The sequence below is a fragment of the Trueperella sp. genome (genome assembly GCF_043424875.1).
Lineage (GTDB): Bacteria > Actinomycetota > Actinomycetes > Actinomycetales > Actinomycetaceae > Trueperella.
Genome location: NZ_JBHWPL010000010.1, coordinates 1 through 42,284 on the forward strand (window position 1 = coordinate 1; position 42,284 = coordinate 42,284).

Below are 42,284 nucleotides of genomic sequence, written 5' to 3' on the forward strand. Positions count from 1 at the left end.
CGGTCGCCATCACCGTCTGAACTGCGATGCCAGGAATGATCTGCTCAAAAGCCGCCGTGATGGCGCCAAGCGCAATTCCTTCGAGCACCGAGTAGGCAATCGCAAGTCCGGGCTTGACCATGCGCTGGAACGCCAGAATCAGGCCAACCACAAACGCGGTGACGGTGGTGCCGATTGCAACTGGCATCCACATGGCCGGCGGCAACAGGATAGCCGTTGCGACTCCCGAGATAACCGCGAGACCAAGGAGAACACCGATCTTGTTCAGTGCGTCTTGGTAGGTCATCCGGCCGTCGTCGGCGCCCATCGCAGTCCCGGACGGGTAGAACGCACCCTGATGCGACTGCTCGGGGTAGTTGCCGTAGCCCTGCTGGTCTGGGTAGCCGTAGCCAGCTTGATTCGGCTGCTGGTAATCGTAGCCCTGCTGGTAACCCTGCGGTGCTTGATTTGGCCGCTGCTGGCCGGTCTTAAAGTATGGATTATTGCTGATAATCGGATTGCTCAATGGAGCCTCCTTGATAGGTCACACCGCTCGTGCGGCACATTCGCTACTTATCTTAACGGAGAGGTAACTTAACACAAGAGTGCCACTTCACTTTTCCACATTGCGCGAGGTTTTCCATTCCGCAGGATCAGGGACGACGCCGGTCAGATACGGCTGCGGTATGACGGCGGCCAGCTCGCTGCCTCCTTATGATGAAAACTGCCCACACACCATCGCGGAGGACACATGATCACAGTCGAAAATCTGACCAAGGATTACGGCAAGACCCGCGCCGTCGACAACCTCTCTTTCTCACTTCGCCCAGGTGCCATCACTGGCTTCCTTGGCCCCAACGGCTCTGGAAAGTCCACGACGATGCGCTGCATCGTTGGCCTCGATACCCCCACGAACGGCCGCGCGCTGATCCGCGGCGTCGAGTACAACAAGCTTCGCTCCCCGCTCACCACAGTCGGCGCCCTACTCGATGGCAAGGCATTCCATCCGCGCCGCACCGCGCGCCAGCACCTGCAAATCGTTGCATCGACGCACGGTTTTCCGGCGCCGCGCGTGGATGAGGTCATTCACCTGACCGGCCTTGCCTCGGTTGCGAAGAAGAAGGTGGGCGACTTCTCGCTTGGCATGAGCCAGCGTCTGGGGATCGCGACGGCGTTGCTCGGCGATCCCCAAGTTCTGATTTTCGACGAGCCGGTCAACGGCCTTGATCCCGACGGCGTTCGCTGGGTCCGTCAGATAATGCGCGATCTTGCGCGCGAGGGGCGTACGGTTCTCGTCTCCTCGCACCTCATGAGCGAGATGGCGCAGACTGCCGACGATCTCATCATTATCGGCCGCGGTCGCCTCATCGATCACGGGCCGATTTCGAAGTTCACCGAGTCCGATCGCGGCATCCGGGTTCGGGTGCAGGGGCCCGATATGGAGGGCATCCGCGGCGCGCTACGCGAGGCGGGCTGGAACGTCGTCGACATTCGTCCAAGTCAGGGATTCCCAACGGGAGCCTTCGAGGTTCCCGGCGCCGAACGCGAAATCATCGGCCATCTGCTCTTTGAGCGGGGGCTTGAACTTCACGAGATTACCGAGATTCATTCCTCGCTCGAGGACGTGTTCATGGAGCTCACGGCGGGATCGGTTGAGTTCTCCTCGGGAGGGTCCCACCGTGGCGGGCCGCCGCCGATGCAGTATCCGCAGAATCCGCAGATGCCGTATCAGCAGATGCAGAACCCACAGATGCCGTCGGTGCCACATCCGCCGACCAATGCCCGTCCGACCACCTCGAACGAATTCTAGGGAGCAACGATGACCACAGAAGAAGCCCTCGCAACGTTCGCAGGCAAGTTCGGCGCATCGAAGTATCGCCCCACGTTCGGCCGCTCGCTTGTATCCGAAGTGAAGAAGCTGAACTCGCGCGCCATCATGATCACGATCGTGATTGGCCTCGTGTTTCAACTCGGCACGTCGTACCTGATGACGAGTCCCGATTGGATCGAGGGTTCCGGGTACGAGGTCGTGACCTTTGGCGCTCAGTTCATTGCTTTGTACATGATTATCTTCGGCACGCTCGCGGTGACCACCGAGTATTCGCACAACACCATGCGCACCACGGCACTGGCCGACCCGAATCGCACTCGGGCTTTCGCGTCGAAGCTCACGGCCGTGGCGCTCCTGAGCGGCATCTTCCTCATTGCCATGTTGATCGTGGCGTGGTTCATTGCCACGATTCAGATCGATTCGTTCGCCCCGTTCAACGAGGGTATTAAGCCATACGCCGCGATGATCGCGTTTCTCATCTTGGTGGCCTTGATGTCGGCCAGTTTCGGTTACATTCTCCGCTCGACGGCCGGGACGATCGCTCTTATGACGGTCTTGATGTTCCTCGCCGACCTTTTCGTGCTCCTGCCCGTGGAATTCTTCCAGAAGACCTACTCTCAACTCACGCCCTATGCGCTGCTGACCAAGGCGATTTCGGGGTCCAACCCGGCTTTCACCGAGTCCGTGCTGTTCGAGAGCCAGTGGATCGCGTTGGCAATTTTCGCGGGTTACACGCTCGTGGTAGTAATATCTGGCTGGGTCCTCTACCGGAAGCGGGATGCCTAGGGCCTCCCACGCCAATCCGGATAGGGTGAAGCGAGGCACTTTGAAGAAACCGACATGAATACGCGAAACAAGGCACCCGCTCTAGCATCGGCACTATTACTTTCAGCCGGAATCACTGCATGTTCAGATGAGCAGGACGTCGCCGACTCAAGCTCAAGCGCGACGGCGACGGCGGAGTCTACGCCGATTGAGTCGGAAGCACCGGCTGAGCCGTCCCCGTCGGACACGGAGAGCCGGTCCTCAGAGCCGACCCCCACCTCGACCCTGCTGTCTGAGGATGCGGTGGTCGATGGGGGTATCTACGAACAGTGGCGCGTTGACAAGGCCAGTGGTCGGCATGTGTTGGACTCCGAACACGTCCAGATTTGGTTGCCGGAGGGAATGTTGCGCGAGGAGTTTGATGACATCTACCGCCAGTCCTCAGCTGTGATTGAGTCAGGTGTCTACTCGATGACATGCGGGACTGAGGACTACCTGACCTACATAACCGAGGACTATAACCAGATGAAGTTCGGGGATTGGGAACGTCGCTTTGAGATCGTTGGCGAAAACTGTCCCACGATCGACAACTACATCCACACCGTCTTCGACGTTAGCGAGGATATGATTATCCTCCAGACCAAATACGACGTCGATTACACCGACGACCAAGGTTTTATCTCGCCGGGGTATCAAAACACTCACGCCATCGTGACCTACAAGGTGATCAAGACCAGCGAGGGTTCGACGAGGGGCTCATCCCGCACAACCCCGACATCCTTCGGGACTGGATGTAATCTACGGAATCCACATCCGAGGCCGGTGCTTACAGATCCGGGTGCTTACAGATCCGTATATTTTGTGGAGCGGCCCTTCGCCTTCGCCACGGGGTACTTGGCTCGAGTAACGTCTAGCTTCTCGCGCACGATCGCCTCCGGGTCTAGTCCGAGGTCATTGGCGAGGAACAGGCAATAGGTCAAGATGTCGGCAAGTTCCTCTTTGACGCTGTCGACCTTGAAGCCGGCATCCCACTGAAAGCACTCCAGCAGCTCGGCCGCCTCAATCGAAATCGATTTCGCGAGGTTCTCCGGGCTATGGAACTTCTTCCAGTCCCTTTCATTTCTGAACTCTTCGAGTTCTGTATTGAGGTCCTTCACGGTCATCCTTCCTGGGAGGCCTTCAATAAAGCTTCGCGCAACTGCGGGTCAACTGCGTAAATGTAGAGACCATTAACCCCGCGGGTTAGCAGGACATTCATTTCGTTACGCAGGAGGTCAAGTGAAACGTCGAGCTTGGTTCCGTCATCGAGCGAGCGCCTGTTCGTCACCGCCCTGTTCTTCGACTCCGAGGCATCAAACTGAATTCTTCCATCTCGGTACTTAATTGACGGACCGAGGATGACAGCCGCAACATTCAGATCAAAGCCCTGAACTGTAAAGTGGGAGCCCACCTCGTTGATCGTTGCTGCTTGCTCTGCCCAAGCAAGACGCTTTGTATGGCGGTCCAACTTGAGAGCCTTCGTCGTCTCGCGATTCCACGGCAACTCGAAGTCGCCGATCTTGACGGTCCACGGTCTGCCATCGGCGTCAGGGCGTCGGGCGTTGTAGTCCCAATCAAACGTAGCGAGAAGGCGCGATAGCCCCTGCTCCGTCGCCGAGGCACGCTTGCGGATATCTTCGTACATCGCCCCGACGTCGTCGTAAATCCGCAGGTCGTAGGCTGGATCGCGCGGAATAGGGCCGATGATTTGATCTCGAGTAATGCGCTGAATCCACTCTTGCGTTTCCTCATTGCCAGATATTCTCATCTGCATCTTGAGCTCAATATGCGCGTCCGCCCGCTCCATCATCTGCTCAAGTTTGTGTGGCTCCCAGTATTGGTTTCCTGCCATGACCTGGTACGGGTCAAACACGAGGACGGTGACGCGGCTTCTCTCGATAATGTCGAAAAGCTGATTGTCACCTTTGTACGACTGCTTACCTTGCGTCCACAACAGATGACCCTCATCAATGAGGACTACATCTGCAGGGTCATTTCTGTTCGTGTTGTTAATGAACGTCGTGGGCCGCGATACCTGCGTCTTCCCATTGACAGTCAGGCCAAGCTTTTTGGCTATGGAATCGTAGACCTTGACCTGCTCGGGATTGTTGACGAGTAGATACGGGCTGATCGTTCGGTACAGGTCCGGCGTTTCGGGATCGGCGCGGTTTTGGAACAGCTCGTACAAGATGGACGACAGAAGTACGGTTTTGCCGGTTCCTGCCAGTCCTGAGACCAGTATCAATTGATGCTCGTCGGTGTCAGTTCCCAACGCTTCCTCGATTGCATTGAGAATGCTACTGCGGGCCTCTTCCTGTTCCACGTTGAGCGCGTGGAATGGGGAAGCCTTGAAGAGAGCAGAGTCCCGCACGACTTCCGCGCTTGGGAAGAGCCGCTCGTTCTCGGTTCGAAGCGCCTGCCAGATGGAATCGAAGACGTCGTCGAAATACTGCTTCGTGTGGTACTGCTTTTGCGGATTGCCCCGGCGGTTCTCCACGCGAACCACCGATGGCGACGCCGTCAGATACGCCATCAAGCGATTCTCAATGTCGAGCGTCAAGGACTTGTTAAAGAGCTCGTGTCCGATGACGTACATTTCGGGATTGTCAGCGCGTTTGAACTCCAGCCAGTCGTCCCTCGTCTCGGGATCGATCGTCAGGTGCTGGTTCGTACGACTGCGGATATCCGAAGTCTCGCCAACGTAGACCCGGTATAGTTCGTTGTTTTCGTCCGTCACGACGTACACCGTCGGATAGTCGAGAATGTACTGCGCCGGTTCGGAGTGCGCGCCGCCGAGTTCGCGAGCCGCTATCTGCTCGAGCTCTCGTGAAGAATGATCCGAGTAGGAGACCACTTTGACAACGGGTTTCGCTACGGTCATGTGAGTCCTCCCTTTGATTTCTCAATCGCCACTGGCTGAGCCAGTCATGCGAAGCATTTCGAGTGTAAGCCAAACAAGCCCCGCGTTGGTTGACGGGGTAGAAACACGAGGGGAGCAACGCCACGCGGGCGAAGAAATCCAGTAATTCATAGGCAAAAAGGTCGGGTGCCGGGGCAAACGCTCCTGCACCCGGCCTCTTTGCGCGCTGCCCTAGTGCCGCGACCACGCTATAGCGGCGAATCCCAGGCCCACCACCGCCACGCCGACCAAAATCAGCGCAACCGGCGCGAGCCCGAGGCGAGCGCCGGCGATGCCCGCCAGCGGGTAGGTCAGCAGGTAGCACGCGTGCGAGAGCGAGAACTGCGCGGCAAAGACCGCCGAGCGATTCGCCGGCGAACTTCCACGGCGCAGTAGCCGCGACGACGGCGTGAGCACCATCGACGTCGTCGCGCCCGATACGATCCAAACGACCAGCAGACTTATCCACGACGCCGTCCCCTCGGCGAACGTCAAGATGGCCGCGGTGGCGAGTAGCGCGGCCGGCAAGAACAGCGCGCCGAAGAACATAACGCGTAGGTCGGAGGACCGCTGAAGCACGCCGGGGAGCGCGAAGGCGACGATCATCGAGCCCACGCCGTACGCCGCCAACAACAGTGCGACATCATCTTCGTCGCGGCCAAGCGTGCCCCGGACAATCACGACCGTGTTAACGATGACCATCGCTGTCATCGTGGAGACCACCAGATTCAATCCGAGCAGGCCACGCAGCTCAGCGTTACGCCAGAAAATGCGCGCCCCGCGCGTCACCCGCTCCCTAAACGGCGCCTGCTCCGGGGCGTCCACACCCGGGAAGTGCGCCCACACAACCAGCGCCGCCGAGCCAATAAAGCCGATAATCGTGCCGATGAACAGGTTGTTATACGAGATCACGGTCAGCAACGCGGCAGCAAGCATCGGGCTGACCACGGCTTCGAGGTCATAGGCAAGGCGCGAGAGTGAGAGCGCCCGAGTGTAGTCGCCTTCATCCGGGAGCACCTCGGGGATGACAGCCTGGAAGGTCGGCGTGAACGTCGCGGACGCCGACTGCAACAGGAAGATTAGCAGGTAAATCTGCCACTCGGCGTCGACGAACGGAAGGAACACGGCGACACCCGCGCGGACGACGTCGGCGAAAATCAGTACCGGCTTGGCCGGCAACGAGCCGACGACAGCGTTGACCACCGGCGCAACCCCCACGTAAGCAATCATCTTGATTGCCATGGCGACTCCGAGGACGAGGCCGGCGTTCTCCCCCGCGATGTCGAAGGCGAGGAGCCCAAGGGCAACCGTCAGCAGACCGGTTCCTAAGAGTGCGATGACCTGCGCACCAAACAGCTTGGCGTACGTGGGATGGCGAAGAACCTGAAGCAATCAGAGCCTTTCTCAGCGCTAACCGGACCGTGCCCCCAGTGGGACTCGAACCCACACTGGATCGATTTTAAGTCGACTGCCTCTGCCATTGGGCTATGGGGGCGTAGAGCCTAGATTACCCGCCAGCTCAGTGCGCCCAAAATGCGATATGCCAGCGTAATCGGCCCAAAAGAGTTAGACACGGTAAAAAAGGCACTAAGCTAAAGGGATAAGTCACAGCACAGCCAATCGTGACCGCAATGAAGCATTTATTTTGATTGGGGACCTCATGGGTGTCATCACTCGATACCGCAAAGCGCTCAAGAATGAGACGATTGCAGGAATCGTACTCATTATCGGTGCCGTCGTGGCTCTCGTCTGGGCGAACTTCCCAGTGAAAGAAGCCCGCGAGCTCTACGAGACCATCGCATTTACCGAGCTCTTCGAACTCGCAGGACACTCGATGTCGGCCTCCGTCATCGCCGCCGACTTCCTGCTCGCGCTCTTCTTCTTCATCGTGGGCTTGGAGCTCAAACAGGAATTCGTGATCGGTTCGCTTCGAGACGTGAAGCAGGCACTCGTGCCGATCCTTGCCGCCGTCTTCGGTATGGTCGGCCCGATAGCCGTCTACTCGATCGTCCAGCTGCTCTCGGATAGCCCGAACTGGTCCGGCTGGGCCGTGCCAGTGGCCACCGACATCGCGTTCGCACTCGGCGTGCTTGGCCTGTTCGGCAAGGGCTTGCCGATTGCGCTGCGAACCTTCCTCATGACGCTCGCGGTTGTCGACGACCTCCTAGGCATCACGATCATTGCGGTCTTCTTCTCGTCGAATCTGAACTTCGTGTTCCTTACGCTCTCGATCCTGACGATCGGCGTCTTCGGCTTCATGGTTCAGCGCCGCATCACGCACTGGTACATTCTGTGGCCGCTCGGCCTGCTGGCCTGGCTGTTCATGTTCATCTCCGGCATCCACGCCACGATCGCCGCAGTGGGCCTTGGCATGACGGTCCCGGCGATCCAGCGCAAGGACGAGCCGCTTCCGATGACCGAGCACATCACCGAGAGGCTCAACTTCTACTCGGCGGGTATCGTCCTGCCCATCTTCGCCTTCTTCGCGGCGGGCGTGAATGTCGTCGATTCCGGTGGCGTCATGGCAATGTTGACCGACCCGGCAGCAATGGGCGTCTACCTCGGCCTGCCCGTTGGTAAGACGGTTGGAATCACGCTTGGCGTGATGCTGCTCGTCTACGTGTTCAAGCTCAAGCTTGGCAAGGGGCTCAGCATTCCGGACATCATGGCCGTGTCCATGGTCTCCGGTATTGGCTTCACCGTGTCGCTCCTGATCGCAACCCTTTCGTTCGCGCCCGACGACGTGGCCGGCCCGCACGCCCGCGTGGCCGTTCTGCTCGGCACGTTCATCTCGCTCGTGCTCGGCGCGCTCCTGCTTCGCATGCGCGCTTCCTGGCACGCCAAGCATCCGCACATTGCGGCTGAGGCTGACGCCGAGCACAGCAGGGGTGGCTCCGGCGTTCCTGCGGATCACTCGGAGAGGACCTGGGGCGAGGTCGAGGGCGGCGAGCCCGAGGTCGAGCCCGGTCACTACAACCGGTAGGACACGGCCGGCTCGCCCACGGGTGGCTATGCTGGCCGGCTCGCCTGGGGCGTTCTGCCCACGGGAACTTCGCCTGCGGGCGGTCTGCCCACGGGCGCCCGACCTAGAGCGTGGGCGGATTAGGCTCGCGCGCTGCCCAGAGAGCAAGCCCGTCGAGGATGTCATGCTCCGAGGTAATCGTGTGCGTGAGGGGCACTTTGGTGGCCGTCTCAGCGGCGACGTGCCGAATGATCTCCTGCCACACGAGCGCACCGGAATGAATGACGTCCACGCGCCCCGGGTGCATGAAGGGAAGCCTCGCGCGCTCTTCGGCGGTAGAGCGGATGAACCATTCACAGACGCCGTCCACTTCAGCGAGCGACATCTCTGCGCCGTGAATTCTGGCCGCGTCATACATCGGAAGGTCGAGGGCCTTCGCCGTGATCGTGGTAATCGTGCCCGCTAGGCCGATGAGCGTGCGGGTCTCGGACAGGTCGAGGCCGGTGCGCTCGAGGGCGGCATGAACGTCGGCGCGCGCTGCGGCCACTTCTTCTTCACTTGCGGGATCGTGCTCAAGATGGCGTTCGCGCATGCGCACGCAGCCCACATTCATCGAGGCGGCACCAAGGATCGTGCCGTCATTCAGACCGAGCACAAACTCGGTGGAGCCCCCACCCAAGTCGACCGTTAGGAAAGGTTCCTCCGTGGTGTCGCCGAGCACCGACGTCGCGCCCTCAAAAGACGCACGCGCCTCTTCCTCGCCAGACAGCACCTGGACGTCGACGCCGAGGCGCTCCTTCACGCCGTCCAGGAACGCATCGCGGTTGGAGGCGTCCCGGGTGGCCGACGTCGCCGCGAAGCGAATGGACTCGACGCCGTGCTGGCGGCACTGATCCGCGTATTCGTCGACGAAGGCGAGGGTGCGCTCGAGGGCCTCCGGGTCAAACTTGCCCGTGCGGTCAACGCCCTGGCCGAGGCGGGCGACCTCCATGCGCCGCACCACGTCTTCCAGCGGCTGGTGCCGGCCCGGCACGTCCGCGATGAGCAGGCGGATTGAATTCGTCCCGCAGTCAATTCCTGCAACTCTCATCGGATACCTCCGCCCGCTGGTTTGGTGGTTGCTGGTTTGGTGGTTGCTGGCTCGGTGGTTGCCGGTTCGTGGCAACGGCACACCTCGGGGTTCCACCCTGCGAGCTCGAGCGCCTCGTCGCCTACCGGAACGACGCCGGGGCCGACCGCGAGCGCGTAGCCCGCCAACGCGTGCAGGCACTTGACGCGATCGGGCATGCCGCCGGCTGATCGATCCGTGATTTCGGGGACGTCGGCGAGGATTTCGCGGCGCTCCACATAGATGCCGTGAGCGCGCTCGTGCGCGGCGCGGTACTCGGCATCCGAGGCCAGGCGCTCGTTAAAGGGCGTCATCCCGCCCGAACTCTCGATGCGGGAAATCTCTTTGACGAGCGAAGGCAACGAGAGATAGAACAGCGTGGGGAACGGGGTGCCGTCGGGCAGGCGCGGATACGTGATCGTCACGGCCGGGTTTCCGCACGCGCAGCGGGCGCCAATGCCGACCAGCCCGCGCGGGTAGCGCCCCAACTGCTCGGTAATCACGGCCTGATCCGACTCGCGGACCTCCGTGGCGTTCGCAGCCACCTTCTTCAACGTTTCCACAGGAATCGTAGGCGTTTCATTCATGAGAACAAGCCTACCGCTTGCCTCCGACACCGCCTAAGGCTGGTCGGTGATGTCGCTGGATTTGCTGGCTCGTGTGGTGGCGGCTAGCCGGTGGGGTTGGGGTCGGCCTGGCTACCCGGTGGGGTCGGCCTAGCTATCCGGTGGGGTCGGCGGGCTGGTCGGCGGGGGCGTCCTCAGCCGGAGCCTCGGACGTGACTGGCTCGGACGGCGTCGTCGTTGGTCCAATAAGAGGCGCGTTGGAGGGGTTCTCCAACTCCCCCACGCCGCCGGCCACCGTGATCGAATCCCACATGGTCACGTAGAACGGTGTGGCTCGGCGGCGGCGGTCGTTGACCTCCTGCGTGCGCTGGGCGAGTAGCTCGTCCGGGGTGCCTTCCTCGGGGTCGGAGACGAGGTAGAGCGTCTCACCAGGCATGACGTAGCCGAGGCGTTCGCGCGCCTGACTGCGCACGTAATCGTCGTCCTGCCAGCGCGCCAGCTCCTGCTCGAGCACTTTGACGCGCGCGGTCGTGTCCTCGTACTGCTGGAGGAGGTCGCGCTTTTCTTGCTGTTGATCGAGGTACTGCGTGAGCGGACCGGCCACAACCACCACACCAAACACCGCAAACAGCAAGATCGCGAGCGCGCGCAGGGAAAACTGGCGCGTCTTCTCGCCGCTGGAGAACCGGATGGTGCGCTTCTTGTTAAACCGTTCCGATGTCGGCCGGCGGGGCTTGCGGGTGGCCTGCTGCTTGGTTGGGGTGGACGGCGTCGCCTGCGAGCGCTTCCTCGACTGTGCTGGCTGGCCTGACCGGGGCTGCCCGGGCTTGCGGGTGCCGGGCTTGCGGGTGCCGGGCGCCGAGCCCTTCCCCGCCTGCGCCGAGGCGCTCTCGGCCGTCCGTCGTCGTGCTGCAGATGCCGCCGAATCCTTCCGGGTACGCGGGCGCGAGCCAGACCCCTGTGGGCCTGACCTGCCAGATGGACGCCGCGAACTCATGCCTCCAAGTTTAGGGGTGCGCGGTCGCAAATTCGGGCAGGGCCACGGGTGAGCCACCGCGCACCCGCACACTTTTCGCAAACGGTGCAGGTTCCCACCAAACCGGGCAGGAACTACCTGCACCATTTAGAGAAAACTTGCCCCGGATGCAGAGGTCAGACCAAACCTGCCCCAGTTGCGAAGGCCGGAGCCACGAGCACGCCAAAGGGGCCGAAGATCCAAACAGATCCTCGGCCCCTTCGAGCTCATCAGCTCACGTGAGCCACAGGCGGGCTACGTGAGCCACATGCAAGTCACAAGCGGGATACCCGCCCGAGCATTCGCGGCTGTTAGGCCTTGAAGCGCGGGAACGCGGTGGCGCCTGCGTACACTGCTGCGTCGTCGAGCTCTTCCTCGATGCGCAGGAGCTGGTTGTACTTGTTGACGCGCTCGCCACGTGCCGGTGCGCCGGTCTTGATCTGGCCGGAGTTGGTGGCCACGGCGAGGTCGGCGATCGTGGTGTCTTCGGTCTCGCCCGAGCGGTGCGACGTCATCGACGTGTAGCCGTTGCGGTGTGCGAGCTCGACAGCCTCGAGCGTCTCCGAGAGCGTACCAATCTGGTTGACCTTGACGAGCAGCGAGTTCGCCGCGCCCATCTCGATGCCCTTCTTGAGGCGCTCGGGGTTGGTCACGAACAGGTCGTCGCCAACGATCTGGACCTTGTTGCCAACGCTCTTGGTCATCTCGACCCACGAGTCCCACTCGTCTTCCGAGAGCGGATCCTCGATCGAGACGATCGGGTAATCAGCCACGAGCTTCTCGTAGTAGGCGATCATCTCGGTCGGCGACTTCGAGCTACCTTCGAACTGGTAAGCGCCATCCTTGAAGAACTCGGTCGATGCGACGTCGAGCGCGAGCGCAACATCGGAGCCCGGCGTGTAGCCAGCCTTCTCGATGGCCTCCACGATGAGGTCAAGTGCCGCGGCGTTGGTCTCGAGGTTCGGGGCGAAGCCGCCCTCGTCGCCGAGGCCGGTCGCGAGGCCACGCTGCTGAAGAACCGACTTCAGCGAGTGGTAGACCTCGGAGCCAATGCGCAGGGCTTCCTTGAACGTCGGGGCGCCGATCGGAGCGATCATGAACTCCTGGATATCCACGTCGGTATCGGCGTGCTCGCCACCGTTGAGGATGTTCATCATCGGGACCGGGAGGATGTGGGCGTTCGGGCCGCCGAGGTAGGAGAACAGGGACAGGCCTGCGGACTCTGCCGACGCCTTCGCGATCGCGAGCGAAACACCGAGGATGCCGTTCGCGCCGAGCTTGCCCTTGTTGTCGGTTCCATCGAGGTCACGCAGAACCGTGTCGATGAAACGTTGCTCGGAAGCATCAAGACCGATGACTTCCTCTTCCATTTCCTCGATCACGTTAGCAACAGCGTTCGATACGCCCTTGCCGAGGTAACGCGAGTCGTCGCCGTCACGCAGTTCTACTGCTTCGAATGCACCAGTGGATGCGCCCGACGGGACTCCGGCGCGGCCAAAGTGGCCATCGTCCAGAAGAACCTCAACCTCGACGGTCGGGTTACCACGCGAATCAAGAATCTCACGTGCATGTACGGCTTCAATATTTGCCACAAGAACTCCTTCAATAGGTTATTCACCGGCAGATCGAAGCATCGATCCACCGCCACACACCATTGTCCTACGAATCGCCGACAAATAACACCGACGTTCACGCGAACCCCCGCAATTTTGCTTACGGGGCAATAGATTGATGTGACGTGCAACTCGCCGGGGCGTCTTTCGTCCCGCTTTGCCTGGGTCCGGCTGGCTCCGCTTTTTCCCGACGACGACGGTGCGCGAGTCGCGTTGCAGGTGTGCCGTAGGTGCCATTGCAGGTGGGGCGTAGGTGCCATTGCAGGTGGGGCGTGGGTGCCGGGCGTGAGGTGATATGGCCGGTGGTGGCGGGTCGGCGTGGCTGGCGGGCGACGGGCGGCGGCGGCGAGCGGCTGGCGATCGTCGTCGTCGTTGAAAACTCTTGCAAGAATAGTGCGGATTTTGCGAAAACTCATCTAGTTTTGCGAAAAAGACGAATTTTAGCCGAAAACGGCGGTTTTTGCCGATGTGCACGAAAAATTTGTCGGAGGCGGATTTTACGATTGATGCATCACTTACCGTTCCCCTCCGCGGGAGCCGGATCTCCGGCTTTTCCGCGGTATGACGCCAAAGGAGACCGCTATGTCCGCGTTATTCGCGATCGACCCGCACGGCTCTCCCGTGCGCGCGGTGACGGATGAAGAGCTCCGCGAGGGCAAGATTGCGGAGCTGGATGGGCACCTCGAGGGGCAAGTCGAGGACGCGGCAATTTCACGTGCGCGCGAGGCGGTGATGGGGATCCGGCGATCGGTCGCGGAGTTGGCCGGCGTCGATCCGGAGGTGCTTGGCGGGAAGGTTCAGCTGGCGCTGTCGGATGAGTTGGCGGACGTGTTGAAGAAGGTCACGGCGATTCGGGCGGACGTGCTGGCGGTGATCGAGGCGTCGGGCAGTTGGAAGGGGCATGGATTCCGGACGTTGGCGGATCGCGAGCGCAAGACGAGCGGGGCCACGAAGGCGGAGTCCTCGCGGACGATCACGCGGGCGAAGACTCTCAAGGACGACTTGCCGAAGTTCCGCGAGGAGGTTCACGCGGGTGCGATTTCGATGTCGCATGTGGATGTGGTGAATCGCGTGGCGAACACGCCTGAGTTGAGGGCGCGGTTGAGCGATCCCACGGACGGCGAGGCGCAGTTGCTTGCCGCGGCGAAAGACATGGACCCCGATCGATTCTCGAAGCACGCCAAGGCGTGGGCGATCAAGAACCAGCCTGAACAGTGCGAGGCCGAGGCGCGCCAGGCGGCGAAGGACGAGGACGTCACGCTTGTGGAGCGCGACGGCGGGTGGAGCTTGCGCGGCTGGCTCACGTCGGAGAATGGCGGGATCGTGAACGCCGTGTTGACCGCCGCGATGGGCGTACCGAGCGCGGCCGATCCGCGCGGGCCGAAGGAGCGGCGGGCGGGTGCGCTCGTTGGTCTGTGTGCGAATGCGGCGGAGTTTGGCGACATCAAGAAGTCGGCGCTGGTGGCGCCGCATCTGTCGGTGCATGTCCCGCTGGAGACGATGCTCGGTGCCGAGATGGCAGCACGAGTGTCGAGGGAACGGGCCGCGACGGCCATGCAGCGGGTGGGAGAGCCAGGGTCCAGCGGTGGTGAGTGGGCGGCGGGGTCCAGCGGCGGTGAGCCGGCGGATACCCTCGGGCGCATCCTGGCCACCATTTCCTCGGGATATGCGCCGGATCTGTTCGAGGGGTTCGAGCCTGCCACCTTGGATGACGGCACGCCCCTCCTCCCTTCCGAACTGCAGACATTGCTGTGCAACTCCGACATGTCGCGCGTCATCTTCGGCGCGAAAGGCGAGGTGCTCGATGCTGGTCGCAAGGATCGGTTCGTCAAGAAGAGTCAGATCAGGGCAGTGATCGCGAGAGACAAAACGTGTCGATTCCCAGGATGTGACACCACGATCTCAAGTTCCGAGGTCCATCATGCCCAACATTGGGAACACAATGGACGCACCGACATCGACAACCTCGTGATGCTGTGCTGGTTCCACCACCGCTACGTGCATAAACAGGGAATTTCGATCGTCCACCATGAAAATGGGTGGGTCTTTAGGTCGCGCACGGGGAGGATTCTGTCCGGACCACTCGATCGGGGTGACCCTGAGCGGCGTTCGCGTGATCATAACGAGCCGGCGAGGGGTGAGCCCGCGGCTCGGTCCGCGACCAAAGAAAAAGATCCTCCGAGCGTCCAGGGGACGAGTGTGCCCAAATCTGGTTGATGACCCGTGGTGCGCGGCGAGCAGCGGCGCGCGAGGAGCCGTGGTGCGCGGCGAGCAGCGATTCAGCGGGACCCGATCGTGTCCGCGATGGCGTCGTACTCGGGATAGCTCGCGCCGGGTCCGAGCGCACCCCACCCCGTGGCGTACTGCGGGCCGGCGGTGGGATCGTCGTCGCCGTAGAAGGTCGGGACGTACGTGGCTCCCGCCTTCTCGACGATCAACATGGCCGCCGCGACGTCCCACGAGTTCGCGCTCGAGCCGATCGTACAATCGGCCCAGCCGGCCGCCACGCTACACAAGCTGAGCGCACCCGAGCCGGCGCGCAACACCGATGCGAACGCTCCCAGCGCCGCTTCGACGTGCCCCAACGCGACGGCGCTTCCGTCGATCCGGAGATCCCTCGCGCCCGGGTAGCTCAAAATGATCGTGGCGTGCGGCGGCTGCTTGGCCTGCGGGGTCACGAGCACCTCGCTGTTCAGGTAGGCGCGTTCGAGGTCGGCGCTGAACATGTTGTCCGCCATCGGATCGTAGACTGCCCCCGCCACGACGCGCCCCTCCACCTCGGCGGCGATCGACACGCAGAAAAAGGCATGACCCTGGACGAAATTCGAGGTGCCGTCGATCGGGTCGAGATGCCACGTGACCGGACCCTCCCCCGGCTGCGCCCCGAATTCCTCTCCGAGGAAGCCGTAACTCGGATCCCGCTCGCGGAGCGCCGCCACAATCATGCGCTCCGACGCGCGATCATGCTCCGTCACCAGATCGGTATGGTCCACCTTCTCCTCGACCTCGAACGGCTTCCGGAAGACTCCCCTCAGGTATTCGCCCACCTCGTAGGCGACCTCCACAGCGTCACGATGCAGACGCACCGATTCCGTGACCAGCGTCTTCTCTTCTACCAATGTCATGGTCCTTCCTCCACATCCCGACGGCATGCGACCCAACTTACGTTCGGGGGATAAACGGCAACTCGACGGTTCGTTAACGGGCAGTGAAGTGAGGGGGCGATGGGCAGTGGAACCCGCGCGAGTCGATGATCGCACGGGTTGACCCGATCGATGCGAGTGGAGATTCTCGCGAGGAGTTACGAGCCGATCGTCGCGAGGAACACCGAGTCGATGACCTGCTCCACGAAGTCGAGCATCTCCTCGTTGTCGAGCGGCTTTTGAGCCCCGAGCTTTCGGGGATCCCTGACCGGCGTCGGCACCAGCAGCGTGCGGATTGCCGGCTTGGCGATCGCCTTCGGGTAGAGCCTACGCAGCCGAGCCTGTCGCGAATCCGGCAGGATGACCGGCGCGAACCGCACGTTCGGGCCCTGCATCGTGATCTCCTCGATGCCCGCCTCCCGCGCCTTCTCCCGAAGCTCCGCGAGCGCGAAGAGGCGGTCCACCTCCACCGGCACCGAGCCGTAGCGGTCCACCAACTCCTGGCGCACGTCGGCACGCTGGGCGGTCGACGTCGTCGCGGCAATCTTCGTATAGATCTCCAGCCGCAAGCGTTCGGACGTCACCCAATTCTCGGGCACGTACGCCTCGATCGGGATCTCGATGCGGATCTCCCCCGCCTTTTCGGCCTCGCTGCGCTTGTCCTGACCCGTGATGTTCGCGACCGCCTCGGAAATCATGCGAATGTACAGGTCGAAGCCGACCCCCGCGATGTGGCCCGACTGCTCGCCACCCAACAGGTTGCCAGCGCCGCGGATCTCGAGATCCTTCAGCGCCACCTGGAAGCCCGCGCCAAGCTCGGTGTGCGAGGCGATCGTACGCAGGCGCTCGAGGGCCGTCTCCGTCATCGTTCCATCGCGCGGATAGAGGAAGTAGGCATAGGCGCGGTCGCGCCCGCGGCCCACACGCCCGCGCAACTGGTGCAACTGCGAGAGGCCGAACTTGTGTGCGTTCTCGACGATGAGCGTGTTCGCATTCGCGATGTCGAGGCCCGTTTCGATGATCGTGGTGGAGACGAGCACGTCGATCTCTTTGTTCCAGAACTGGTCGATGATGAGCTCGAGCTGATGCTCGCTCATCTTGCCGTGCGCGACGCCGATCCGGGCATCCGGCACGAGCTCCTGCAGCTCCGCTGCCACACGGTTGATCGACTGCGTGCGATTGTGCACGTAGAAGACCTGCCCCTCGCGCAGCAACTCGCGCTTGATCGCGGCCGCCACCTGCTGGGGCTCATGCACGCCCACGTACGTGAGAATCGGGTGCCGCTCCTCCGGCGGCGTGGCAAGCGTGGACATCTGGCGCAGACCCGTCACCGCCATTTCGAGCGTTCGCGGAATCGGGGTGGCCGACATCGCGAGCACATCCACGGCCGGGTAGAGCTGCTTGAGCGTCTCCTTGTGTTCGACGCCGAAGCGCTGCTCCTCGTCGATCACCACGAGGCCGAGATCCTTGAACCGCACATCGCCCGTGATCAGCCGGTGCGTACCGATCACCACGTCAACCGTGCCATCGCGCAGACCCTTCTTCACGATGTCCGCCTCGCGGTCGGACTGGAAGCGCGAGAGCTGCTCCACGTTGACCGGGAATCCGGTGTAGCGCTCCTTGAACGTCTCAAGGTGCTGCTGCACGAGCAGCGTGGTGGGCGCGAGAATCGCCACCTGCTTACCGTCCTGCACCGCCTTGAACGCGGCACGCACGGCGATCTCCGTCTTGCCGTAGCCGACGTCGCCCGAGATCAGGCGGTCCATCGGCTCAGGCGACTCCATATCGCGCTTGACCTCGTCGATCGTCGAGAGCTGATCGGGCGTCTCGATGTGTTCGAAGGCGTCCTCCAACTCGTGCTGCCACGGCGTATCGGGCGAAAACGCGTGCCCCTTCGTGGCCCTGCGCTGGGCGTACAGGCGCACGAGCTCCTTCGCGATCTGCTTGACCGCCGCACGCGCCTTCGACTTCGTCTTCTCCCAGTCGGCGCCACCCATCTTGTTGAGCGAGGGTGCATCGCCGCCCGAGTACTTCGAGATTTGGTCGAGCTGGTCGGTGGGCACCCACAGCTGGTCGCGCGCCTGACCGCGGCGCGAGGGCGCGTACTCGAGCACCACGTACTCGCGCTGAGCACCGTTGGGCCCGCCGAGCTTGCGCTTGGCCAGCTGCACAAATTGCGCGACGCCGTGGCGCGCGTGAACGACGTAATCGCCCGGCTTGAGCTGAAGCGGGTCGACGGCGTTCTTGCGCCGCTTGGGCATCTGACGCTGCTGGGCCGAGCGGGCCCGCTTGCGGCCGATGAGGTCGTTCGAGCCGAGGAGCACGAACTTCGCGCCCTCCGCAACGAAGCCGGATTGCACCGGTGCCGTCACAATCGACACGACCCCCGGCGTCACCTCTTGCAGGTCCTCCGAGAAACGCGCGGGAACGTCAAAGTCCTGGAGCTGTTCGACGAGGCGCCGGCCCAAGCCCGCACCCTGTGCGGCGACGACGACCCTCCACTGCTCGCGCGCGAGCCTACCGACCTCCTCGAGCGCCCGGTCCACATTGCCCGCGAAATTCTGCGGCTCTCTCAGCGGGAGCTTCACCGCGTCCTCGCCTGCGAATCCGCCGATCGTCCACCAGCCGAGCCCGCGCTTAGTCGCCGCGCGTTCGACGTCATCGATCTCCTCGAACGACGCGTTCGACACGGAAATCGGGATCTTCCCGCCGGACGCGGCCGATGACCACGCCGCCGCGAGGAACTCCTGCGTCGTCTCGTGGAGCGATTCGGCGCGCTGGTCGAGGCGTTCGGGCTCGACCAGGATGATGCGCGCGGTGTCGGGGAGCTCGTTGACGAATAGGTGCATCTTCTCGACGAGGACGGGCTGGAGCGATTCCATGCCCTCCACGGCGATTCCGTTCGCGATCTTGTCGAGCATGTCGAGCGCCCCGGGAAGGTCGTCGATCGCCTTCGAGGCGCGGGAACGCACGTCGTCGGTGAGGAGGATTTCGCGGCACGGCGGGGCGTAGAGCTCGTTGACGGCGTCCATCGACCGCTGGTCGGAGACGGCGAACGTGCGGATCTCGTCCACTTCGTCGCCGAAGAATTCCACGCGTAGCGGGTGGTCGGCCGTCGGCGGGAAGACGTCGACGATCCCGCCGCGCACGGCGAACTGCCCGCGTGCCTCGATCATGTCCACCCGCGCGTAGGCCGCGCCGACGAGGCGTTCCTGCAACTCGTTGAAATCCACGAAATCGCCCACGCGCAGCGTGACCGGTTCGAGGTCGCCGAGACCGGCCGCGATCGGCTGGAGGAAGGCACGGATCGGGACGAGCAGCACCCTGAGCTCGGGGAACTCCCCCGGGTGGGCGAGGCGGCGCAGCGTGGTGAGGCGCTCGGCCACCGTGTCGGAGCGCGGCGAGAGCCGCTCGTGCGGGAGGGTCTCCCACGCGGGGAAGATCGCCATGTTTTCGGCGGGCACGTAGGCGCGCAGGGCGTCGCGCAGGTCTTCGGCCTCGCGCCCCGACGTCGTCACTGCGACCTGCAGCCGACCATCCCCCTTGCGCAGCACCTCCGCGATCGCGGGCGCAAACGCCCCGCGCGGCATGCCGAAATCGCCGAAGCGATCGTTGGCGTGCGGGGAGAGCGCGTCGATGTGGTCGAGAATATCGAGAACGGGGCGAAGATCCATGGGGTCCTATCGAGGCGAATGGAGGCGGAGCGTTGCCTTGTCGAGGCCGAGGGCGAGCACGTCCTCGACGGCGTCGGCGGCCTCGTCAATCAGGGTGTCGAGCGTCTTGCGCTCGGTGGATGAGAAGTCGGAGAGCACGTAGTCGGCCGGATTTTGGCGGCCGGGCGGGCGGCCGATGCCGAACCGGAGGCGGATGAAGTCCTGCGTGCCCAGTGATTTCGAGATGTCCTTCAGGCCGTTGTGGCCGCCGGCTCCCCCGCCGCGCTTGAGTTTGAGCGTGCCGAAGGGGAGGTCGAGCTCGTCGTGGACGACGATGAGGTTCTCCGGCTCGACCTTGAAATAGCTGAGCAGCGAGGAGACCGGGCCGCCCGAGGTGTTCATGTAGCCGTTCGAGATTCCGAGGATGACGCGCTCGCCGGGCGGGGGCCCCACGCGCAGCGAGGCCGCCTGTGTATTTGACTGCTTGTGCGCGGACAGCGAGGTGCCCGCGCGGTGGGCGAGCAGGTGCACGACGTGCTGGCCGATATTGTGGCGGGTCGCCTCGTAGCGCGGGCCGGGATTACCGAGGCCGACAACTGCAAACATACGATTCCTTCACTGTGCGAGGACCTAGCCAAGACTATCAACCTGTTGCGACTCTGCCGTGACGCGCGAGAGGCCCGCTCGGTGCGCAGTGCACGGAACGGGCCACTCGAAGATTGACGGTTGAGGGGATTTCTCCTCGACGGGATTACTCCTCGTCGTCGCCTTCGCCGGCTTCCTTGGCGTCGTCTTCTGCAGGCTCTTCGCCGGCTTCCTCGGCGCCCTCTTCGGGCTCGGGGAGCTCGACTTCCTGCGGCTCAGCAACAACGACGACGACGTCGTCCATTGCGAGCTCGGTGGTGACACCCTCGGGGAACGTGATGTCGCCGACGGTGAGGTTGTTGCCATCCTCGACGCCTTCGACGTCGATCTGGATCGTCTCCGGGATGTCGGACACCGGCGCGAGGACGGTCATCGCCATGAGCTCGAGCGTTGCAATTGCGTCGCCAGCGGGCTCGCCAACGATTTCGACCGGGACGTCGACTGCGACCTTCTCGTCAGCCTTCACGCGGAGCAGGTCAAGGTGCTCAACGAGGCGCGTAAGCGGGTTGCGCTGGATGTCCTTCACGATGACGAGCTGCTTATCGCCCTCGATCTGAAGGTTAAGAAGCGCGTTCGCGTTACCGCGGATGATGAGGTAGGCCTCGTGGTAGTCGAGCGTGAGGTGGACGGGGTCCTCGCCGTGGCCGTACACAACGGCCGGGAGGCGGCCGTCGCGGCGGAGGCGGCGCGATGCGCCCTTGCCGAACTCTTCGCGCTTGATGGTTTCAAGCTGTGGCGTCTTCGATGCCATATCTATTCTCCTGTTCTGTATGGCTCGCGATGTGCGAGCAGGGGCCCCGAAACGGAGGCTATGACAGGCATAGACACCGCGTCGATAACGGAACTCGCCCGCTCCTGGTGGAACGGAGTCGGTTCCCTCGCCGAGGCAACCCCACCACTATAGCCGCGTGGCAACGCGCGAGAAAAGTGGGCGTGCGAAGATCACAGCGCGAGGCGTCAGTGAGCCCCGTCGAAGAGGCTCGTCACCGAGCCGTCGTTGAAGACTTCCTCGATGGCCGATGCGAGAACCGGCGCGATGGGGAGGACGGTCAGCTGCGGGAATCGCTTCTCCACGGGGATCGGCAACGTATCGGTGATGACCACCTCGCGCACGCCGACCTCCGAGAGTCGCTTGGCCGCCGGGTCGGAGAGCACGCCGTGCGTGGCCGCGATGATCACGTCCTTCGCGCCCGCCTCGAGCACCACCCGAACCGCGCCCACGATCGTTCCCGCCGTGTCGATGAGGTCGTCCACGATAACCGCCGTGCAGCCCTGGACGTCGCCCACCACGCGATTGGCCGTCGCTTCGTTCGGACGCGTGATGTCACGGGTCTTGTGCACGAACGCGAGCGGCACGCCACCGAGGCGATCGCCCCACTGCTCGGCCACCTTGATTCGGCCCGCATCCGGCGAAACCACCACGGTGTTGGCGGTGTCAATGCGCGTACGCACGTACTCGACCAGCGTGGGCATCGCCCACAGGTGATCGACCGGCCCGTCGAAGAAGCCCTGCGTCTGCGCGGCGTGCAGGTCCACCGACATGATGCGGTCGGCCCCCGCCGTCTTGTACAGGTCCGCGAGCAGGCGGGCCGAAATCGGCTCGCGCCCCTTGTGCTTCTTGTCCTGGCGCGCGTAGGGGTAGTTTGGAATGACCACCGTAATGCGCTTGGCCGAGGCGCGCTTCGCGGCGTCGACCATAATGAGGGACTCCATAATCCACTTGTTCACCGGCACGGTGATGGATTGAAGAATGAAGACGTCAGTTCCCCGAACTGATTCGTCGAAGCGAACGTAAATTTCGGAATTGGCGAAGTCGTAAGCCGTGACTGGGAGCAGATCGATTCCCAACTCATCGGCCACCGCCCTGGCTAGTTCGGGGTGAGCCCTGCCGCTCGCCAAGACCAGATGCTTCTCACCGTGGGTGTGAATGCCCGTCATCAAACTACTTTCTGTCGTAACCACAGATGGCTTCTGAGTTCCTCCACTACCCTACTCCGCAAGCGGGGCGCGGGTCCGCGAATTTCTAGGTCCGGACGTTGTTTCTCATCACACGGACACTCGCCGGCGCTAGCCGAGCACGCTAAACGGCGCGACCTTCTCGTCCGCCGCGATATCGACGTCGTTAGCTACCGTATGCGGGACCTGCGCGCGCTCGCCAACGCTCACGTTCGTCAGCTGCGAGTATGGCCCGACGACGGCGAACGCTGCCACGTGCGTCCCTCCGCGCAAGATGGTTCCGGGTTCGACGACGGCGTCCGGCTCGAGCGTGACGTCGACGTCGACGTAGGTGGTGGTCGGGTCCGTGATGGCCACGCCCTGAAGCATCCACGTCTCGAGGATGCGGCGGTTCTTCTCCACACGCAGCTCGGCCAGCTGCACGAGCGTGTTGACGCCCGAGGCTTCCATGCCGTCCTCGAGCACGAAAGAACCGACGCCCCGGCCGGAGGTGTGGGCGGCCTCGATCGCGTCGGTCAGGTAGACCTCGCCCTGCGCGTTATCCGTGCCGAGCGTCTCGAGGATCTCGCGCAGGAACGCGATGTCAAAGATGTAGGTGGACGTGCCGACCTCGTGGATGCCGAGCTGATTGTCCGAGGCGTCGGCGTGCTCAACGATGCCGATCACCGATCCGGTGGCGCCCGCGTTGCCAGCCACCTCGTCGGGGCCGGCGGCGTCGCGCTTGATGCGGCCGTAGCCCGTAGGATCTTCGAGAATGGTGGACAGGACGGTCACCGCGTTATCGCCGGACTCGTGGGCCTCGGCGAGCTTGGTCAGGGACGCGGCGGAGAACATTGGCGAATCACCGGCAATGACGAGCACGGAGCCTTCAAGATCCGCCGGGAGCGCCTGCAGGCCACACCACGCAGCCCGGCCGGTTCCCTTAATGTCGTCCTGGTCGGCAATCAGCGCGTCGGGATTGATCTGTTCGATGTGGGCTGCGACCCTGTCGCGCTCGTGGCGGACCACGAAAACCGTGTGCTCGGAGCCAGCCCCGAGGACGGCGTCGTTCACGTGCCCCACGAGAGAACGCCCGCACATCGGCAGCAGAACTTTCGGAATTTCAGACTTGATTCGGGTGCCTTTACCTGCCGCGAGAATAATTGCGGCCGTCAACTCTGCCACGGTGCCTCCTGAGCTCGAGCGCTCCGCCACTAGGATTCGAACCTAGACTAAGGGTTCCAAAGACCCGTGTGCTGCCCTTACACCATGGCGGAATTCTCCCTTATTGTGCCAGTGCCGGGCGCCCGATTTCCAATTGGAGACGCAATCTGGCGGTCTTTGCAATAATGGGCACATGAAGAATGACACCCCCGCAGGTCAGGTCCCTCGTCCGAAGCGTTCACGTATGACTCGCATCGAACGCCGCGAGCAACTCATCGGAATCGGCAGGCAACTGTTCGCCGCCCACGGTTTCGACGCCGTTTCGGTGGAGGAGATCGCCTCGGCGGCCGGGGTATCCAAGCCGGTCATTTACAAGCATTTCGGAGGTAAGGAAGGCCTGTACCAGGTGATCGTGGACCGCGAGACCACCACCCTCAACAGCATCCTCGAGGAGCAGATCCGGCCCGATCTCCACCCGCGCGAGGCCCTCGAGGGCACGATCGTGGGCCTGCTCGACTACATTCAGGTCAACCCCGACGGCTTCGGGCTAATGGTCCACCAATCGCCGGACGTGCTGGCGGGCTCTCAGTTCTCCACCATCATGTCGGATATGGGCGAGCACCTGACGCGGTTGCTGGGCGCCTACTTCGAGCAGCTCGGCTTTAACGTGGACACCGCACCGCTGTACGGGCAGATGCTCGCGGGCATGGTGGGCACGATGGGTCAGTCGTGGTCGAAGGAGAAGGAGACCACGAAGGAGGTCCTTGCGGCGCACCTGGTCAACCTCATGTGGAACGGGTTGCGCGGGCTCGAGCACAATCCGACGCTCGATTACGCGTAGCCGGAGCGGGCACTCACGTTTACTTGCATTCGGGGAAAGTAATCCCGTATACTTTCCTCAAGTGCAAGTAATCGACCGAACGGGAGACCCGCGATGACCACCGAGCATGGCGCAGCAGAACGGCGCGCCGAGATGCGCGCCATCGAACGCGCCGAGGCCCTGCCCTACACCACGATCCCTCCGAGCCGACCCTGGGAGCCCTTCCTCTTCGCCGGGTTCGTCACGCTGGTTATTCTCGGCGTGATCCTCTCCCGTCACGAGGGCCTCATCTGGGCCCTCCTCATCGACGCCGTCGCCATCATCGGGCTGAACGTCTACCTGCGCTACCGCATTCGCCTGAACAAGAGCATGCCGAACGCGGCGGCCGCGCCGCCCGAGATCAAGCGCGCTTACAACAAGTTCGGCCTGTGGCTCATCGTCATCCTGCTCGCCGGCATCGTCGGACTTCCGTTTGCGCCGCTGCCGTGGCCGTGGTTCGGCCTCGTGCTCGTGTTTCTCGCCGTCCTTCCCCTGTACCGGGTCTATGACAAGCGCTGGTATGCCGACGCCGTTCGCGACCTCGAAGCGAGACTCGCATGAGCGCTGAAAGCCATACCAAACGGCCCGACCAGCCCGAGCAGCACGGGATACCCGACCTCGATCCGGTCCTCCACTTCGCCAAACGCACCGTCATCATGGGCGTGCTCTCCTCGGCCACCACCGTCGAATTCGCCTATCTCAAGGAGCACCTCGACCTCGCCGATTCGGACCTGTCCAAGCAAATGCGTACCCTCGCTGACGCCGGCTACGTGAAAATCCACAAGACCGGCCACGGCCGCTCCGGCAACACCGAATACTCGGCCACGCGCGCCGGCCTGAAAGCGTACAAGAACTACAAGCGGCAACTAGCGCAGATGCTCGGTCTCAGTCCCGAGTCCTAGCGCGCCGTCTTGTTTGCCTACCGCCGCGTAGGGCAAACTGTTACCACCTGACCTCTCCAAGGAAGACGATATGAGTCTCGAGATCAATCAATTACATAAAAGATTTGGGTCCACCGTGGCCCTCGATGGCATGAGTTTCACCGTTCACCCGGGCGAGCTCTACGGCTTCGTTGGATCGAACGGCGCCGGAAAGACGACGACGATGCGCATCGCCCTCGGCGTGCTGTCGGCCGATTCGGGCGACGTGCGAGTCAACAACAAGCCGCTCACGTTCGAGGACCGTCAGCGCTTTGGCTACATGCCCGAAGAACGCGGCCTCTACCCCAAGATGAAGGTGGGCGAGCAGCTCATTTACTTCGCCCGCCTGCACGGCATGTCCGACGCCGATGCGCGCGCGGCCATGGAGTACTGGACCGAGCGGCTCGGCGTCCACATGCGCCGCGACGACGAGGTTCAGGCCCTGTCGCTGGGTAACCAGCAGCGCGTCCAGCTCGCCGCCTCCCTCGTTCACGATCCCGACGTGCTCGTCCTCGACGAACCGTTCTCCGGCCTCGACCCCCTCGCGGTGTCGGACATGAGCGAGATCCTGCGCGAGAAGGCCCGGCAGGGCGCAACCGTCGTGTTCTCCTCCCATCAGCTTGACCTCGTCGAGCGCCTGTGCGACCGCGTGGGCATCGCCTCCCTCGGCAAGATCGCCGCAGAAGGCCCGATCGACGAGCTACGCGACGCCGGCTCGGACGCCGTCGTCGAAATTGATGCTCCCGATACGCAGGCCGTGGCCAACGCGCTGCGCCCGCTGGGAATCGAGCCGGACGTGGCCGATCACCGCACGGTGCGCGCGAAGCTTCCCACCCACGTGGCCGACCAGGAGGTCTTGCAGGCCGCACTTTCGGTGGGGCCGGTGCACGGCTTTACGCACGTGCGCCCCTCGCTGACCGACCTGTTCGGAAACATCGTCCAGCTCCCCCAGCCCGTCGAAGCCAAGGACGAGAAGCCCGGCTTCTTCTCCCGCCTGTTTGGAGGTAAGAAGGCATGATTGTTCAGATTATGAAGCGCGAGTTCGCGATGCTCTACCGCAGCCGCGCGATGCGGCTGTCGACCGTGGTGATGGTCCTCTTGATCCTCGCGGCCGGCGTCTTGGGCAAGTTCCTCCTCGGTGGCGACGACGACGCGCCCGCCACCGGCGGCCCTGTCGTGGCCGTCGAAGACCAGATGGCCGACTACGTCTCCCACGTTAAAAAAGTCAGCGGCGGCCAGATCGACGTCGAAACGATCGGTAACGGCGAGGCGGAAAACTACCTGCGGGAGCGCAGCGAGTCCGACGCCGACGGCCCCGCGGTCGTCCTTGCCGGACAGCCGGGCACCCCTGATCTGGTGACGGCCACGGACGGCATGACGGGCGCCGACCAGCAGCTGTCGGCGGTGGTCAACACCGCGGCGACGGCCTGGCTCATGGAAGACCGCGGCATCACGCTCAGCGACGACGATTACTCGACGCTCGTGAGCACCGTGTCCGTGCCGGTCAGCGTGGTGACGATCGGAACCGCAAACCTCATCGAGTCCGATCCGATCGGCTACATCTCCTCGTTCGTCGGGCTCATGGTCCTGTTCATGATGATCATGATGGGCATCTCGACGATCGCCAATGGCGTGGTCGAGGAGAAGTCCTCGCGCGTGGTGGAGATCGTGTTGACGACCGTGCGCCCGCGCACGCTCCTCCTCGGCAAGATTCTTGGCATCGGCACGTTCCTGCTCCTGCAGTTCGTGCTCTTCGCAATCGCCGTGGTCATCTCGCTGAATCTAGCAGGACTGTGGCTCGACCTCGGCCTTGGCTCCTACCTCGCGTGGCTGGCCGTGTGGCTCGTGCTCGGCTTTTTCTTCTACGCCATGGCCACGGGCGCCCTTGCGGCCACGGCCTCGCGCCAAGAAGATCTCGGTGCGGTCACCTCCCCGATTTCGATGACGCTCCTCATCCCGTTTTACGTGGGTCTCTTCCTCGTGCCGGCCATGCCCGAGGCCACCGTCACCAAGGTGCTCTCGATGGTTCCCGGCATCTCGCCGTTCGCCATGCCCGTTCGCCAGGCATACGACACGGTGACGACGTCGGAGCTCCTCATCGCCGCCGCGCTCGGCGTCGTCGCGATCCCGCTCGTGGCGGCAATCGCCGGCAAGATCTACGAAAACTCGATCTTGCACACGGGCAGGCGCCTGAAGATCACCGAGGCCATCCGGGCCAAGAACTAGCGAGTCAGGCCCGGTCGATGAGCGCGAGGAGGACCGAGCGCAGGTAACTGGCCGCCTCCTCGGTACGCTCGTGGCCGACGTCGGCGAGGATCTCGCGTTCGATCTCGAGGATGTCGCTCATCGCGCCGTCGACGGCGGCGAGTCCCTTCGTCGTCGCCGACACGTGGACAATGCGCCCATCTTGCGGGGCCGGCGCTCGCTTGACGAGCCCGCTGGCCTGCATGCGGTCGATACGGTTGGTGATCGTGCCGGAGGAGACGAACGTGTCCTTCATGAGCTGGCCGGCGGTGAGCTTGTGGGCCGGGGCGCGGCGCAGGGCGGCAAGCATTTCAAATTCCCACGTCTCCAAGTCGTGCTTGGCGTAAATCGTCCGACGCACCTTGGCAAAGTGGCGATTGATTCTCAGGAGCCGCGAGAAAATCTCGAGGGGCTCCACGTCGAAGTCGGGCCGCTGGGTTTGCCACGCGGCAACGACCTCATCTACTTCGTCGCGCTCGTCCATGCCGAGAGTTTACTTCACGTCGAGATATCTCGGTAGCGGATTACGAAACTCATCCGAGGTAGCGCGCGGCCTAACTGTAGTACTCGGCCTGTTCGGCCGCCTCGAGCCAGTCCATTTCGAGGCCCTCGAGCTCTTCTTTAAGCTCGGCGATCTGCTTGCCGAGGTCGGCGAGCGCGGCGTAGTCCTCCGTCTGGCTCACGGTTGCGGCGACCTCCGCCTGCTCGAGCCCGAGCCTCTCGTTCTGCTCGCGCACCCGCTTCATCCGGCGTTCGGCGCGTTCCATCGCCTTGCGAGCCTCGCGCTGCTTGGCGGGGTTCGACGTGCTGGGTGCCGCGGACGGCGCGGGCGACGCCGCGCGATCAGCCGGGGGCTGGGCCTCCCGCGCGAGTTCCATGTACTGATCCACGCCTCCGGGCAGGTCGCGCACTCCCCCGTCGATGACGGACACCTGATGATCCGTCGTCCGCTCGAGCAGGTAGCGATCGTGGGAGACCACCACGAGCGTGCCCGGCCACGCATCGAGCAGATCCTCAATGGCCGCGAGAGTATCGGTATCCAGATCGTTCGTCGGCTCATCGAGGAGCAGCACGTTGGGTTCGGCCATAAGTAGGCGCAGGAACTGCAGGCGGCGCCGTTCGCCGCCCGAAAGCTCGGCCACCGGCGTCCACGCCCGCTCGCGCGTGAATCCCAGCTGCTCCACCAGTTGCGAGGCGCTCGTCGGCTTTCCGCCGATCTCCACGTGGGTTTTGATGTCCGCCACCGATTCGACGACGCGGCGGTGCGCAACCTTATCGAGCTCGCGGGTATCTTGCGAGAGGACGGCGAGCTCCACCGTCTTGCCCCTCTTGATAGTGCCCTCGGTGGGCTCGAGCCGGCCCGCAATGAGGCCTAGCAGCGAGGACTTGCCGGCGCCGTTCGCGCCGAGGATTCCGATGCGCTCGCCCGGCGCCAGCCGGAGGGTGACGTCCTTCAGCACGGGCTCGTCGGCGCCCGGCCACGCGAAGGAGACGCCCTCGAGATCCACAACCTTCTTGCCAAGACGCTGGGTGGCCATCCGCGCGAGCTCCACCGTGTCGCGCGGCGGCGGCTCGTTCGCGATCAGCTCGTTGGCCGCCTCGATGCGGAACTTCGGCTTCGAGGTGCGCGCCGGGGCTCCGCGCCGCAGCCACGCGAGCTCCTTGCGTAGTAGATTCGCGCGCTTTTCGGCGCTCTGTTGCGCGAGACGCTGGCGCTCGGCGCGCTGCAGCGTGTAGGCAGCGTACCCGCCCTCGTAGGTCTCCACGTGGCCGGCCACGGGCGACCGCCCGCCTGGCCCGTCATGGCCCGGCACGACCTCCCACAACCGGTCGCATACAAAGTCCAGGAACCACCGGTCATGGGTGACGACGACGAGCGCGCCGTCGTCGGGCCGCGCGTTCAAGTATTCGGCGAGGTACGTGACGCCCTCGATGTCGAGGTGGTTCGTGGGCTCGTCGAGGATGACGACGTCGGCAGGCTTGACGAGCGTCGCCGCGAGCGCCACACGCCGGCGCTGCCCGCCAGAAAGCTCCCCGACCAGCCGCGACAGATCGACGTCGGGAATCAATCCCGCGTGAATCTCGCGAATCTTCGAATCCGACGCCCACTCGTAGGTCGCGGCGTCGCCGTGGATGGCGTCGCGGACGGTCTGGTCCGATGCGAGGTCGTCCGCCTGCGTCAGCACGGCGAAGCGAGTGCCAGAGACCATCGTGACGCGGCCGGTATCGGGCTCGAGGTCGCGGGCCATGAGGCGCAGGAGCGTCGACTTGCCCCCGCCGTTCGGGCCAACGACGCCGATCCGGTTGCCGTCTTCGAGCGAGAGGTTGACGCCTGCGAGGATGGGGCGCGAGCCAAGGGAGATGCCCACGTCCTCCATGCCGAGAATATGTGCCACTACTCGGCCTCGCGAACGTGTGCGCCGGCGGCCGGGCCGCAGGCGGCGAGCACGGTGGTGTGCGGATAGCGGGCGGCGAGCTGCTGGGCGATGGCGTGGAGCGAGTCCGGATCGGTGAGGACCGCGATCGTCGGGCCGGAGCCGGAGAGGATGGCGTGCAGGCCATCGGCGCGCAGCTGCCCGAGCATCTGCCCGAGCTCCGGATTGAGCGAGGCCGCCGGTTCCTCGAGGTCGTTGACCATGGCCGCGCCGATGTCGTCGATCGAGCCGGACTCGAGGGCGGCTCGAAGATCAGTGGTTGGCGCGGGGTCGCCGGCCTGCGGGTTCAGACGGTCGAATTCGCGGAACACCGCTGGCGTGGAGAGCCCGTCCGATCGGGTGAGGAACACCCAGGCGTGAACCGAGGCCACCTGCACCGCCTCGAGCAACTCCCCTCGGCCCTGGCCATGGGCGACCGAGCCCTTGAGGGCGAACGGCACGTCGGAGCCGAGATCGGCGGCGATACGTTCGAGTTCGTCTGCGCCAAAGCCCAAATCCCAGAGCTTGTTAAGGGCGACGAGCGCGCCCGCCGCGTCGGCAGACCCGCCGGCCATCCCGCCGGCCACGGGGATCCGCTTCGTGATCGAGATGCGTGCCCCGGGTGCGCCGGGGCCGGTCAGCCCTCGGCGGTCAAGCAGTGCGGTGGCCGCGCGCATTGCCAAGTTTGAGCCGTCGAGCGGCAGGTCCGCGATTGCCACCGCGTCGCCGGGACTCGTGATGTCCACGGTGAGCTCGTCGGCAGCCGTGACCTCGAGGTCGTCGAAAACATCGAGCGCCTCGAACACGGTGTCGAGAGGGTGAAAGCCGTCGGGGCGCGGGCCACCGACGCGCAATGCAAGATTGACTTTGGCGGGGGCTGAAACTAAAACGCGATGCACGTGCCTATCGTAGCCTCCGGCGCGGGGATCGGCGTATTTTAAGCGTGCGCAGCCCGCGCGATGGCCACGAAGTCGTCGATTCCCAGCTTTTCGCCGCGCAGCGACGGGTCGACGCCGGCCGCCCGCACGATCTCTTCAGCCCGGGCCGGGCTTCCCGCCCACTGGCCAAGCGCGGCGCGCAGGGTCTTGCGGCGCTGCGCAAAGGCGGCGTCAACAATCGCGAACGTCTCGGCGCGAAGGTCCTCGGGATACGGAGCGTCATCTCGGCGCTCCATGTGGACGAGGGCGGAGTCGACGTTCGGGACCGGCCAGAACACGTGGCGGGATACCTTCGCCCCGCGGCGGACCTCGGCGAACCAGTTCGCCTTGACCGACGGGATGCCATACGTGCGCGATCCGGGCTCGGCCGCCAAGCGATCTGCCACCTCGAGCTGCACCATGACCGTCACCGATCGCAGCGAGGGCAGCTCTTCCAGCAACGTCAGAATCACCGGCACCGCCACGTTATAGGGCAGATTCGCCACGAGGTGGGTAGGCGCGACGGAGCTGTCGAGATCAGAGGGGGTATCAAGATCAGCGGGAGCTCGAAGAGCCGGCGGCACCGCGAGGTCGCTTTGCCTCACGAGCATCGCATCGCGCTCGAGCACGGCGAAGCGCTGCGCGGCCTCCGGCATGAATTCGCGGACCGTCGCGGGCAACTCGCCCGCGAGCACTGGATCGATTTCGACGGCCGACACGTAGGCGCCCGCCTCGAGCAGGGCGAGGGTCAGCGAACCGAGACCCGGCCCGACTTCGAGCACGAGGTCACCGGGCTGAACCCCGGCGTCACGCACGATGCGCCGCACCGTGCCGGCGTCGTGAACGAAGTTCTGGCCGAGAGTTTTCGTGGGGCGGACCCCAAGGCGATCGGCAAGCTCGCGGATCTGAACCGGACCGAGCAGGGGCATACGTCCTGCTTTAGTACCAGCCGCGAGCCTGCGAGTGACCCCATGCGCCACACGGGCTGCCGTAGCGGCCCTGGATGTAGCCCAGGCCCCAGCGAATCTGGGTGGCGGGGTTCGTCTGCCAGTCGGCGCCGGCCGAGGCCATCTTCGAGCCCGGCAGCGCCTGCGGGATTCCGTAGGCACCCGAGGAACGATTCATGGCGGTGTGGTTCCAGTGGGACTCACGCTGCCAGAGCGAATCGAGGCACGACCACTGGTCCATGCCCCACCCGTAGGAGGAGAGCATGCCCTGCGCGATCTCGCGCGAGGAGCCGGCCGGAACTGGCGCGGCTGCCGGAGCCGGAGCCGGTGCCTGCGGCGCCGCCTGCGGAGCTGCCTCCTGGGCGGCCTGCGTCGGTGCCGGTTCCGGTTCAACGACCTCCTTGGTACCCACGCGGATGACCTCCGTGACGGGCTCCGAGGCGATGGTCTCGATCAGCAGGATGCGGGTGGCCTCTTCGCCGTCGCGGTAGGTCACCTGGAAGTTACGCGTTCCCGTGCCCTCGACGCCGGCGGTCACAACCCGCTCCTCGCCCTTGGGCAGGTTCGGGTCGTCGATGCGCTCGGTCGCGTACGCATCGGTGAATTCTTCGGTGACGGTCTCGGTGGTCACGCGGACGATCGTCACGTCGGCGTTGGTCACGAGATCCGACAGCGAGACGGACACGTCATCGCGTGCGCCGATCTCAATGCCCGCTTCGGCGAATGCCGCGGCGTACGTCATCGACGAGTCGGCATCGATGCGCACGGTCTCGCCGTCAACGCTCACGTCGAAGGAGACGTCGGCAGCGCTTGCCTCAACTGCTGCTGGCACGCTCGGATCGACGACGGCGGCCACGGCGATCTCTGTGGGCGCCGTGCCCGACGGGATGAGCGGAAGGCCAATCGTTGCGCCGGCGGAAAGGGCGACCACGGATGCGGCGCCGGCCAAGTGGTACGACTTGGGGTACTTGCGCGTGGCGGGCGCCGGGCGGGAGTTGACGCGGCTCGTCACCAGCGAGTGGTTCATCGTCTCTGCGTAGGGAGTACCGCCCGCAACGCTCACGCGGGAAATCACCGGGATCTCGGCGGTATCGGCGGAGCGGCTGGCTGCCTCGGCCGCGGCCGCTGCCTTGGCGCGTTCTGCCATGCGGCGTGCGCGGCGCGAGCCCGGCTTCGGGGGCGTCGTGAGAAGGCCGGCGTCAAAGTACACCGGTCCTCCGGTGCGCGAAGTCCTGCTTGTCAAAGGTGTCTCCAGTGCGTCGATTACAATTTGCCGTAACAATACTGAGACTGATTGTAACCAAATTGTTATACCGCGCAACCATGTTGTGCGCGATCATACAAAACTTGACGGCAATATCTTCACCCGCGGGGCGCGAGTCAGATCCCGTAGACTTCCGTGGTCGTCCGGTCGATCGTGGCGCACAGGTCCTCCACGTCCACCGCCCGCACCTCGGCAAGGAAGCGCGCCGTATAAGCCACCGACCACACAGCGTTTGGCTGGCCGCGGTAGGGCTCGGGCGTCAGATACGGCGCATCGGTTTCCACCAGCACGAGCTCATCGGGCAGCTCCTCGAAGGCCTCGCGCAGGTCGGCGTTGGCCGAATACGTCACGTTGCCGGCAAAGGACGCGTACCAGCCGTTGTCTGCAAGGACGCGCGCCAGATCCGCGTCTCCGGAGAAGCAGTGGAACACCGTCCGCTCCGGTGCCCCATCGGCGAGCAGAATCTTTACGACGTCGGTGTGCGCCTCACGATCGTGAATCTGCATCGGCTTATCGAGCTCCTTCGCGAGCGCGATGTGCTCGCGGAATGCCCGCTTTTGCACCTCGCGGCCCTCGTCGCCCGTGCGGTAGTAGTCGAGACCCGTTTCGCCAATGGCCACGACGGCGTCGTCCCGGCTGAGCTCGGCCACCTTCGCAATCGCGTCCTCGAGCGAGACGCGCTCGTGATGCGGTGCCACACGCGGCGGATTGCCGTCCGGCCCCACCTCGCGCACGCCCGCATGCAGCGGGGTCTCGTTCGGATGGATTGCGAGCGCCGCCCACAGATTCTCGTGAGTGCCGGCGAGATCGTGGGTCCAGTCCAGTACGGGCCAATCGCAGCCGGAGGTGATGGCCGCCCGGATGCCCGCCTCCCGCATGCCCGCGAGGTGGTTCTCCAACAGGAGCGGCGGCTTCCAGTTGCCCTCGAGGTTGGTCTTTTGAACCGGGTCGTGCGGGGGATCCGGATACAGGTGCGTGTGGTTGTCAACGATCGGCACCGCGAGCGGCGCCGGCACCTCGGGGAAGGCTCGCTTGCGATCCTTCTTCGAGCCCGGCTGTGGCGGGGTCTGCGACACTTACTCGCCACTCTCCAGCGGGTTGCCGTCCACGTCGTAGCCTAGGCGCGCGAGCTCGTCGGCGACCACGGATTCATCGAGCTTGACGAAGGCGGGCTTCGGCTTCGAGATCGGCGTGCCGGGCTCAACCACGCGGCGCTCCCAGGTGCGCACGTTGGTGTAATCGCCGGTGATGATCGGATACGGGTAGTCCGTGTCGAGGTCCGTGACCTCCACGAGGTCCGGCATCGGCGCGATGTCCCCGGGCCCGCCCAGCACGGCGTCGATCGTGTTCGCCGAGTGCGGCAGGAAGACCGACATCATCGTGTTGAGGTCGGAGACTGCCTGGATGAGCGTGTTCAGAACCGTCCCGAGTCGCTCTCGCTCCTCCGGCGCCTTGAGCTTGAACGGCTCCGTCTTCGTGACGTAGGCGTTCGCCTCCCCCACGAGCCGCATGATCTCGGCGAGCGCCGCACGCTGCTGGTGGTTGCCGATGAGGCCGCCCACGGTGTCGAAGCCCGCGTTCACGGCGTCGAGCAATTCGCGATCGATGCTCTCAAGCTCGCCGGCTGGCGGGATCTCACCGAAGTTCTTCGCGATCATCGCGCCCGTGCGGTTGACGAGGTTGCCCCAGCCCGCCACGAGCTCCGAGTTGTTGCGGCGCACGAACTCGCTCCATGTGAAGTCCGAGTCCTGGCTCTCCGGTCCGGCAATCGAGATGAAGTAGCGCAGCGCATCTGGCTGGTAGCGCTCGAGCACGTCGCGCACGTAAATGACGATGCCCTTCGAGGAGGAGAACTTCTTGCCCTCCATCGTCAGGAACTCCGAGGCCACCACCTGGGTCGGAAGATTGAGCGTGCCGAAATCCCCCGGCTCGCCGCCCTTTGCGCCCTCGCCGTTGTAGGCGAGCAGTTCCGCCGGCCAGATCTGGCTGTGGAAGACGATGTTGTCCTTGCCCATAAAGTAATAGGAGAGAGCCTCGGGGGTCGTCCACCACTGCTTCCAGTCGTCCGCCGAGCCCGTTCCGGCCTTTTCGCGCCGGCGCGCCCATTCGATCGAGGCAGATAGGTATCCGACGACGGCGTCGAACCAGACGTACAAGCGCTTGCTCGGCTTGTCCTCCCAGCCGGGAACGGGAATGCCCCAGCTGATGTCGCGGCTCATCGCGCGCGGGCGGACGTCCTCGAGCAGGTGCTTGGAGAAGGCGATGACGTTCGGGCGCCACTTGCCGTCCTCTTCCACGCGATCCAGCCACTGCCCAAGCGCCTGCGCGAGCGCCGGCAGGTCAAGGAAGTAGTGCTCGGTGTTCTTGAACTCGGGCGTGAGGCCCGAGACCTTCGAGACCGGGTCGATGAGGTCATGCGGATCGAGCTGATTACCGCAGTTGTCGCACTGATCGCCGCGCGCTCCCACGTATTTACAGATCGGGCAGGTGCCCTCGATGTACCGATCCGGGAGCGTATTGCCCGTCTTCGGGTCGATCGCCACCGGGGTATCTTCGACGATCATGTAGCCGTTATCGCGGCACCCCTCGAACAGGTCCATGACCACCTGCTCGTGGTTCGCCGTCGTCGTTCTCGTAAACAAGTCGTAGGACAGGCCGAGCTTGACGAGATCCTCGACGATGATGCGGTTGTTCTTGTCGGCGAGCTCCTGGGGGCCCACGCCCTCCTGCTCGGCGGCCACGAGGATGGGCGTGCCGTGCTCGTCGGTGCCCGAGACCATCAGCACGTCGTGGCCCTGCATTCGCATGTATCGTGAGAAAACATCCGAGGGCACGCCAAACCCGGCAACGTGGCCGATGTGGCGTGGTCCGTTTGCATAGGGCCAAGCAACAGCTGAAAGGATTTTAGACATACCACAAGGGTAAGCGTTTTCGGCGCGGGACGTGAAACTCGCCCACCGCCAAACGTCGGCTGACCGTGAACGGATGGGCACGCGCGGCGCCACTGGCAATAAACTGATCGAGATGACCGCGGGCAGGCGCCCGCCAACCAAGGAGTAGTTCATGACTGACAATCGCGCGCTGATCATTGTGGATGTGCAGCCGACCTTCACCGAAGGCGGTGCGCTGGGCGTGGAGGGCGGTAACGCCGTCGCCGAACGAATCGCCGACTTCGTCACGGAAAATGCGGACGAGTACGGCCTCATCGTCACCACGCAGGACTGGCACGTGGACCCGGGCCACCACTTCTCTGACAACCCCGACTTCGTGGATACCTGGCCCCCGCACGGCGTGGCCGGCACTGCCGAGGCCGAGCTGCACGAGGCAATCGCCTCCCTCCCGCTGGACGACGGCGTGAAGAAGGGCGAGTACGAGGCCGCCTACTCGGGCTTCGAGGGCACGAACGCGGCCGGCGATACGCTCGAGGTCATTTTGCGCAACGCCGAGGTCTCCTCGATTGACGTGGTTGGCATTGCCGAATCGCACTGCGTGAAGGAAACGGCGCTCGACGCGCTGAAGTCTGGCTGGTCCGTACGCGTGTTCTCCGACCTCACGGTCCCGACCTCCGAGGAGCTCGGCGAGGCTGCCCGCGTGGAGATGGACGAGGCCGGCGTGGAGCAGCTCGATTCGCGCGACGCCTTCGGCTTCTACGAAGAGGCAGAGGACGCCCCGATCCCCGGCTTCGAGGACGCGGACGAGACCGAGTGGGCCGCCAACGACTGGGACGACATGGAGTCCGGCGATCTTGATGGCGACGGGATTCCGGACGACCTCGAAGACGACGAGTACGGCGCCGCCGATTTCCACGACGACGAACTCCCTCGTAGCGAGGCACTCATCGCCGACGAGGACGCCTACAGCATCGACGAATACGACGAGGAATCCGATCCCGAGCTCACCTCCGACGGCGAGGACGAGGAACTCGACACGCTGGCCAACCAGGTGGCGGTGGAGGAGGACCTGTCAGAGTACGACCTGTCCGACTTCGATATCGATCTTGACGAGGATGCGGACTTCTCCGACGAGGCCGACGACGAGGACTTCGACTTCTCAGACATCGACTATAAGCCGTAATCAGCACGAAGGCCCGCTCAGGCGGGCCTTCTTTCTATGAGTGCTCTGAGCGAGCGGCTAACGCGAGGTCGTAGAGCTCGTTCTTACGTAGCCCCTCGCGGGCGGCCACATGAGCGGCGGCATCCTTGAGCCGCAGGCCCGCTTCGGCGAGGGCTAACACTTCGGGGACGTGCGCGGTGGCGTCGCCGGTTCGAGCGGGCGCTCCCTCAACGACGATCGTGACCTCCCCTCGCACCTCGCGCGACCACTGGGCAAGCTCGGCGAGCGACGCGCGCTTAACCTCTTCGTGCGTCTTGGTCAGTTCGCGGCACACGGCCGCGCGCCGATCCGGACCGAAGGCCTCGGCCATGGCGGCGAGGGTCACCTCCACCCGGCGCGGGCTCTCGAAATAGATCGTGGTGCGAGGCTCGGTGGCAAGATCGCCGAAGAATCGGCGTCGTTCCCCATCCTTGCGCGGCGGGAATCCCTCGAACGCGAAGCGATCGGAGGCCAAGCCGGACAGGGCGAGCGCGGCAAGCACGGCCGACGGGCCAGGAACGACAGTCACGGGTACCTCGTTCTCGGCGGCTAGTGCGACGAGCCGGTAACCGGGATCGGACACCGAGGGCATGCCGGCGTCGCTGACGACCACGACTCGCTTGCCCGCCTGAGCCGCCTCGATGAGGGCACCCGAGCTCTGCCGTTCGTTATGCTCGTGATAGGCGACGACGGGGGCCGAGATCTCGAGCCCGAGGCGTCCGGCGAGGTTGAGCAGCCGGCGGGTGTCTTCGGCGGCGATCAGGTCGGCGGCCTCAAGCTCGGCGCGAAGGCGGGGCGAGGCGTCGTCGTCGTTGCCGAGCGGGGTGGCGGCCAAAACAATCATGGGCTGAGACTACCATTCGCGCATTTTACTGCTCACATGTGCAGTAGTGACCGACATGTAAGACGGCCACGTGTGACGCCCAGCAACATTTTTCAGTTCGTTACATTTTCTTGCTAAACTTGGAGATGACCACAAGGGGTCAGACGGCGAGAAATCGTCGATATTTCAAGACTTGTGAAGGAGGTTAGACCATGAGGACCAATTGGAACCCGTTTGCACAGACCAAGGCGTCACGCAACGCTCTTCTGAATGCCGCTCGCGCACATGAGCAGTACGTTCAGGCCGAGTTGCTCGCCAACCGATAGACCGGCACAGTAGCCGATGAATAGAAACGCGGACAACGAGGTCCGCATTTTTTATTCCCAAAATCGGGTGCCCGCCGCAGAGCACAACACACCTAACCCGACGCAACCACACCCCAATGCGCCAAACCACGCCAGTCAAGCCAGATCACGCTCACGCGACGCACCAAACGGGTCACCCCACCCCACGCGACGCACCAAACGGGTTCTAGACCCCCTCGATTGGTGCGTCCTTCTCCGATTGGTGCGTCGCTCAGCGAAAACAAACCCGATTGGTGCGTCGCCTAGAGACAGGCGTGGGCGAACCCACCGCAGCCCAGCTACCGGCCGCCACGAAAGAGCCGCTTACGCCCAGCCGGTCTCCCACAGCAGATCTTCTTCGATGCCGAAGTGGTGCGCCACCTCGTGGAAGACGGTGATCATGACTTCCTCGGCCACCTCGTCCTCGTTCTCGCACATGCGCAGCGTGGGCCCGCGGAAAATCCAGATCCGGTTCGGCTCCGCGTAACCAAAGAAGTCGCCGTCCGTCAGCGCCACCCCTTCGTACAGGCCAAGCAGGTCCTCCCCCTCGGATTCCTTGAGCTGGTCCACGCTGGGCTCGTCCTCGACGAGGAACACGAGATTGAGTAGCTGGGAGGCGAATTCCTCGGGGATTTCATCGAGCGCATCGGCCACAAGTTCTTCGAAGCGCTCCGGGCTCATCTCTACTGGCAATCGCCACCCCTTTCGTCCGACCTCCGGCCCGTGAAGTCGTCCATCGTCTGGTTGATGCCGAAGACGTCCATGAGCGCATCGACGACGGGGACGGGCAGCACCTGAGCAAGCTGCGCCGCGCGCACGAACGGCGGATCGACCTTCATCTGGTGGCCCGCCTCCAGCGCGTCGAGGATGTGGCGGGCGGCCGTCTGCGGCGTGAGGATCGGCAGGATCCAATCAAACTTCGTCTTCACGCCTTCGAACATGCCCGTCGAGATGTAGTACGGGCAGTACAGCAGCGTGTGGACCCTCGAGCCGCGGTGCCGAAGCTCGGCGCGCAACGACTGCGCGAATCCCACCGCCGCGAACTTCGAGGGCGAATAGTCGGCCTGCCGCGCCACGCCCACGAGCCCGGCCGCGGACGCGATCGTCACGATCGCGCCTCGATCACGCTCGAGCATCCCGGGCAAGAAGGCCCCCGTCGTGCGATAGTGCGAGATCGTGTTCACGGCGAACGTGCGCTCCACATCCTCCTCGGTGACGTTCGTAAAGTCCTTACCCGTCACGATGCCCGCGCTGTTGATCAGCACGTCCACACGCCCAAAGCGCGCGAGCGCCTCGCGAGCCGCCGCGTCCACGGACTCCTGGCTTGTCACGTCCACCGCCTGCGCCAGCGCCTCGTGTCCGATCTCCTCGGCCACCGCCCGCGCGGCAGCCTCGTTCAGATCCCACACCAGCACGGCTTTCGCCCCGCGGTTCGCGGCACCGTGCGCCATGAGGCGTCCGATCCCGGACCCGGCGCCAGTTATAACGACGACGGCGCCGCGGATCGGCACACGTCGGGTTCGCTTGAGCATTGCGACACCTCGCACTTTCTACTGCTGCCTGCCGGCAGGCTATCCCCGCGGGCAGCGCCTACTTCTCACCCAGCAGCTGGGGCGGGAGGTTGCGCACCGCCTTCAAGAAGCGCGTCATAACCGACGACCAGGCTTCCTGACCAAGGCCCGCAGGCGCCGCCACCGGCATGAGCCGCTGGGAGGCGACCAGCCTCGCGTCAGTGTACTTCGTGATTCCCTCGGGGCCGTGGCGATGTCCCATCCCCGAATCCTTGAGGCCGCCGTTGATGCCGCCGATCGAACCCCAGCCGGCCGCGTAGCTATCATTGATGTTGACCATGCCGGTGTCGATGCGCCGCGCGAGCGCCTCGGCCTCGTCGAAATTGCGCGACCAAATCGAGGCGTTCAAACCGTAGGGGGTCTCGTTGACCCGCGCCACAGCGTCGTCGTCAGAATCCACGCGATACAACGAGACGACGGGGCCGAACGTCTCCTCGCCGAACACGTCCATATCCTCAGTGACGTCGGTCAGGACCGTCGGCGTGTACCCGAAGATACCCACGTCCGGCAGCGCCTCGCCGCCCGCCAGCACGGTGGCGCCCTTGGCTCGCGCGTCATCCACGTGAGCGCTGACCTTGTCGAACTGATCCTGGGAGATGAGCGGGCCCATGTCGGCGTTCCACTGCATCGTCGCGTCCACCTTCATCGCCTTCACCTTGGCGAGGAAGGCCGCCACGAATTCGTCCCAGATGTCGGTGTGAACGTAGATGCGCTCGATGGAGATGCACAGCTGCCCCGCGTTCGAGAAGCACGCCTTGACCGCGCCCGCCGCGGCGTTGCCCGGCAGCGCGTCCTTGCGAACGATCATCGCGTTCTTGCCGCCCAGCTCAGCCGAGAACCCGATAAGGTTGCGGCCGGCCTGTTCCGAGATCTTTCGGCCAGTGGCGGTGGAGCCGGTGAACATGACGTAATCTGCCCGCTCGATCATCGGCGTGCCAAGATCCGCGCCCGCGCCCACGACCACCTGAAACAGGTCCTCGGGCACACCAGAGCGCTCGAGCAGCGCCTTGACCGCGAGCGCAGTGAACGGCGTGAGCGAATCAGGCTTGAGCACGATCGCATTACCGGCCATGATCGCTGCGATCGCGTCGGAGGCCGTGAGCGTGAAGGGGTAGTTCCACGGGGAAATGACGGCCACCACGCCCTTGGGCTGGCGGGTCACCACCGCCTTCGTCAGCAGCGGCATCGCCCCCTGGACCTTCTCGTCGGCAAGGAGCGACTTCGCCTTGCGCGCATAGTGGCGCGCGTTGATCGCCACGTCGGCGATCTCCTCGAAGGCCGAGCCGCGCGACTTGCCCGTCTCCCACTGGATGAGATCCAGCAGCGCCCAGCGGTCGCTGAGCACCCGGTCGTGGAAGTCGAGCACGCGATCGCGCCGGTCCGCAAAGCTCAGGCCCGCCCATTCGCGCTGCACGCGCCGGGCGGTGGCGAACACGTCGTCCATGTCCGCGGCCGTCGTCGTTGCTAAGCGGCCGATCTCGGTTCCCGTCAGCGGCGAGCGCACGGGCGTCCCGGCGTCGTCGAAAGTCAGGTTCGGCAGGAGATGCTTCAGGGCCTGCTGGCCGCGAAAGTCGAGGTCATTCATGGCTGGTCCTTTCGTTGTCCCAACTCTACGCGCCTCGGCCCGCTGGGCGAGGGCGCTGCGGGCCAAGCCCGGTAGACTTATGCGAGTGACGAACAAATCCTTTCCTCTAGGTGCCGCCCGGCGCGTGCGTTATGAAAACGAGCTGCGCGGACGGCTCGGACTTTTCCCCGTCGGAGCCACGCTCCCCGCGCAGGTGCGGCTGTACGGATGGATTGTCACAGCCCTCGCGGCGATCATTGCCACGATCACGCGGTTCACGCGCCTGACTCATCCGCACGAGATGGTCTTCGACGAGACGTACTACGTCAAGGGCGGCTTCTCGCTCCTGAACTTCGGGTACGAGCGCAATTGGGATGGCGAGGATCAAAACGACCTGTTCGTCGCCGGCGACCTCTCGGCGCTCGAAGAGACCCCCGACCGCTGGGTGCACCCGCCATTTGGCAAGTGGCTGATGGGCCAGGGAATGCGCATCTTCGGCGACGACAACGGCTTCGGCTGGCGCTTCACCACGGCGTTCCTTGGAATCCTGGCGGTCGTGCTCGTGGTCCGCATCGCGCTGCGCCTCTTCCGCTCCGTCACGCTCGCGGCCTTCGCCGGCATCGCAATGGCCCTCGACGGCATGGGCATTGTGCTCGCCCGCACCGGCCTCCTGGACAACATCCTCATGTTTTTCGTGCTCGCCGGCTTCTGGGCCGTTCTGCGCGACCGCGAGCATGCAAGAGGCAAGCTTGCGCACGCCGTTGCCCACGGCGAGCTCAAGATCAACGACGCCGGTCGGCTGATTCCCGCAGACCCGTGGGCTCCCAGCACGGGCTTTCGACCGTGGCTGATCGTGGCGGGCGCGCCGCTCGGGCTCGCGTGCGGGGTGAAGTGGTCGGGCGCGTATGCCGTGGCCGTGTTCGGCCTGTTCGTCTTCTTCTGGGGTGCGGCGGCCCGCAAAGAGGTGGGCGCGCGGCTGTGGATGGGCGCCGGCTTCTGGCGCGAGGG

General features: G+C 64.2%; 35 protein-coding genes, 2 tRNA genes and 1 pseudogene. 11 read left to right on the top strand and 27 right to left on the bottom strand.

The genetic code is table 11. The features are described from left to right. Nucleotides 1-505, bottom strand: a 505-nt coding sequence (locus ACHFFR_RS00460; RefSeq protein ID WP_394262303.1) for a Bax inhibitor-1/YccA family protein, incomplete at its 3' end; no start/stop codon positions are given. A 225-nt stretch (nucleotides 506-730) separates the two neighbouring features. Here ACHFFR_RS00460 and ACHFFR_RS00465 point away from each other — a divergent pair. Further along, nucleotides 731-1,789: an ATP-binding cassette domain-containing protein gene (locus ACHFFR_RS00465; RefSeq protein WP_394262304.1), complete on the top strand. Its 1,059-nt coding sequence runs from the start codon at nucleotides 731-733 to the stop codon at nucleotides 1,787-1,789. A 9-nt stretch (nucleotides 1,790-1,798) separates the two neighbouring features. Next, nucleotides 1,799-2,596 carry a hypothetical protein gene (locus tag ACHFFR_RS00470; RefSeq protein WP_394262305.1) on the top strand — a complete coding sequence of 266 codons (798 nt, stop codon included), beginning with the start codon at nucleotides 1,799-1,801 and terminating at the stop codon, nucleotides 2,594-2,596. Between the two features lie 821 nt (nucleotides 2,597-3,417). Here the strand turns inward: ACHFFR_RS00470 and ACHFFR_RS00475 are convergent. The 4 genes from ACHFFR_RS00475 to ACHFFR_RS00490 form a co-directional block, all read right to left on the bottom strand. Continuing rightward, nucleotides 3,418-3,732, bottom strand: a complete 315-nt coding sequence (locus ACHFFR_RS00475; protein ID WP_394262306.1) for a nucleotide pyrophosphohydrolase — start codon at nucleotides 3,730-3,732, stop codon at nucleotides 3,418-3,420. A 2-nt stretch (nucleotides 3,733-3,734) separates the two neighbouring features. Further along, a complete protein-coding gene (locus tag ACHFFR_RS00480; RefSeq protein ID WP_394262307.1) occupies nucleotides 3,735-5,495 on the bottom strand; it encodes a DNA/RNA helicase domain-containing protein in 1,761 nt (586 codons plus the stop codon). A 210-nt stretch (nucleotides 5,496-5,705) separates the two neighbouring features. Then, nucleotides 5,706-6,905 carry an MFS transporter gene (locus ACHFFR_RS00485; protein WP_394262308.1) on the bottom strand — a complete coding sequence of 400 codons (1,200 nt, stop codon included), beginning with the start codon at nucleotides 6,903-6,905 and terminating at the stop codon, nucleotides 5,706-5,708. A 30-nt stretch (nucleotides 6,906-6,935) separates the two neighbouring features. Continuing rightward, nucleotides 6,936-7,008: transfer RNA gene (locus tag ACHFFR_RS00490), tRNA-Leu, on the bottom strand. A gap of 165 nt (nucleotides 7,009-7,173) precedes the next feature. Here ACHFFR_RS00490 and nhaA point away from each other — a divergent pair. Continuing rightward, a complete protein-coding gene (nhaA, locus tag ACHFFR_RS00495) occupies nucleotides 7,174-8,496 on the top strand; it encodes a Na+/H+ antiporter NhaA (protein WP_394262309.1) in 1,323 nt (440 codons plus the stop codon). Nucleotides 8,497-8,599: 103 nt separating this feature from the next. Here the strand turns inward: nhaA and ACHFFR_RS00500 are convergent, their stop codons facing one another. The 4 genes from ACHFFR_RS00500 to eno all read right to left on the bottom strand — a co-directional run bounded on the left by ACHFFR_RS00500 (nucleotide 8,600) and on the right by eno (nucleotide 12,756). Further along, a complete protein-coding gene (locus ACHFFR_RS00500) occupies nucleotides 8,600-9,565 on the bottom strand; it encodes an exopolyphosphatase (RefSeq protein WP_394262310.1) in 966 nt (321 codons plus the stop codon). Then, the gene (locus ACHFFR_RS00505; protein WP_394262311.1) at nucleotides 9,562-10,170 is read right to left on the bottom strand and encodes a DUF501 domain-containing protein; all 609 of its coding nucleotides are present in this window, start codon (nucleotides 10,168-10,170) and stop codon (nucleotides 9,562-9,564) included. Before ACHFFR_RS00505 ends, ACHFFR_RS00500 begins: the two co-directional genes overlap by 4 nt. Before the next feature lie 133 nt (nucleotides 10,171-10,303). After that, entirely contained in the window at nucleotides 10,304-11,146 is an 843-nt protein-coding gene (locus ACHFFR_RS00510; RefSeq protein ID WP_394262312.1) for a septum formation initiator family protein, read from the bottom strand. 329 nt (nucleotides 11,147-11,475) lie between these two features. Next, the gene (eno, locus tag ACHFFR_RS00515) at nucleotides 11,476-12,756 is read right to left on the bottom strand and encodes a phosphopyruvate hydratase (protein WP_394262313.1); all 1,281 of its coding nucleotides are present in this window, start codon (nucleotides 12,754-12,756) and stop codon (nucleotides 11,476-11,478) included. A 603-nt stretch (nucleotides 12,757-13,359) separates the two neighbouring features. Here eno and ACHFFR_RS00520 point away from each other — a divergent pair. Next, nucleotides 13,360-14,994: a DUF222 domain-containing protein gene (locus ACHFFR_RS00520; protein WP_394262314.1), complete on the top strand. Its 1,635-nt coding sequence runs from the start codon at nucleotides 13,360-13,362 to the stop codon at nucleotides 14,992-14,994. 62 nt (nucleotides 14,995-15,056) lie between these two features. Here ACHFFR_RS00520 and ACHFFR_RS00525 read toward each other — a convergent pair whose 3' ends face one another. The 7 genes from ACHFFR_RS00525 to ACHFFR_RS00555 all read right to left on the bottom strand — a co-directional run bounded on the left by ACHFFR_RS00525 (nucleotide 15,057) and on the right by ACHFFR_RS00555 (nucleotide 23,430). Beyond that, nucleotides 15,057-15,902, bottom strand: a complete 846-nt coding sequence (locus ACHFFR_RS00525; protein WP_394262315.1) for an inositol monophosphatase family protein — start codon at nucleotides 15,900-15,902, stop codon at nucleotides 15,057-15,059. 176 nt (nucleotides 15,903-16,078) lie between these two features. Next, entirely contained in the window at nucleotides 16,079-19,594 is a 3,516-nt protein-coding gene (gene mfd, locus ACHFFR_RS00530) for a transcription-repair coupling factor (protein ID WP_394262316.1), read from the bottom strand. Nucleotides 19,595-19,600: 6 nt separating this feature from the next. After that, nucleotides 19,601-20,179: an aminoacyl-tRNA hydrolase gene (gene pth, locus ACHFFR_RS00535; RefSeq protein WP_394262317.1), complete on the bottom strand. Its 579-nt coding sequence runs from the start codon at nucleotides 20,177-20,179 to the stop codon at nucleotides 19,601-19,603. A gap of 145 nt (nucleotides 20,180-20,324) precedes the next feature. After that, nucleotides 20,325-20,969 (bottom strand): 50S ribosomal protein L25/general stress protein Ctc, encoded by a 645-nt coding sequence (locus ACHFFR_RS00540; RefSeq protein ID WP_394262318.1) that lies wholly within the window; start codon nucleotides 20,967-20,969, stop codon nucleotides 20,325-20,327. Between the two features lie 206 nt (nucleotides 20,970-21,175). Further along, nucleotides 21,176-22,156, bottom strand: a complete 981-nt coding sequence (locus ACHFFR_RS00545; protein WP_394262319.1) for a ribose-phosphate diphosphokinase — start codon at nucleotides 22,154-22,156, stop codon at nucleotides 21,176-21,178. Between the two features lie 129 nt (nucleotides 22,157-22,285). Continuing rightward, complete coding sequence (locus ACHFFR_RS00550; protein ID WP_394262320.1) at nucleotides 22,286-23,338, bottom strand: NTP transferase domain-containing protein; 1,053 nt, start codon at nucleotides 23,336-23,338, stop codon at nucleotides 22,286-22,288. A 21-nt stretch (nucleotides 23,339-23,359) separates the two neighbouring features. After that, nucleotides 23,360-23,430, bottom strand: a tRNA-Gln gene (locus ACHFFR_RS00555). Nucleotides 23,431-23,510: 80 nt separating this feature from the next. Between ACHFFR_RS00555 and ACHFFR_RS00560 the strand changes: the two genes are divergently transcribed. The 5 genes from ACHFFR_RS00560 to ACHFFR_RS00580 all read left to right on the top strand — a co-directional run bounded on the left by ACHFFR_RS00560 (nucleotide 23,511) and on the right by ACHFFR_RS00580 (nucleotide 27,322). Then, a complete protein-coding gene (locus ACHFFR_RS00560) occupies nucleotides 23,511-24,158 on the top strand; it encodes a TetR/AcrR family transcriptional regulator (protein ID WP_394262321.1) in 648 nt (215 codons plus the stop codon). Between the two features lie 93 nt (nucleotides 24,159-24,251). Further along, nucleotides 24,252-24,737, top strand: coding sequence for a hypothetical protein (locus ACHFFR_RS00565; protein WP_394262322.1), 486 nt, complete (start codon nucleotides 24,252-24,254; stop codon nucleotides 24,735-24,737). Further along, nucleotides 24,734-25,078, top strand: a complete 345-nt coding sequence (locus tag ACHFFR_RS00570) for a transcriptional regulator (protein WP_394262323.1) — start codon at nucleotides 24,734-24,736, stop codon at nucleotides 25,076-25,078. Before ACHFFR_RS00565 ends, ACHFFR_RS00570 begins: the two co-directional genes overlap by 4 nt. Before the next feature lie 130 nt (nucleotides 25,079-25,208). Continuing rightward, nucleotides 25,209-26,114, top strand: a complete 906-nt coding sequence (locus ACHFFR_RS00575) for an ABC transporter ATP-binding protein (RefSeq protein WP_394262324.1) — start codon at nucleotides 25,209-25,211, stop codon at nucleotides 26,112-26,114. Then, on the top strand, nucleotides 26,111-27,322 hold the full coding sequence (locus ACHFFR_RS00580; protein WP_394262325.1) for an ABC transporter permease: 1,212 nt from the start codon (nucleotides 26,111-26,113) through the stop codon (nucleotides 27,320-27,322). The genes ACHFFR_RS00575 and ACHFFR_RS00580 overlap by 4 nt, the downstream gene beginning before the upstream one ends. 4 nt (nucleotides 27,323-27,326) lie before the next feature. On the opposite strand, the gene ACHFFR_RS00585 is transcribed toward ACHFFR_RS00580, so the two are convergent. The 7 genes from ACHFFR_RS00585 to metG all read right to left on the bottom strand — a co-directional run bounded on the left by ACHFFR_RS00585 (nucleotide 27,327) and on the right by metG (nucleotide 35,794). Further along, nucleotides 27,327-27,824 (bottom strand): MarR family winged helix-turn-helix transcriptional regulator, encoded by a 498-nt coding sequence (locus ACHFFR_RS00585; RefSeq protein WP_394262326.1) that lies wholly within the window; start codon nucleotides 27,822-27,824, stop codon nucleotides 27,327-27,329. Between the two features lie 70 nt (nucleotides 27,825-27,894). Further along, a complete protein-coding gene (locus tag ACHFFR_RS00590; protein WP_394262327.1) occupies nucleotides 27,895-29,736 on the bottom strand; it encodes an ABC-F family ATP-binding cassette domain-containing protein in 1,842 nt (613 codons plus the stop codon). Continuing rightward, on the bottom strand, nucleotides 29,736-30,653 hold the full coding sequence (locus ACHFFR_RS00595; protein ID WP_394262328.1) for a 4-(cytidine 5'-diphospho)-2-C-methyl-D-erythritol kinase: 918 nt from the start codon (nucleotides 30,651-30,653) through the stop codon (nucleotides 29,736-29,738). The genes ACHFFR_RS00590 and ACHFFR_RS00595 overlap by 1 nt, the downstream gene beginning before the upstream one ends. A gap of 38 nt (nucleotides 30,654-30,691) precedes the next feature. Beyond that, entirely contained in the window at nucleotides 30,692-31,600 is a 909-nt protein-coding gene (gene rsmA / locus ACHFFR_RS00600) for a 16S rRNA (adenine(1518)-N(6)/adenine(1519)-N(6))-dimethyltransferase RsmA (RefSeq protein WP_394262329.1), read from the bottom strand. Between the two features lie 10 nt (nucleotides 31,601-31,610). After that, nucleotides 31,611-32,828, bottom strand: a complete 1,218-nt coding sequence (locus tag ACHFFR_RS00605) for a G5 domain-containing protein (RefSeq protein WP_394262330.1) — start codon at nucleotides 32,826-32,828, stop codon at nucleotides 31,611-31,613. Nucleotides 32,829-32,998: 170 nt separating this feature from the next. After that, nucleotides 32,999-33,958, bottom strand: coding sequence for a TatD family hydrolase (locus ACHFFR_RS00610; protein WP_394262331.1), 960 nt, complete (start codon nucleotides 33,956-33,958; stop codon nucleotides 32,999-33,001). Next, nucleotides 33,959-35,794 carry a methionine--tRNA ligase gene (gene metG / locus ACHFFR_RS00615; protein ID WP_394262332.1) on the bottom strand — a complete coding sequence of 612 codons (1,836 nt, stop codon included), beginning with the start codon at nucleotides 35,792-35,794 and terminating at the stop codon, nucleotides 33,959-33,961. Between the two features lie 151 nt (nucleotides 35,795-35,945). Here metG and ACHFFR_RS00620 point away from each other — a divergent pair. Further along, nucleotides 35,946-36,524, top strand: a pseudogene (locus ACHFFR_RS00620) (isochorismatase family protein); the annotation flags it as partial. A 466-nt stretch (nucleotides 36,525-36,990) separates the two neighbouring features. On the opposite strand, the gene rsmI reads toward ACHFFR_RS00620, so the two are convergent. From rsmI to ACHFFR_RS00640, 4 genes are all read right to left on the bottom strand, one after another. Continuing rightward, nucleotides 36,991-37,818, bottom strand: coding sequence for a 16S rRNA (cytidine(1402)-2'-O)-methyltransferase (gene rsmI / locus ACHFFR_RS00625; protein WP_394262333.1), 828 nt, complete (start codon nucleotides 37,816-37,818; stop codon nucleotides 36,991-36,993). Nucleotides 37,819-38,465: 647 nt separating this feature from the next. Continuing rightward, complete coding sequence (locus ACHFFR_RS00630; protein ID WP_394262334.1) at nucleotides 38,466-38,834, bottom strand: metallopeptidase family protein; 369 nt, start codon at nucleotides 38,832-38,834, stop codon at nucleotides 38,466-38,468. Beyond that, on the bottom strand, nucleotides 38,825-39,673 hold the full coding sequence (locus ACHFFR_RS00635; RefSeq protein ID WP_394262335.1) for an SDR family oxidoreductase: 849 nt from the start codon (nucleotides 39,671-39,673) through the stop codon (nucleotides 38,825-38,827). Before ACHFFR_RS00635 ends, ACHFFR_RS00630 begins: the two co-directional genes overlap by 10 nt. 58 nt (nucleotides 39,674-39,731) lie before the next feature. Next, a complete protein-coding gene (locus ACHFFR_RS00640) occupies nucleotides 39,732-41,297 on the bottom strand; it encodes a succinic semialdehyde dehydrogenase (protein WP_394262336.1) in 1,566 nt (521 codons plus the stop codon). Between the two features lie 85 nt (nucleotides 41,298-41,382). On the opposite strand from ACHFFR_RS00640, the gene ACHFFR_RS00645 reads away from it, so the two are divergent. Then, the coding region (locus ACHFFR_RS00645) for a phospholipid carrier-dependent glycosyltransferase (protein WP_394262337.1) at nucleotides 41,383-42,284 on the top strand (902 nt) is incomplete at its 3' end.

Coding starts and splice junctions, on each gene's coding strand:
- ACHFFR_RS00465 (WP_394262304.1), top strand. CDS start 731: ATGATCACAGTCGAAAATCTGACCAAGGATTACGGCAAGACCCGCGCC.
- ACHFFR_RS00470 (WP_394262305.1), top strand. CDS start 1,799: ATGACCACAGAAGAAGCCCTCGCAACGTTCGCAGGCAAGTTCGGCGCA.
- ACHFFR_RS00480 (WP_394262307.1), bottom strand. CDS start 5,495: ATGACCGTAGCGAAACCCGTTGTCAAAGTGGTCTCCTACTCGGATCAT.
- nhaA (WP_394262309.1), top strand. CDS start 7,174: ATGGGTGTCATCACTCGATACCGCAAAGCGCTCAAGAATGAGACGATT.
- ACHFFR_RS00500 (WP_394262310.1), bottom strand. CDS start 9,565: ATGAGAGTTGCAGGAATTGACTGCGGGACGAATTCAATCCGCCTGCTC.
- ACHFFR_RS00505 (WP_394262311.1), bottom strand. CDS start 10,170: ATGAATGAAACGCCTACGATTCCTGTGGAAACGTTGAAGAAGGTGGCT.
- ACHFFR_RS00510 (WP_394262312.1), bottom strand. CDS start 11,146: ATGAGTTCGCGGCGTCCATCTGGCAGGTCAGGCCCACAGGGGTCTGGC.
- ACHFFR_RS00520 (WP_394262314.1), top strand. CDS start 13,360: ATGTCCGCGTTATTCGCGATCGACCCGCACGGCTCTCCCGTGCGCGCG.
- ACHFFR_RS00525 (WP_394262315.1), bottom strand. CDS start 15,902: ATGACATTGGTAGAAGAGAAGACGCTGGTCACGGAATCGGTGCGTCTG.
- mfd (WP_394262316.1), bottom strand. CDS start 19,594: ATGGATCTTCGCCCCGTTCTCGATATTCTCGACCACATCGACGCGCTC.
- pth (WP_394262317.1), bottom strand. CDS start 20,179: ATGTTTGCAGTTGTCGGCCTCGGTAATCCCGGCCCGCGCTACGAGGCG.
- ACHFFR_RS00540 (WP_394262318.1), bottom strand. CDS start 20,969: ATGGCATCGAAGACGCCACAGCTTGAAACCATCAAGCGCGAAGAGTTC.
- ACHFFR_RS00545 (WP_394262319.1), bottom strand. CDS start 22,156: ATGACGGGCATTCACACCCACGGTGAGAAGCATCTGGTCTTGGCGAGC.
- ACHFFR_RS00560 (WP_394262321.1), top strand. CDS start 23,511: ATGAAGAATGACACCCCCGCAGGTCAGGTCCCTCGTCCGAAGCGTTCA.
- ACHFFR_RS00565 (WP_394262322.1), top strand. CDS start 24,252: ATGACCACCGAGCATGGCGCAGCAGAACGGCGCGCCGAGATGCGCGCC.
- ACHFFR_RS00570 (WP_394262323.1), top strand. CDS start 24,734: ATGAGCGCTGAAAGCCATACCAAACGGCCCGACCAGCCCGAGCAGCAC.
- ACHFFR_RS00575 (WP_394262324.1), top strand. CDS start 25,209: ATGAGTTTCACCGTTCACCCGGGCGAGCTCTACGGCTTCGTTGGATCG.
- ACHFFR_RS00580 (WP_394262325.1), top strand. CDS start 26,111: ATGATTGTTCAGATTATGAAGCGCGAGTTCGCGATGCTCTACCGCAGC.
- ACHFFR_RS00585 (WP_394262326.1), bottom strand. CDS start 27,824: ATGGACGAGCGCGACGAAGTAGATGAGGTCGTTGCCGCGTGGCAAACC.
- rsmA (WP_394262329.1), bottom strand. CDS start 31,600: ATGCCCCTGCTCGGTCCGGTTCAGATCCGCGAGCTTGCCGATCGCCTT.
- metG (WP_394262332.1), bottom strand. CDS start 35,794: ATGTCTAAAATCCTTTCAGCTGTTGCTTGGCCCTATGCAAACGGACCA.
- rsmI (WP_394262333.1), bottom strand. CDS start 37,818: ATGATTGTTTTGGCCGCCACCCCGCTCGGCAACGACGACGACGCCTCG.
- ACHFFR_RS00635 (WP_394262335.1), bottom strand. CDS start 39,673: ATGCTCAAGCGAACCCGACGTGTGCCGATCCGCGGCGCCGTCGTCGTT.
- ACHFFR_RS00640 (WP_394262336.1), bottom strand. CDS start 41,297: ATGAATGACCTCGACTTTCGCGGCCAGCAGGCCCTGAAGCATCTCCTG.